The organism is Saccharothrix xinjiangensis (genome assembly GCF_039527585.1).
In the GTDB taxonomy this organism is placed as follows: domain Bacteria; phylum Actinomycetota; class Actinomycetes; order Mycobacteriales; family Pseudonocardiaceae; genus Actinosynnema; species Actinosynnema xinjiangensis.
The window spans coordinates 1-57,671 of sequence record NZ_BAAAKE010000013.1 but is presented as its reverse complement, the minus strand read 5'-3'; the positions used below and the strand labels follow the sequence as shown (position 1 = coordinate 57,671).

The 57,671-nt window shown below is 71.3% G+C and carries 42 protein-coding genes and 4 pseudogenes (1 of these 46 running past the window's edge); 29 read left to right on the top strand and 17 right to left on the bottom strand.

Annotation, left to right across the window (positions count from 1 at the left end):
• Both ABD223_RS24535 and ABD223_RS24530 read right to left on the bottom strand, forming a co-directional pair.
• Positions 1-4,853 (bottom strand): annotated as a pseudogene (locus tag ABD223_RS24535) (SDR family NAD(P)-dependent oxidoreductase) (its annotated part extends 298 nt beyond the left edge of the window); the annotation flags it as partial.
• Between the two features lie 25 nt (positions 4,854-4,878).
• Complete coding sequence (locus tag ABD223_RS24530) at positions 4,879-16,401, bottom strand: SDR family NAD(P)-dependent oxidoreductase (RefSeq protein WP_344038810.1); 11,523 nt, start codon at positions 16,399-16,401, stop codon at positions 4,879-4,881.
• Between the two features lie 86 nt (positions 16,402-16,487).
• On the opposite strand from ABD223_RS24530, the gene ABD223_RS24525 reads away from it, so the two are divergent.
• Complete coding sequence (locus ABD223_RS24525) at positions 16,488-17,327, top strand: putative RNA methyltransferase (RefSeq protein ID WP_344038809.1); 840 nt, start codon at positions 16,488-16,490, stop codon at positions 17,325-17,327.
• Here the strand turns inward: ABD223_RS24525 and ABD223_RS24520 are convergent.
• From ABD223_RS24520 to ABD223_RS24505, 4 genes are read right to left on the bottom strand one after another with little or no spacing between them, the layout of a single operon-like run.
• Entirely contained in the window at positions 17,299-18,576 is a 1,278-nt protein-coding gene (locus tag ABD223_RS24520) for a glycosyltransferase (protein ID WP_344038808.1), read from the bottom strand. The two genes, ABD223_RS24525 and ABD223_RS24520, sit on opposite strands and share 29 nt — an antisense overlap.
• Before the next feature lie 52 nt (positions 18,577-18,628).
• Complete coding sequence (locus ABD223_RS24515; RefSeq protein WP_344038807.1) at positions 18,629-19,828, bottom strand: class I SAM-dependent methyltransferase; 1,200 nt, start codon at positions 19,826-19,828, stop codon at positions 18,629-18,631.
• Positions 19,812-20,837 carry an NAD-dependent epimerase/dehydratase family protein gene (locus tag ABD223_RS24510; RefSeq protein WP_344038806.1) on the bottom strand — a complete coding sequence of 342 codons (1,026 nt, stop codon included), beginning with the start codon at positions 20,835-20,837 and terminating at the stop codon, positions 19,812-19,814. The genes ABD223_RS24515 and ABD223_RS24510 overlap by 17 nt, the downstream gene beginning before the upstream one ends.
• 33 nt (positions 20,838-20,870) lie before the next feature.
• A complete protein-coding gene (locus tag ABD223_RS24505; protein ID WP_344038805.1) occupies positions 20,871-21,923 on the bottom strand; it encodes a cytochrome P450 in 1,053 nt (350 codons plus the stop codon).
• A gap of 595 nt (positions 21,924-22,518) precedes the next feature.
• On the opposite strand from ABD223_RS24505, the gene ABD223_RS24500 reads away from it, so the two are divergent.
• The 11 genes from ABD223_RS24500 (at position 22,519) to ABD223_RS24450 (ending at position 33,324) form a co-directional block, all read left to right on the top strand.
• Positions 22,519-23,289, top strand: a complete 771-nt coding sequence (locus ABD223_RS24500; protein ID WP_344038804.1) for a TylF/MycF/NovP-related O-methyltransferase — start codon at positions 22,519-22,521, stop codon at positions 23,287-23,289.
• A 54-nt stretch (positions 23,290-23,343) separates the two neighbouring features.
• Positions 23,344-24,360, top strand: a complete 1,017-nt coding sequence (locus ABD223_RS24495) for an IopA (protein ID WP_344038803.1) — start codon at positions 23,344-23,346, stop codon at positions 24,358-24,360.
• Between the two features lie 101 nt (positions 24,361-24,461).
• Positions 24,462-25,127, top strand: a complete 666-nt coding sequence (locus tag ABD223_RS24490; RefSeq protein WP_344038802.1) for a hypothetical protein — start codon at positions 24,462-24,464, stop codon at positions 25,125-25,127.
• A complete protein-coding gene (locus ABD223_RS24485; RefSeq protein ID WP_344038801.1) occupies positions 25,124-26,101 on the top strand; it encodes a thiamine pyrophosphate-dependent dehydrogenase E1 component subunit alpha in 978 nt (325 codons plus the stop codon). Before ABD223_RS24490 ends, ABD223_RS24485 begins: the two co-directional genes overlap by 4 nt.
• On the top strand, positions 26,098-27,159 hold the full coding sequence (locus tag ABD223_RS24480) for an alpha-ketoacid dehydrogenase subunit beta (RefSeq protein WP_344038800.1): 1,062 nt from the start codon (positions 26,098-26,100) through the stop codon (positions 27,157-27,159). The genes ABD223_RS24485 and ABD223_RS24480 overlap by 4 nt, the downstream gene beginning before the upstream one ends.
• 2 nt (positions 27,160-27,161) lie before the next feature.
• Positions 27,162-27,887: an SDR family oxidoreductase gene (locus ABD223_RS24475; RefSeq protein WP_344038799.1), complete on the top strand. Its 726-nt coding sequence runs from the start codon at positions 27,162-27,164 to the stop codon at positions 27,885-27,887.
• A gap of 49 nt (positions 27,888-27,936) precedes the next feature.
• Positions 27,937-28,062 (top strand): hypothetical protein, encoded by a 126-nt coding sequence (locus tag ABD223_RS24470; RefSeq protein ID WP_344038797.1) that lies wholly within the window; start codon positions 27,937-27,939, stop codon positions 28,060-28,062.
• 278 nt (positions 28,063-28,340) lie between these two features.
• Positions 28,341-29,798 carry an ATP-binding cassette domain-containing protein gene (locus ABD223_RS24465; RefSeq protein ID WP_344038794.1) on the top strand — a complete coding sequence of 486 codons (1,458 nt, stop codon included), beginning with the start codon at positions 28,341-28,343 and terminating at the stop codon, positions 29,796-29,798.
• Positions 29,799-29,872: 74 nt separating this feature from the next.
• On the top strand, positions 29,873-30,952 hold the full coding sequence (hisC, locus tag ABD223_RS24460; RefSeq protein WP_344038792.1) for a histidinol-phosphate transaminase: 1,080 nt from the start codon (positions 29,873-29,875) through the stop codon (positions 30,950-30,952).
• 671 nt (positions 30,953-31,623) lie between these two features.
• A complete protein-coding gene (locus tag ABD223_RS24455) occupies positions 31,624-32,313 on the top strand; it encodes a M15 family metallopeptidase (RefSeq protein ID WP_344038791.1) in 690 nt (229 codons plus the stop codon).
• A gap of 522 nt (positions 32,314-32,835) precedes the next feature.
• Positions 32,836-33,324, top strand: a complete 489-nt coding sequence (locus tag ABD223_RS24450) for an integrase core domain-containing protein (RefSeq protein ID WP_344038789.1) — start codon at positions 32,836-32,838, stop codon at positions 33,322-33,324.
• 190 nt (positions 33,325-33,514) lie between these two features.
• Here the strand turns inward: ABD223_RS24450 and ABD223_RS24445 are convergent, their stop codons facing one another.
• On the bottom strand, positions 33,515-33,655 hold the full coding sequence (locus ABD223_RS24445) for a hypothetical protein (RefSeq protein ID WP_344038788.1): 141 nt from the start codon (positions 33,653-33,655) through the stop codon (positions 33,515-33,517).
• A 162-nt stretch (positions 33,656-33,817) separates the two neighbouring features.
• Between ABD223_RS24445 and ABD223_RS24440 the strand changes: the two genes are divergently transcribed.
• Positions 33,818-35,128: an ATP-binding protein gene (locus ABD223_RS24440; RefSeq protein WP_344038786.1), complete on the top strand. Its 1,311-nt coding sequence runs from the start codon at positions 33,818-33,820 to the stop codon at positions 35,126-35,128.
• A 282-nt stretch (positions 35,129-35,410) separates the two neighbouring features.
• Here ABD223_RS24440 and ABD223_RS24435 read toward each other — a convergent pair whose 3' ends face one another.
• Together ABD223_RS24435 and ABD223_RS24430 are read right to left on the bottom strand one after the other, a co-directional pair.
• Positions 35,411-37,696 carry a tetratricopeptide repeat protein gene (locus tag ABD223_RS24435; RefSeq protein ID WP_344038784.1) on the bottom strand — a complete coding sequence of 762 codons (2,286 nt, stop codon included), beginning with the start codon at positions 37,694-37,696 and terminating at the stop codon, positions 35,411-35,413.
• Positions 37,697-37,704: 8 nt separating this feature from the next.
• On the bottom strand, positions 37,705-37,968 hold the full coding sequence (locus ABD223_RS24430; protein ID WP_344038782.1) for a hypothetical protein: 264 nt from the start codon (positions 37,966-37,968) through the stop codon (positions 37,705-37,707).
• 216 nt (positions 37,969-38,184) lie between these two features.
• Here ABD223_RS24430 and ABD223_RS24425 point away from each other — a divergent pair, with 216 nt between their 5' ends.
• Positions 38,185-38,466, top strand: a complete 282-nt coding sequence (locus ABD223_RS24425; RefSeq protein ID WP_344038780.1) for a trehalase-like domain-containing protein — start codon at positions 38,185-38,187, stop codon at positions 38,464-38,466.
• Between the two features lie 592 nt (positions 38,467-39,058).
• On the opposite strand, the gene ABD223_RS24420 is transcribed toward ABD223_RS24425, so the two are convergent.
• Together ABD223_RS24420 and ABD223_RS24415 are read right to left on the bottom strand one after the other, a co-directional pair.
• Entirely contained in the window at positions 39,059-41,191 is a 2,133-nt protein-coding gene (locus ABD223_RS24420) for a hypothetical protein (RefSeq protein WP_344038778.1), read from the bottom strand.
• 675 nt (positions 41,192-41,866) lie between these two features.
• Positions 41,867-43,042 (bottom strand): sugar ABC transporter substrate-binding protein, encoded by a 1,176-nt coding sequence (locus ABD223_RS24415; RefSeq protein ID WP_344038775.1) that lies wholly within the window; start codon positions 43,040-43,042, stop codon positions 41,867-41,869.
• Positions 43,043-43,290: 248 nt separating this feature from the next.
• Between ABD223_RS24415 and ABD223_RS24410 the strand changes: the two genes are divergently transcribed.
• From ABD223_RS24410 to ABD223_RS24380, 7 genes and pseudogenes are all read left to right on the top strand, one after another.
• Positions 43,291-43,515, top strand: a complete 225-nt coding sequence (locus tag ABD223_RS24410; RefSeq protein WP_344038772.1) for a hypothetical protein — start codon at positions 43,291-43,293, stop codon at positions 43,513-43,515.
• 180 nt (positions 43,516-43,695) lie between these two features.
• Positions 43,696-43,959, top strand: a complete 264-nt coding sequence (locus tag ABD223_RS24405) for a hypothetical protein (RefSeq protein ID WP_344038771.1) — start codon at positions 43,696-43,698, stop codon at positions 43,957-43,959.
• A 101-nt stretch (positions 43,960-44,060) separates the two neighbouring features.
• Positions 44,061-44,384, top strand: a complete 324-nt coding sequence (locus ABD223_RS24400; RefSeq protein WP_344038770.1) for a hypothetical protein — start codon at positions 44,061-44,063, stop codon at positions 44,382-44,384.
• A gap of 27 nt (positions 44,385-44,411) precedes the next feature.
• Entirely contained in the window at positions 44,412-44,603 is a 192-nt protein-coding gene (locus ABD223_RS24395) for a hypothetical protein (RefSeq protein ID WP_344038769.1), read from the top strand.
• A gap of 30 nt (positions 44,604-44,633) precedes the next feature.
• Positions 44,634-44,804 (top strand): transposase, encoded by a 171-nt coding sequence (locus ABD223_RS24390; RefSeq protein ID WP_344038768.1) that lies wholly within the window; start codon positions 44,634-44,636, stop codon positions 44,802-44,804.
• A 44-nt stretch (positions 44,805-44,848) separates the two neighbouring features.
• Positions 44,849-44,953 (top strand): annotated as a pseudogene (locus ABD223_RS24385) (IS5/IS1182 family transposase); the annotation flags it as partial.
• A gap of 109 nt (positions 44,954-45,062) precedes the next feature.
• Positions 45,063-46,034, top strand: a complete 972-nt coding sequence (locus ABD223_RS24380) for a shikimate dehydrogenase (RefSeq protein ID WP_344038766.1) — start codon at positions 45,063-45,065, stop codon at positions 46,032-46,034.
• On the opposite strand, the gene ABD223_RS24375 is transcribed toward ABD223_RS24380, so the two are convergent.
• Positions 45,949-47,811, bottom strand: coding sequence for a sugar phosphate isomerase/epimerase and 4-hydroxyphenylpyruvate domain-containing protein (locus ABD223_RS24375; RefSeq protein ID WP_344038764.1), 1,863 nt, complete (start codon positions 47,809-47,811; stop codon positions 45,949-45,951). The genes ABD223_RS24380 and ABD223_RS24375 overlap by 86 nt on opposite strands.
• Positions 47,812-47,938: 127 nt before the next feature.
• Here ABD223_RS24375 and ABD223_RS24370 point away from each other — a divergent pair, with 127 nt between their 5' ends.
• The 5 genes and pseudogenes from ABD223_RS24370 to ABD223_RS24350 all read left to right on the top strand — a co-directional run.
• Positions 47,939-48,613 (top strand): TetR/AcrR family transcriptional regulator, encoded by a 675-nt coding sequence (locus ABD223_RS24370; protein ID WP_344038762.1) that lies wholly within the window; start codon positions 47,939-47,941, stop codon positions 48,611-48,613.
• Positions 48,614-48,729: 116 nt separating this feature from the next.
• Positions 48,730-50,058, top strand: coding sequence for an MFS transporter (locus ABD223_RS24365; protein WP_344038760.1), 1,329 nt, complete (start codon positions 48,730-48,732; stop codon positions 50,056-50,058).
• Between the two features lie 246 nt (positions 50,059-50,304).
• On the top strand, positions 50,305-50,562 hold the full coding sequence (locus ABD223_RS24360) for a hypothetical protein (RefSeq protein ID WP_344038758.1): 258 nt from the start codon (positions 50,305-50,307) through the stop codon (positions 50,560-50,562).
• A gap of 44 nt (positions 50,563-50,606) precedes the next feature.
• The gene (locus ABD223_RS24355; protein WP_344038756.1) at positions 50,607-51,158 is read left to right on the top strand and encodes an integrase core domain-containing protein; all 552 of its coding nucleotides are present in this window, start codon (positions 50,607-50,609) and stop codon (positions 51,156-51,158) included.
• Between the two features lie 41 nt (positions 51,159-51,199).
• Positions 51,200-51,415 (top strand): annotated as a pseudogene (locus ABD223_RS24350) (NlpC/P60 family protein); the annotation flags it as partial.
• Between the two features lie 70 nt (positions 51,416-51,485).
• On the opposite strand, the gene ABD223_RS24345 reads toward ABD223_RS24350, so the two are convergent.
• Positions 51,486-52,859, bottom strand: coding sequence for an MFS transporter (locus ABD223_RS24345; RefSeq protein ID WP_344038754.1), 1,374 nt, complete (start codon positions 52,857-52,859; stop codon positions 51,486-51,488).
• A gap of 58 nt (positions 52,860-52,917) precedes the next feature.
• On the opposite strand from ABD223_RS24345, the gene ABD223_RS24340 reads away from it, so the two are divergent.
• A complete protein-coding gene (locus ABD223_RS24340; RefSeq protein WP_344038752.1) occupies positions 52,918-53,310 on the top strand; it encodes a MerR family transcriptional regulator in 393 nt (130 codons plus the stop codon).
• A gap of 269 nt (positions 53,311-53,579) precedes the next feature.
• On the opposite strand, the gene ABD223_RS24335 is transcribed toward ABD223_RS24340, so the two are convergent.
• Positions 53,580-54,485 (bottom strand): oxidoreductase, encoded by a 906-nt coding sequence (locus ABD223_RS24335; RefSeq protein ID WP_344038750.1) that lies wholly within the window; start codon positions 54,483-54,485, stop codon positions 53,580-53,582.
• A gap of 132 nt (positions 54,486-54,617) precedes the next feature.
• Here ABD223_RS24335 and ABD223_RS24330 point away from each other — a divergent pair, with 132 nt between their 5' ends.
• Together ABD223_RS24330 and ABD223_RS24325 are read left to right on the top strand one after the other, a co-directional pair.
• Positions 54,618-55,514, top strand: coding sequence for a helix-turn-helix transcriptional regulator (locus ABD223_RS24330; RefSeq protein ID WP_344038748.1), 897 nt, complete (start codon positions 54,618-54,620; stop codon positions 55,512-55,514).
• A 135-nt stretch (positions 55,515-55,649) separates the two neighbouring features.
• Complete coding sequence (locus ABD223_RS24325; protein WP_344038747.1) at positions 55,650-55,973, top strand: site-specific integrase; 324 nt, start codon at positions 55,650-55,652, stop codon at positions 55,971-55,973.
• 168 nt (positions 55,974-56,141) lie between these two features.
• Here the strand turns inward: ABD223_RS24325 and ABD223_RS24320 are convergent, their stop codons facing one another.
• From ABD223_RS24320 to ABD223_RS24310, 3 genes and pseudogenes are all read right to left on the bottom strand, one after another.
• Entirely contained in the window at positions 56,142-56,564 is a 423-nt protein-coding gene (locus ABD223_RS24320; RefSeq protein ID WP_344038746.1) for an Imm1 family immunity protein, read from the bottom strand.
• Between the two features lie 57 nt (positions 56,565-56,621).
• Entirely contained in the window at positions 56,622-57,338 is a 717-nt protein-coding gene (locus ABD223_RS24315) for a DddA-like double-stranded DNA deaminase toxin (RefSeq protein WP_344038744.1), read from the bottom strand.
• 143 nt (positions 57,339-57,481) lie between these two features.
• Positions 57,482-57,671 (bottom strand): annotated as a pseudogene (locus tag ABD223_RS24310) (hypothetical protein); the annotation flags it as partial.

Sequence of the window (57,671 nt, the reverse complement as noted above, 5' to 3'; positions counted from 1 at the left end):
CCGGTGCGGGCGGCCAGGCGGTTGCGGAACTCCACCGCGGTCAGCGAGTCGAACCCGGCCTCCTTGAACGACCTGCCCATGTCCACCGCGCCCGCCGACCCGTGTCCGAGCACGAAAGCGATCTCCTGCCGGACAGCGGACTCGACGTCGGCCCTGCCGTGCACAGCGGGCTCCGCGACGACCGGTGGCGTGCCGGTCCGCGCCCGCAGGACCGCCGGAACCGTGCCCGGGTCGCTCCCCGCCAGGTCGACGCGCACGGGCCACACGACGGGAAGCGGTTGGGCGAGCGCGGCGTCCAACGCCCGCAGCGCCTCGGCCGGCTCCATCGCGACGAGCCCGGACCTGCGCAGCCTCGCCGCGTCCGCGTTCGCGAGCGCGCCGGCCATGCCGGCGGACCACGGTCCCCAGCCGAGCGAGAGCGTGGCGAGCCCCCGGCGGGCCCGCCAGCCGGCGAACGCGTCGAGGTAGGAGTTGGCTGCCGCGTAACCGGCCTGACCCGCGGTGCCGAGCACGCCCGCGGCGGAGGAGAAGAGCACGAACGCCGGTCCTGACGACTCGGTCAGCTCGTGCAGGTGCCAGGCGCCGTCGACCTTGGGGCGCAGCACCCCGGACACCCGTTCGGCGGTGAGGTCCGTGACGGGGGCGTCGTCGAGCACGCCGGCGAGGTGGACCACGGCGGTCAGCGGGTGCTCGGGCGGGACGGACGCCAGCAGAGCGGCGACCTGGTCGCGGTCGGCTATGTCGCAGCGGGCGGTGGTGACGGTGGCGCCGAGGCCGGCGAGCTCGGCGGAGGGGTCGTGGGCGGGGTCGGACCGGCCCGCGAGCAGGAGGCGCCGGGCGCCGTGGGCACGGACCAGGTGCAGGGCGAGCTCTCGGCCGAGGGCGCCGAGCCCGCCGGTGACGAGGACGGTGCCGCCGAAGGCGACGGCGGTGGAGATCGCCGGGTCCCCGGAAGCCGCCGCGAGAGGCCCTTCCCCTCCTTCCCGCACCTCCCGGGCCCGGCGCAGCACGGGCCCCAGCACCACGCCGTCGCGCACCGCGACCTCGTCCGTCCCCGCGCCCAGCGCCAGGTCCAGCCCGCCGGCGCTCTCGTCCAGGTCCACCAACGCGATCCGCTCGGGGTGCTCCGTCCGCGCCGACCGCACCAGACCCCACACCGCGGCCCCCGCGAGGTTCCCGGCGCCGGATCCGGTGTCCACGGCCCCGCTGGTCACCACCACCAGGCGGGCCGCGCCCCGGTCCTCCCGCAGCCAGTCCCGCACCACCTCCAGCACCGACTCGCAGGCCCGGTGCGCCTCCTCCGGTCCGGTTCCCGACGCGTCCACCCGCACGACGTGGTCGTGGACGCGGGGCTCGCCGACCGGTAGCGGGGTCCAGTCCAGCAGGTGGAGCGGGGACGCGGGGCGGCCCGACTCGCGCACGGTCAGGGCTCCCGCGGTGAGCACCGGTGAGCCGTGCTCGTCGGCGACGTGCACGGACACGGAGTCCGCGCCCAGGTCGGTGAGTCGCACGCGGACGAAACGAGCCCCTCGGGCGAACACCCGCACGTCTCGCCATGAGAACGGCAGCACGGCGCGCTCGCGTCGTTCGCCCAGCAGCAGGATCGGGCGCAGTGCGGCGTCCAGCAGCGCCGGGTGCAGGGCGTGGGCGTCGTCCGGGACGTCGTCGGGGAGCCTGACCTCGGCGAAGAGTTCGTGGCCGCGGCGCCACACCGCGCCCACGCCCTCGAACTCCGGCCCGTACTCCACCGTGCCCGGCACCCGCGCGGCGAGGTCGGGCAGCGGGACGGGCTCGGCGTCGGCCGGCGGCCAGGCGCCCGTCGGCGGCGAGGGGGCGGTGACCTCGGCGAGCGTGCCGGACGCGTGGCGGAGCCAGGTCGACGTGCCGGCGCGGGAGAAGACGGCGAAGGCGGTGGCGCCGTCCGGCCGGGCGTCGCGGGTGATCCGCAGTTCGGTTCGCGCGGTGATCTCCAGCGGTTGTTCGAGCAGGAGTTCGGCGACGTCTCCGTCGTGCAGCGCGAGGTCGAGCAACGCGGTGCCGGGCACCACGACGCGGCCTTCCACGCGGTGGCCGGACAGCCACGGCAGGGTCGCCGGGTCCACGTGGCCCGTGCTCGTGGACCCCAGGCCGTCCGGGCGGTCGAGCGTCGCGGTGAGCAACGGGTGGCCCGCCCGCTCGGACAGCCAGTAGCGGCGGCGCCGGAACGGGTACGTGGGCAGGTCGGCCGCGGGTCCGTCGCCGCTGTGCGCGGCGAGATCCAGGTCCAGGCCGTTCGCGTGGGCGGTCGCGAGGGCCCGGTGCAGCACGTCGCGGCCGCGCCGGGCGACGGGCAGCAGGAGCACCGGTTCGGTGGTGAACTCCTCCGCCATCGTGCTCAGCGCGGCGTCCGGGCCGAGTTCGAAGAGCACGTCGACACCGCTGTCGAGCAACGCGCGCAGGCCGTCGTGGAACCGCACGGTGTCACGCACCTGGCGCACCCAGTGGCCGGGAGCGCACAGCTCCGGGCCCGCCAGGCCACCGGTCAGGGTGGAGAACACCGGGATCCGCGGCGGGCTGTAGTCGATCCCCGCGGCCACCTCGGCGAACTCCGCCAGCACCGGGTCCATCAACGGCGAGTGGAACGCGTGGCTCACCGCCAGGCGTTTGGCCCGGTAGCCGCGTTCGGCGCACCGGGCGAGGACGGCCTCGACCGCCTCGGCAGGCCCGGAGAGGACGGTCGAGCTCGGACCGTTCACCGCCGCCACGCCGACGCGTCCGTCCGCCACGAGCTCCTCCAGCGCACGAGCCGGCGCGTTGACCGCGGCCATCGCGCCCTCCGCGGGCAGTGCGCCCATCAACCTGCCCCGGGCGGCCACGAGCGCGGCGGCGCCGTCCGCGGGGAGGACGCCGGCGACGTGCGCCGCGACGACCTCGCCGATCGAGTGGCCCAGCACCGCCTCCGGCCTGGTACCCCAGCTGCGCAGCAGCTCCGCCAGCGACGCCTCCAGCGCGAACAGGGCGGGCTGCGTGTACTCGGTGCGGTGCAGCAGGACCTCGTCGCCGAACATCACCTCGCGCAGGCCCGGCACCGAGTGCCGCGCGAAGGCTTCGGCCCAGCCGTCCAGCGCGTCCCGGAACACCGGGTACCGCTCGTACCACTCCCGTCCGGCGCCCACGCGCTGACTGCCCTGGCCGGTGAACAGGTATCCCGCCCGCCTGCCCTCGCGTGCCCTGCCGCGCACCAGCCGTTCGTCGGGAACGCCCGCGGCCAGGCCGGCGAGCGCGTCCGCCAGCTCGGCGCCGGACCGGCCGAGCACCACGGCGCGGTGGGAGAACGCCGTGCGGCGGCCGAGCGCGCGGCTCACCGCGGCGGCGTCGTGCTCCGGTGACAGGTGCCGGCGCAGCCGGTCCGCGTGGTCGCGGAGGGCGGCGGCGTCCCGCGCGGACAACGGCCACAGGTGAGGACCGGGCACCTCCGGCCCGCCCGCCGCCGCCTCGGGCGCCGCCTCCAGCACCAGGTGCGCGTTGGTGCCGCTCGCGCCGAACGAGGACACGGCGGCCCGGCGCGGCCTGCCGGTCACCGGCCAGTCCCTCGGCTCGGTCAGCAGCCGCACGGCGCCGGAGTCCCAGTCGACCTGCTCCGACGGCCGGTCGACGTGCAGGGTGCGCGGCAACCGGCCGTGACGCATGGCCAGCAGCATCTTCATCACCCCCGCCACACCGGCGGCGGCCTGGGTGTGGCCGATGTTCGACTTCAGCGACCCCAGCCAGAGCGGCAGACCCGCCTCCCTCCCCCGGCCGTAGGTCGCGAGCAGCGCCCGCGCCTCGATCGGGTCGCCGAGCCGTGTGCCGGTGCCGTGCGCCTCGACCGCGTCGACCTCGTCCGGGGCCAGGCGCGCGGCGGCGAGGGCGGCCCGGATGACGCGTTCCTGCGCAGGACCGCTGGGCGCGGTCAGGCCGTTGCTGGCGCCGTCCTGGTTGATCGCGCCGCCGGAGATCACGCCGAGCACGGGGCGGCCGTTGCGGAGCGCGTCGCCGAGGCGTTCCAGCAGCACCAGGCCGACTCCCTCGGCGAAGCTCGTGCCGTCGGCCGCCTGCGCGAACGGCTTGCACCTGCCGTCCGCCGCGAGTCCGCGCAACCGGGCGAAGTCGATCAGCATCGCCGGCGTGGCCAGCACGGTGGCGCCGCCCGCGAGCGCGAGGTCGCACTCACCCGAGCGCAACGCGCGCGCCGCGAGGTGGAGCGAGACCAGGGACGAGGAGCAGGCGGTGTCCACGGTGACGGCGGGACCCTCCAGCCCCAGCGCGTAGGCGATCCGGCCGGAGGCGATGCTCCCGGCGCTGCCGTTGACGAGGTAGCCCTCCATGCCCGGGGGCGTGACGCCGATCCGGGAGCCGTAGTCGTGGTACATCACGCCGACGTAGGCGCCGGTGCGGGAACCGCGCAGGTCCGACGGGTCGATGCCGGCCCGTTCGACCGTCTCCCAGGAGGTCTCCAGCAACAGGCGTTGCTGCGGGTCCATCGCCAGCGCCTCACGCGGGCTGATGCCGAAGAACTCCGCGTCGAACTCCGCGCAGTCGTGCAGGAAACCGCCCTCGCGCGAGTACACGGTGCCGGGCCGGTCGGGGTCGGCGCTGTAGAGCGCGTCCAGGTCCCAGCCGCGATCGGTGGGGAACCCGGACACGGCGTCGGCGCCGGTGTCGAGCAGCCGCCACAGGTCGTCCGGGCTCGACACCCCGCCGGGCAGGCGGCACCCCATGCCGATGACGGCGATCGGTTCGTGGTCGCGTTCCTCCAGCGCGGCGAGCCGCTGCCGGGTCCCGTGCAGTTCCGCCGTCACCCGCTTGAGGTAGTTGCGAATCTTGTCGTCGCTCATCCCCGCTACCCCCGTTCCCGGTTCACAGCTGCTCGTCGATGAAGGCGAACAGTTCGTCGTCGGACGCGCCGGCCAGCCGGTCGGCGACGTGTTCCTCCTCCGGCCGGGCGTGGTCCAGTTCCAGCAGCACCTCGCGCAGGCGCCTCGCCAGCACGTCGCGCCTGATGTCCGTGCCGGACATGCCCGCCACGGCCGCCGCCAGCGCGTCGGCGGTGCGCAACGCCTCGTCGCCCGCCAGTTCGTGGTCGCGGCCACCGAGCAGGTCCGCCAGGTGCCGGGCGAGCGCGCGAGGTGTCGAGTGGTCGAACACGACGGTGGACGGCAGCCGCAGCCCGGTGATCGCCGCCAGCCGGTTGCGCAGCTCGACGGCCGAGAGCGAGTCGAACCCCGCGCCCCTGAACTCCGCGCCGGCCGCGACGGCCAGCGGGTCGCCGTGCCCCAACGAGGCGGACGCTTCCGCTCGCACCAGCCGTTCCAGGTCCCGCACGTCCGTCGGAACGGCCGTCGCCGGACGCCTCGTCGTGGTGCCCGCCAACTCGCGCAGCAGCCACGGCGCCGGTTCCCCGGCGACCGCGGACCGGCGCAGCGCGGCCAGGTCGAGCCGCGCGGCCACGACCACCGGCCGTTGCCCGCGCGCGGCCGCGTCGAACAACGCGAGCCCCTCGCCCGTCGTCAGGGGCACGAACCCGCTGCGGGACAGGCGGTGCAGGTCCGGTGCGGCGAGCCGGGACGCCATGCCGTCGCCCCACACGCCCCACGCGAGCGAGACCGCGGGCAGTCCGGCCACCGCACGACGGCACGCCAGCGCGTCCAGCGCCGCGTTCGCCGCCGAGTAGAACGACTGCCCCGCGTTGCCGACGATCCCCCCGGCGGCGGAGAACAGCACGAAGGTCGACACCGGTGAGTCCGCCGTGAGCTCGTGCAGGTTGAACGCGCCGTCGACCTTGGGGAGCAGCACCCGGTCGAGGGCGGCGGGGTCCGCTGTCGTCACCGGTCCGTCCTCGACGACACCCGCCGCGTGCACGACCGTGGTCACCGGCTTCCTCACCGCCGCCAGCACCTCGGCGAGCCCGGCGCGATCAGCGGCGTCGCAGCGGACCACCGACGCGTCGGCCCCGAGGGCGGCCAGGTCCGCGACCAGGGACTCGCCTCCGCCGGTCCGGCTCAGCAGCACGAGGTCCCGCACGCCGTGCTCGGTGACGAGGTGCCGGGCGACGGCCGAGCCGAGCGCGCCGGTGCCGCCGGAGATCACCGCCGTGCCGCCGGGGTCCACCGGGGTTGCCGGTGCGGCGGGCGCCACCGCGAGCGACGGGACCAGTGCCACGCCCTCCCGCAGCGCCACCTGGTCCGGCAGCTCCGACGACAGGAGGGCGAGCGAGGCCTCCGTTCCGTCGTGGTCGGCCAGCACGATCCGGCCGGGGTGCTCGGTCTGCGCGGACCGCACCAGACCCCACACCGCGGCCCCCGCGAGGTCCACCACGTCCTCGCCGGCGACGGAGACGGCCCGTTCGGTCACGACCACGAGGCGGGCGTCGTGCCGTGGTGCCTCCAACCACTCCCGCAGCCTCGCGAACACCTCCGCGACCGCCTCCCGGACACGTCCGGCGTCCACTTCGGGACAGCGCGGCGCCACCAGCACGTCGGTCGCCCCGCCACCGCTCAGTCCGGTGGCCGACCAGGTCACCTCGTACAGCGGCGGCACGTTCGCCCGGTGGGGCAGCAGCACGACGGAGTCCACCGCGCACACCAGCCGCGACTCGCGATCGACAGCGGTCAGCGAGACGGCGGACGGACCGGTGCGCCGCACCCGCACCCGCAGCGGACCTTCGCTCCCGCCGTTCAGGGTCACGCCCTCCCAGCCGAACGGGAGCAGCGGCGCGTCCCCGATCAGGTCGAACCACGGTTGCAGCGCGGCGTCCAGCACCGCGGGGTGCACCAGGTGGGAGTCCCCCTGCCGCGGAGATACCTCCGCGAACACCTCGTCGGCGGTGTGCCACAGTCCGGCGACACCGGTGAACGCGGGACCGTAGTCGTACCCCGCGGCCGCGAACCGCCGGTACAGCGAGTCCGGTTCGGCCGCGTGTGCGCCGGGTGGCGGCCACACCTCCGCCCACCGCGTGTCGGCGGGCTCCGCCGCGCCGGGTTCGACCCGGGCGACCGCGTGGCGGACCCAGTCGTCGCCGGTGCCGGAGTGGACGGTCAGTTCCCGTTGCGCGTCGACCACCACCTGCAACCGCACCCCGCCCTCCCCGGGCACCACCAGCGGTGCTTCCAGCGTCAGCTCGGCGATGCGCGGTGCTCCCGCCGACGCCGCGGCGAACGCGGCCATCTCGACCACGGCCGTGCCGGGCACCAGGATCGCGCCGCCGACCGCGTGGTCCGCGAGCCACGGGTGCGTGCTCAGGGCCAGTGCGCCCAGGCAGAGCCGGGAACCGTCGGCCAGCGTCGTCGTCGTGGTCAGGAACGGGTGCTCCGCGCGATCCCGGCGGGCCCGCCGGGCCGGTGCCCAGTAGCGCTGCCGCTGGAACGGGGTCGTCGGCAGGTCCGCGACGCCGTCGCCGGTGCCGTCGAACACCGCCGCCCAGTCCACCGGCGCACCGCGGACGTACGCGGTCGCGACGGCGGCGAGCGCCGTGGACGTGGCAGGCGTGCCAGGCCGGTGCGCGGGCACCGCGACCACGTCCGGGCAGTCGTCGAGGCACCGGCTCACCAACCCGCTGAGCACCGGCGCCGGTCCGGTCTCGACGAACGTGCTGACGCCGTGGGCGAAAGCCGCCCGCACGCCCGCGTGGAAGCGGACGGGTTCACGGACGTGCCGCACCCAGTAGTCGGCGCGGGAGAGCTCGGCGCGCCCGGCGATCCGGCCCGTCACGTTCGACACCACGGCGATCTCCGCGGGCCGGTAGTCCAGCCGCTCGGCGACCGCGCGGAACTCGCCGAGCATCCCGTCCACGTCCGGGGAGTGGAAGGCGTGGCTCACCTTGAGCCGCCGCACGGACCTGCTGGGGAACTCCCGCGCCACGGCCTCGGCGGCGTCCGCGCGGCCGGAGATCACGACGGCGCCGGGGGCGTTCACGGCCGCGAGGGACAGCTCGTGCTCCCGGCCCGCGAGCTTCGCGGCGACCTCGTCCTCACCGGCGGCCAGCGCGATCATCACGCCGCCCTCGGGCATGGCCTGCATGAGACGGCCCCTGGCGGCGATCAGCGCACACGCGTCGCGCAGGTCGAACACACCGGCGACGTGCGCGGCGGCGATCTCGCCGACGGAGTGGCCGAGCACGACCTCGGGACGCACGCCCCAGTGGCCGAGCAGGCGCGCCGTCGCGACCTCGACCGCGAACAGGGCGGGCTGGGCGTACTCGGTGCGGTCCAGCAGGTCCGCCTCCGGTGTGCCCGGCGCGGCGAACAGCACGGTGCGCAACGACCGGTCCAGCAGCGGGTCGCACCACTCCGCGACCTCGTCCAGGGCCCGCGCGAACACCGGCAGTTCCTCGTACAGCTCGCTCGCCATGCCCGCGCGCTGGCTGCCCTGGCCGGTGAACAGCAGGCCCAGCGACGGATCGGCGAGCGCCTCACCGCTGATCGCCCCGGACCGCGCCGCACCCAGCGCCTCGATCCCGCGTGCGGTGTCGCGCACGAGCACGACCTCGCGGTGCCGTCCTCCGCCGCGCGAGACCGCGAGGGAACGACCGACGTCGTGCGCGTCCACGTCGGCGTCGAGGTGGGCGGCGAGACCGCTCTTCCGGTCCGCCAGCGCCTTCTCCGTGTGACCGGAGAGCACCCACGGCACGACGGGCAGCAGTCGTCGCGGTGCTGTCCTGGTGGCGGGTTCCGGAGCTTCTTCGAGGACGACGTGCGCGTTGGTGCCGCTGACGCCGAACGCCGACACCCCTGCCCGGCGCGGCCCGTCCTGGTCCCGCCACTTCCGCGCGGAGCGCAGCAGTTCGACCGAGCCGCTCGACCAGTCCACGACCGACGTCGGCCGGTCCACGTGCAACGTCCTGGGCAACACGCCGTTCCGCAGCGCCAGCACCATCTTGATCACACCGGCCACCCCCGCAGCGGCCTGCGCGTGCCCGATGTTCGACTTCAACGAGCCCAACCACACCGGCCGATCACGTTGGCCGTAGGTCGCGAGGATCGCCTGGGCCTCGATGGGGTCGCCGAGTTTCGTGCCCGTGCCGTGCGCCTCCACGGCATCGACATCCGAGGTGGTCAATCCGGCATCGTCGAGCGCCGCGCGGATCACCCGCTCCTGCGACGGACCGTTCGGCGCGGTCAATCCGTTCGACGCGCCGTCCTGGTTCACCGCCGAACCCCGCACCACCGCCAGCACCTGGCGACCTTGTTCCACGGCATCGGCGAGTCGCATGAGCATCAGAACACCGACGCCCTCGGCCCAACCCGTGCCGTCGGCGTCGTCGGAGAAGGCCTTGCACCGACCATCGGCCGCCAGACCCCCCTGCCGGGCGAACTCCACGAAGATCCCCGGCTCGGCCATCACCGTCGCACCACCGGCCAACGCCGCATCGCACTCACCCGAACGCAACGCCCTCACAGCCAGGTGCAACGCCACCAACGACGACGAACACGCCGTGTCCACCGTGATCGCCGGACCCTCCAGGCCCAACACGTACGACAACCGACCCGACGCGACACTGACCGACGTCCCCGTCAGCACGTGTCCTTCCTGATCGGGATCCGCCTCGTGCATACGGGCCCCGTAGTCCTGGTGGGTCATGCCGACGTACACACCGGTGTTGCTGCCGCGCAACGACCTCGGATCGACCCCGGCCCGCTCGACCGCCTCCCACGCCACCTCCAGCAACAACCGCTGCTGCGGATCCATCGCCACCGCCTCACGCGGCGAAATCCCGAAGAACCCCGCATCGAACTCCCCCGCGTCATACAGGAAGCCACCGGCACCTTCGGCGTCCCAGCCGCGGTCGGACGGGAACGCGCCCACCGCGTCCCGCTCCGACACCAACAACTCCCACAACTCATCCGGCGCGGACACACCACCCGGCAACCGACACCCCATGCCGACCACCGCGATCGGCCCACCTCGCCCCGTCGTGACGGGAGAGCTCGCGACGGGCGCGGTCACGACGGGTGCGGTCGCGCCGATCCCCGCCAGCAGGTGCTCCGCCAAGGCCACCGGGGTCGGGTGGTCGAACACCGCGGTGGTCGGCAGCGGCAGCCCGGTGGCGGCCCGCAGCCTGGTGCGCAGCTCGACGGCGGTCAGCGAGTCGAACCCGGACGCGCGGAACGCCACGTCGGCCGGCACCGGTGCGCCGGGATCCAGCCGGAGCACCGCGGTCGCCTCGGTGCGGACCAGGTCCAGCACGCGCCGGCGGCGTTCGGCGTCGGTGAGGCCGGCCAGCGACTCCGCGAGCCTCGATTCCGGCCGCGCCGGTTGGTCCGCCGGGTGGAAGTCCTCGAACGCGGCGGTCTGCCCGGCGCGCGTCTGGAGGAACCTCGGCCAGTCGACGTCGGCGATCGTCACGCAGGTGTCGTCGCGGTCGAACGCGGCGGCCAGCGCGCTCATCGCCACGGCGGGGTCGAGCGGCACGACACCCTGTTCGAGGAACGTCCGTTGTCCCGCGCCGTGCGCCATCCCGGCGCCGGCCCAGGGCCCCCACGCGATCGACGTGGCGGGCAGTCCGGCGGCCCGCCGCTGTTCAGCGAGCTGGTCGAGCTCGGCGTTGGCCGCCGCGTAGGCCGCCTGACCGGCGTTGCCCCACACCCCGGTGATCGAGGAGAACAGCACGAACGCGTCCAGGTCCATCCCCTGCGTCAGTTCGTGCAGGTGACGGGCGGCATCCGACTTCGGGGCGGACGCGACGGCGAGGTCGTCCGGGGTCAGCGTCGCGAGCGTGCCGTCGGCCAACACCCCCGCCGCGTGGAAGAGCAGCCGCGGCCGGTGCTCCGCGAGCACCGCCGCCAGGTCGTCCCGGCACGTCACGTCGCAGGCCGCGAACGTGACAGCGGCCCCCAGCGCCTCGATCTCGGCCCGCAGCTCCGGTGCGCCCGGCGCCTCGCCTCCCCGCCTGCTGAGCAGCACGAGGTGGTCGGCGCCCGCTCCGGCGAGCCAGCGCGCGACCCGTGATCCCAGCGCGCCGGTGCCACCCGTGACGAGCGCTGTCCCACTGGGCCGCCGGCCTCGGCGCGCGCCGCCGGGTGCGCGCACGACCCGGCGGACCCGCGCGCCGTCCGGCGAGATCGCGACCTCGCGCTCGTGCGTGTTCGCCAGCGCGGAGACGAGCAGGTCGACCACCCGTTCGTCCGGGTCGGCGGGCAGTTCGACCACGCCGCCCCACCGGTCCGGCAGTTCGAGCTGCGCGATCCGGCCGATCGCCTGAACCCGTGCGTCTCGCGTGACCACCCACAAGCGGCAGTCGACGGCGAGCCCGGCCACCGCCCGCACCAGTTCCACCGCGGTCGCCGAGCCGTCCGGGAGCAGCGCGACCACGACCGCGCCCTCGGTGACGGCGCCGGCCAGCCGCTCGGCACGGAGCGGCAACCGCACGGCGTCCGCGCCGAGCTTCGCCATCAGCAGGTCCGCGCGGTCGTCCTCGTCGGCGAGCACCACCCACGGCCCGGAAGCGGTGGTCGCCGGGCAGTTCCACGGCCGCCACTCCACGCCGTACCGCAGGCCGTCCGGCGCCGCCGCCGCGCGCGCGGACCTGCGCCAGTACCGCGTGCGCTGGAACGCGTAGGTGGGCAGGTCCACCGCTGCGGCGCCGCTCCCCGCGTAGAACCGGGACCAGTCGACACCCAGTCCCCGCACCCAGCCCTCGGCCGCCGACCGGGCGAGGCGGTCCACGCCGCCGTCGTCGCGCCTGATCGAGCCGACCACGCACACCGCCTGGTCGGGCAGGGTGCGCTCCGCCGTCTGCTCGACGGCCGGCACCAGCACCGGGTGGCTGGACACCTCGACGAACGTGGTGAAGCCGTCGTGCATCATGCGGCGCATGGTCTCGTGGAAGCGAACCGGTTCCCTCAGGTTGCGGAACCAGTACTCGGCGCCGAAGTCCTCCCCCGCGCGCACGGCCGCGTCCACGGTGGAGTAGACCGGGCTGCCTGCCAGCGGCTCGATGCCTTCGAGCGCCCGCAGCAGGTCTTCACGGACCACGTCGACCTGATCGGTGTGCGAGGCGTAATCGACGGCGACGACCCGTGCGCGCACGTCCTGCCGGGCGCACTGCTCCACCAGTTCCCGCAGCGCCGCGGGATCACCGGCCACGACCGTCGAGCCGGGCCCGTTGACCACGGCGATCGCCAGCCGCGGCGCCCACGGCGCGATCAGCCCGGTGACGCGGTCCTCGGCGAGTTCGACCGCCGCCATCCCGCCCCGGCCGGCCAGCGCGGCGGTGATCAGCCGGGACCGGGCGGCGACGACGCGGGCGCCGTCCTCCAGCGACAGCACACCCGCGACGACGGCCGCGGCCACCTCGCCCTGGCTGTGCCCGACCACGGCGCCCGGGACGACGCCCCAGGCACGCCACACCTCGGCGAGCGACACCATCACCGCGAAGCTCAGGGGCTGCACGACGTCGGCGCGGTCCGCGCCTCCGCCGCGCAGCGCGTCCATGACAGGCCAGGGCACGTGTGGCTGGAGGGCTTCCGCGCACTCGGCGAGACGGGTGGCGAACACGGGCTCGGTGTCGAGCAGCGCCGCGGCCATCCCGGCCCACTGAGCCCCTTGGCCGGGAAACACGAACGCGGTGCGGCCGGTCGCCAGCACACCGTCGCCCCGCACGTCGAAATCAGGCCCGGAGAACCCGACCGCGCGGTGGGGAAGAGTGGCGCGGGCCGTCGCGAGGCGGGAGCCGACGTCCAGGGAGTCCTGGTCTCGCACCCACTCCGTCAACCGGTCGCGCTGCCCGTCCAGCGCCCGCGCGGTGTGGCCGGAGAGCACCCACGGCAGCACGTGGGGGCGGGTGCCCGTGCGCACCGCGGGCGTCTGCGCCATTTCCAGCACGACGTGCGCGTTCGTACCGCTGATGCCGAACGACGACACCGCCGCGCGCCGGGCCCCCGTCCACTTCCGCGCGGAGCGCAGCAGTTCGACCGAGCCGCTCGACCAGTCCACGACCGACGTCGGCCGGTCCACGTGCAACGTCCTGGGCAGCACGCCGTTCCGCAGCGCCAGCACCATCTTGATCACACCGGCCACCCCCGCAGCGGCCTGCGCGTGCCCGATGTTCGACTTCAGCGAGCCCAACCACACCGGCCGATCACGTTGGCCGTAGGTCGCCAGCAGGGCCTGGGCCTCGATCGGGTCACCGAGCCTCGTGCCCGTGCCGTGCGCCTCCACGGCATCGACGTCCGAGGTGGTCAATCCGGCATCGTCGAGCGCCGCGCGGATCACCCGCTCCTGCGACGGACCGTTCGGCGCGGTCAAGCCGTTCGACGCGCCGTCCTGGTTCACCGCCGAACCCCGCACCACGGCCAACACCTCACGCCCCTGCCGGAGAGCGTCCGGGAGTCGCATGAGCATCAGGACCCCGACTCCTTCGGCCCAACCCGTGCCGTCGGCGTCGTCGGAGAAGGCCTTGCACCGACCATCGGCCGCCAGACCCCCCTGCCGGGCGAACTCCACGAAGATCCCCGGCTCGGCCATCACCGTCGCACCACCGGCCAACGCCACGTCGCACTCCCCCGAACGCAACGCCCTCACAGCCAGGTGCAACGCCACCAACGACGACGAACACGCCGTGTCCACGGTGATCGCCGGACCCTCCAGGCCCAACACGTACGACAACCGACCCGACGCGACGCTGACCGAGGTCCCGGTCAACAGGTACCCCTCGCCGTCGGGGTCCGCTTCGTGCAGGCGCGGCCCGTACTCCTGCGCCATCAGCCCCAGGTAGACACCGGTGTTGCTGCCGCGCAACGACCTCGGATCGACCCCGGCCCGCTCGACCGCCTCCCACGCCACCTCCAGCAACAACCGCTGCTGCGGATCCATCGCCACCGCCTCACGCGGCGAAATCCCGAAGAACCCCGCGTCGAACTCCCCCGCGTCGTGCAGGAACCCGCCCACGGCGCCGGAATCCCAGCCGCGGTCGGACGGGAACGCGCCCACCGCGTCCCGCTCCGACACCAACAACTCCCACAACTCATCCGGCGTGGACACACCACCCGGCAACCGGCACCCCATGCCGACCACCGCGATCGGCCCACCGGTGCGCTCGACGGCGACGGGTGGCCGCACCACCTCACCGGACAGGGTCCTGGCGAGGTGCTCGACGAGCGCGGCGGGCGTCGGCCAGTCGTAGACGAGCGTCTCGGGCAGCTCCAGGCCGACGAGGTCGCCGAGCCCGGCGCGCAGGTCGGCGGCGGCGATCGAGTCGAGGCCCTGCTCCCCGAAGGTCACCTCGAAGTCCAGGGCGGGCGCCGCACCCCTCACCCCGGCGACCGCGTCGGCGACGAGCACCCGCAGCCGGTGCCTCAGCTCGGGACCGGTCAGTCCGCGCAGACCGGCGTCCGCGCGCGCGGCCCGCCGCGTTCCCAGCCCGTGCGACGTGCGCTGGAACGCGTACCCGGGCAGCCGCACCCGTCGCGCGCCGGTGCCCTCGAACAGCACCGACCAGCGCACCTCACCACCCCGGACCCAGACCTGGGCGGCCGCGCGCACCGGGTCGCCGCCCAGCGGCAGGAGGCACGAGTCCTGGCCGATCTCCCCTGCCCACACGGGTGCCGCGGACATCTCGAGGAAGGTGCGGACGCCCTCGGCGGCCAGGCGGGAGACGACGGCGGGACCGGGTGCGGACGGCACTCCGGCGGCCGCGGGCCCACCCGTCCCGTCCTCCGCGACAGCGAGCGCTCCCTCTTCCAGCGACATGGCCCCGGTCACCACCGCCACCGCGATCGGACACCCCACCACGGCGTCCGGCTCCGCTCCCCACGAACGCCACAGCGCGGCCAGCGACACCGCCGCGGCCCACCGGACCGCCCGGTCCTCCACACCGAGCAGGCCCAGGGCCCGCCCGCACTCCTCCCACCGGGCGGCGAACACCGGGAACAGCGCCACCAGCGCCTCGATCACCTCGGCGGGCCACGTGCCGGTGTCCGGGAACACCCAGGCGGTCCCGCCGGTGACAGGAGGTCCGGCGAACTCCTCGTCCCCCAGCAGGACGGCGCGGTGCGCGAACACCGTGCGCGTGGTCGCGAGCGTGTACCCCACGTCGGTGAGGTTCACGTCCGATCCGCGCAGCCGCGCCCACAGCCGGTCGCGCTGCTCGGTCAGCGACTCGACCGACTTCGCGGACAGCACGAGCGGCACCACGGGGAGGTCCGCGCGCTCACCCGGTTCCGCACGAGTCGCGCCGGCGAGCACGACGTGCGCGTTGGTGCCGCCCATGCCGAACGCCGACACACCGACCAGCCGCGGTCCCGCCAGTTCGGCGACGTCCGTCTGCACCCGCAAACCCAGTTCCGGCAGGGGGATGCGGTGGTTGGCCGCGCGGAAGTTCAGGCTCGGCGGCACCTCGCCGTGGTGCACGCACAGCGCCGCCTTGACGAGCCCGGCGATCCCGGCCGCGCCTTCGAGGTGCCCGATGTTGGTCTTGACCGAACCCACCCGCAGCGGTTCGGACCTGCCCTCCACCGCGCCGAGCACCGCTCCCAGGGCAGCCGCCTCCACCGGGTCGCCCGCCGGGGTGCCCGTGCCGTGCAGTTCGACGTACCGCACGTCCGCGGGATCGACGCGCGCCCGCTCGTACGCCTGCCTCAGCACGGCCTCCTGCGCGTCCTGGCTCGGCGTGGTCAGGCTGGGGCCACCGCCGTCGTTGTTGACGGCGCTGCCCCTGATCACCGCGTAGATCCGGTCGCCGTCCGCCTCGGCGTCGGCCAGCCGCTTGAGCACCACGGCGGCGCCGCCCTCGCCGCGGACGTAGCCGTTGGCGCGCTCGTCGAACGTGTAGCAGCGGCCGTCCGGCGACAGGACCCCCATGCGCCGCATCTGCTCCGTGCTGCCGGGGTCGAGAACCAGGTTCACGCCGGCCGCGATCGCCGTCGCGCACTCGCCGCGCACCAGGCTCTCCACGGCCACGTGCACGGCGACCAGTGACGACGACTGGGCGCTGTCGACCGTGAAGCTGGGGCCGCGCAGGCCGAGGAAGTACGACAGCCGGTTCGCCGCCACCGCCCGGTTGAGCCCGGCCGCCGTGTGACCGGTGACGGCGCCCGCGTCGCGCACCAGCGCCGGGAAGTCGTCGTTGGTCAGGCCGACGAACACGCCGGTCGCGGTGCCGGCCAGCCGGTCGGGCGCGACGCCCGCGTCCTCGATCGCCTCCCAGCCCAGTTCCAGCACCAGCCGCTGGCCGGGATCGGTGGCGGCTGCCTCCTGCGCGGACATGCCGAAGAAATCGGCGTCGAACGCGGTCACGTCGTCGAGCGCGCCCCTGACCGAGCCGTCGGGAGCCACGCCGATCGAGTGCCTCCCGTCGCGCAGCAGGCTCCAGAAACCGTCCAGGTCCGGCGCGCCCGGCAGGCGGCAGGACATGCCGACGACGGCGACGGCGTGCGTGTTCGGCACGGATTCCTCCCAGGTCGACGCCGAGACTCCGGCGGCACGTGCGACGTGCGGAAGCGGCAGGGGCCGGGCGGTACACTCGTCCGGCCATGCTGAACTCGGTCGTAGATCTCCTGCGCTGCCCCCACTGCCGGTCGCCGCTCACGAGGCAGGACCGCGCGCTGGTCTGCCCGCGCGGCCACAGCTTCGACATCGCCCGCCAGGGCTACGTCAGCCTGCTGGCCTCCCCGACGAAGTTCGCCGCCGACACCGCGCCGATGGTGCGGGCGCGCGACGCGTTCCTCGGCGCGGGCCACTACGACGCGATCGTGGACGGTCTCGTCCGGTTCGCCACGCGCTGGGCGGCCCCGTCGGGGTGCGTCGTCGACGTCGGCGGCGGCACCGGCTTCTACTCGGCGCGCGTGCTCGACGCGCTGCCCGGCCGCACCGGCATCGTGCTCGACATCTCGAAGTTCGCGGCCCGGCACGCGGCGTCCGCGCACGCCTCGATGGGCGCGGTGGTCGCCGACGCGTGGCAGCCGCTGCCGATCGAGACCGGCACGGCGGGGCTGGTGCTCGACGTGTTCGCCCCGCGCAACGGCCCGGAGCTGCACCGGATCCTGGCCCCGGAGGGCGCGCTGCTCGTCGTGGTGCCCCGCAAGGACCACCTCGGCGAACTCGTCGAGGGACTCGGCCTGATCGGCGTCGACGACGACAAGGCGGACCGGCTGGACCGGCAGCTCGCCGAGCGCTTCACCAGGGTCGACGCCGAGGACATCACGACAACGATGACACTGCCTCATGAGAGCGTCCGGACGTTGGTCGCCATGGGGCCCAACGCCTGGCACAGCGACGACAGCGCGATCAGCGAACGGCTGGAGGCGTTCGGCGACCCGATGACCGTGACCATGTCGGTCTCGCTCATCGCGTACCGCGCGCTGCCGCGCTGATCCCGGCCGACTCGGTCACCCAGCTCTCCAGCACCTCGCAGGCGACCTCGGTCCCCCGCTCGGCCCTGACCAGTCTGCCCAGCTCAGCGGCCTTGTCCGCCATCGCGGTGTCCTGCACCGCGCGCACCGTGCTGCGCACCAGGGCGTCGGCGTTCAACGTGCGGAACGGCACGGGCTCCGCCCCGGCGCCGACCTCGGCCAGCCGCTTCGCCCAGAACGGGTGGTCGGCGAAGACCGGCACGATCACCTGCGGCACACCGGCCCTGACCACCTCGGCGGTCGTGCCGAAGCCACCGTGGTGGATCACCGCGGCGGCGCGGGAGAACAGCCACCGGTAGTTCACGTCGTGCACCCGCAGCACGTCCCGGGGCAGGTCGTCGGCGGGACCGTCGACCACGACCAACCTGCGCCCGGCCGCGCGCGCGGCGGCGATGCCGTGCTCCAGCGACTCGCGCTGCCGGTGCAGCGACCACGTGCTGCCGTAGGTCAGCACGACCGGCGGCGGGCCCTCCGCCAGGAACGCCACCAGTTCCGGCGAGGGGTCCCAGTGCTCGTCGGTGAACCAGTACCCGGTGACGTGGCAGCGCTCCGCCCAGTCCGCCGGCTTCGGCAGCAGGCTCGGGCTGTACGGGTAGAGGTACGGCCTTTCCTTGCCCAGCCTGAGGAACGGCGACTCCTGCCCGAACTCGGGCAGCCCGAGCCTGCGCCGGTAGCCGTCGATCTCCGGCCTGCGCCAGAGCCACTCCTCCTGGGCGGCGCGGGCGTGCGTCAGCAGGTTGTAGACACCGGTGAGCGACCCGCACCGCCGCAGGTTCGACTCGACGGCGGGGAACGCGCTCGTCATCGTGTTGGGCCACCAGTTGGCCACGGCCCACGGCACGCCCGGCTCCCCGTAGGCGGCCGCGATGGCGAGCGGCGCGTAGACGATGGCGTCGACACCGCGGCCCGCCTCCGCGACCTGGTCGACCAGCCACTGGTCGTAGCCGTCCGGCGCGGGCGGGATGACCTCCAGCAGGTCCCGCATGAACGGGCTGCGCCGCAGGGACTCGATCACCTCCGGCATGGCGAAGAACCCGGCGGGGTCACCTGGCAGCATCCGGTACTCGAGCCCGGCCCTCTCCACGAGCGGGCGCAGCAGCTCGGGCGCGCCGAGCACCACCTCGTGGCCGCGGGCGCGCAACGCGGTGCCGAGCGAGACGAACGGCTGGACGTCACCCCGCGATCCGATGGTCAGCAGGGCTATGCGCATGCGATTCCCCTCGTCCGTCCCAGCACTCTGGTCCAGCCCTGGGCCATTCCCCTCACACGGCACCTCCTGAGGACGCGGCCACCAGGCTCGCGAAGTCGCGCGGGATCCAGCCGGGGATGCCGCTCTCGGCGTTGCGGCCCTTCTCGATGAAAGCCACGTTGTGGTAGACGTGCAGGCCGACCGCGTTGCCGTCCAGGTAGGACGGCTCACGGGTGGCGGCGTCGCCGCGTTCCCGGTGCTGGATCGCGTCGATCACCGACTTGAGCAGGCCGAGGCTGGTGCCGGAGGACTGCTCGGGGTCGGGGTTCCCGCCGAACCCGGGCCAGTAGGCGGTCCACATGTCCTCCACGACGTAGAGCCCGCCGGGCCGGACGTGGGGGAAGAGCGCCTGGAACGACGTGCGCACGTGGTCGTTGATGTGGCTGCCGTCGTCGATGACGATGTCGAACGGCCCGTGTTCCTCCGCGAGGGCGACCAGGAACTCCGCGTCGCTCTGGTCGCCCTGGAAGGTCCGGATGCGCAGTTCGTCCACATGGGACTTGTCCACGACGTCGAGCCCGTAGATCTGCCCGCGCGGGAAGAAGTGCTTCCACATGCGCAACGAGCCGCCGCCCCACTCGGGGTGGTGGTAGCCGCCGATGCCGATCTCCAGCACCTTGACCTGCTCGCCGCGGTAGTCGCGGAAGTGGCGGTCGTAGTGCGGCGTGAACCAGTGCAGCGAACCGAACTTCGGCGTCAGGTACCGCGAGGACAGGGCGCCGAGGTCCGGCTTCGCGGAATCGCACCCGGTGAGCACGGTCTCGGTGGCCTGCTGCGCGGCCAGGAAGTACGCGCCGATCTTCTCACCGGCCGACGCGTCCGCGGTCACGCCGGGGAACAGCGTCGTCCCCCGCACGCCCGCGTTCCGCTCGCGCAACGACCCGTACAGCGCCTGGGCCAGTTCGCGCAGCTCGTAGTCCACGCGCATCGCGGTGAACCCCTCGTCCGCGCCGACGACGCGCACCGGCCGGTCCCTGACCACGCCCAGGTGCCACGCGTGCTCCCGTTCGCCGTCCAGCACGGCCAGTTCCACCAGCACCGGCGCCTCGTTCACCGGTGGCGGGCACCGGGAGACGACCTCCTCGACCAGCAGCCTCGCGATCAGCGCGCTGTCGTGGGCGGCCAGCAGCCCGGCCCAGTCCCCGTCGTTGCCGCCGCTCGCGCGGACGACGTCGGTGACGAGCCCGTCCGGAAGATCAACCTTGGGAGACACTGATCGCCTTTCCTCGTGGTGAGCGGTCGGCAGCCGTGCTGTCGCGGAACCAGCGGACCGTCTCGACGAGTCCCTCGCGCAGGCTGAGCGGGCGGAAGCTGATGAGGTCGTGCAGCCGGGACGTGTCCATCACCTGGCTCGCGGCACCGCCCGGCCGCGCGGGGTCGACGCGGACGCGCTCGTGCCTCCCGGTGACCGCCGCGATCTGCCGCGCCAGTTCCAGCATCGAGATCTCGCCGGTGGTCGCCACGTTCAGCGCCGGGTACCGGCCGGACTCGACCAGTTCCAGCGACGCCCGCACCAGGTCGGTGACGTAGACGAACGACCTGGTCTGGCTTCCGTCGCCCCAGATCTCGATCTCCTCGCCGGACTCCAGCCTGCTGATCATCGCCGGGATGACGCGGCTGCGCGTGCCACCGAAGCTGTCCCTGGGCCCGAACACGTTCGTCGGCCGCACCAGGTGGACGCGCGTGCCGTACTGCTGCTGGAACTGCTCCGCCAGCACCTCGCCGAAGATCTTCGACAGCACGTAGCCGTTGTCGGAGGCCTGCAAACTGCGCCGGGTGGCCTGCTCCTCGGTGACCGGGACGGGACCGTGGCCCGCGAGCGCCTCCGACGAGCTGAGCAGGACCAGGCGCGCCACGCCGAAGTCCCGCACGCAGCCGAGCAGGTTCGAGGTGGTGCGCAGGTTCGTGTCGAGGATCTCCGCGGAGTGCGTGCGCTTGAACGACGCGTTGCCGTCGAGCGCCGCGCAGTGCACCACGGCGTCGATTCCCGGTGCGAAGTGGCGGAAGGCGAATCGCAGTTCGGCGTGGTCGAGCAGGTCGACGCCGAACAGGCTCACCCCCGGCAGCGCGCCGAGGTCCTCCTCCAGTTCCGGCTTGGACGACCGGTGCAGCCCCAGCACGGTCGCGCCGGAGGCCGCCAGCTGCTCGACGAAGTGCGAGCCGATGAACCCGAGCGCACCGGTGACGAGCACCGTCTTCCCCGTCCACGAGTCACCGGCCATCGTTGTCCTCCGCTTCGTGCGAGGGGATCGGGGTCACCACGTGACGAGGAGTTCGTCGAGCCCGAAGATCACGGACGTGGTCTTGACGGACAGGTCGCCGGGCTCGCCGGCCAGGCGCAACCCGGGCAGCCTCTCGATCAGCGAGCCGAGGGTGACCTCCAGTTCGAGGCGGGCGAGGTGCTGGCCGAGGCACTGGTGGGGGCCGAAGCCGAACGCCACGTGCGGGTTCGACCGCCGGTGGAGGTCGAACGCGGCGGGGTCGGCGAAGACCGAGTCGTCGTGGTTGCTCGACGCCAGCAGCATGATCAGGCCGTCGCCGGCGCGCACCAGGCGCCCGTCGACCTCGATGTCCTCGGTCGCCACCCGGCGCAGGCCGTCGGCGATGGTGTGCAACCGCAGCAGCTCGTCCACCGCGTCCGGCATGAGTTCCGGCCGTGCCCGCAGGGTGGCGAGGGCGTCGGGGTGGCGCAGGAGCGTCAGCGCGCCGAGGCCGACCATGTTCGCGCTGGTCTCGTGTCCCGCGGCGAGCAGCAGCACCGAGTTGTCGACCAGTTGGCGGTGGCTCAGCTCTCCCGTGTGCAGCCGTTGCCTGATCACGGTGCCGAGCAGTCCGTCGTCCGGCGCCGAGGTCTTGGCGGCGATCAGGCCGTCGAGGTAGCCGACGAGTTCGAGCAGCGCCTCCAGCGCGCCCTCGTCGTGCGGCTTCGAGGCCTTCTCGCTGCGTTCGTGGAAGAACTCCCTGTCCTCGTACGGCACCCCGAGGAGCTGGCAGATCACCTGCGTCGACATGGGCAGCGCCAGCTCGCGCACCAGGTCGACGGGCGGTGTCAGCGTCACGAGCCGGTCGAGGAGCTCCATCACGGTGCGCTCGATGCCCGCGCGCATCTCCCTGATCCGGCGCACCGAGAACTCGGAGATGAACATCCGCCGGATCGCCGTGTGACCGGGCGGATCCATCATGAGCATGGACAGGAACCCACCACCGCTGCCGTCCCCTTCGCCCTCGGACAGCCTGGGCAGCCGGGCCGGATCCACCGAGACCCTGGGGTCGGCCAGCAGCGCCCGCGCCTGCTCGTGCCTGGTCACCAGCCAGGTCCTGGTGCCGCCCCAGACCTTGGCGGGGACCAGGGGGGCGCTCCGGCGCAGATCCGCGTACTCGTCCGGCAGAGAAAGAGGACAGGTGCGCGGTATGGGCCAGTGCGAACCGGGATCAGGATTTCCACTTACTGCGGAGTCGTCAGGACCCACATTTCCCCCAGGGGCTGACATCAGCACAAAGAATGCATGAACAGCGACCTTCAGCAGGTATACACACGCCCCGCTCGATCACACAACCCGACTGTAATATGTATCACATCGAGAGTCAGGGCTTCCCATCCTCCCCTTTCCTGCTATGGTCGGTTGAAGTGGACGGGCCTTGGGGGCACAAGTCGCGACGCCATCCACAATTTTTTTCACCCTATTGCGCCAGGCGACATCACGGAGCGTCAAAGACGACGTCGCACGTGACCGGATCGGGGGCTTGCCAGTGAACTCAGCGAACACTTCGACCTGGCGGCCAAGAACTCGCAGTCACGTTCTCCGTGCACTCGCCCACTGCGGCCGACCACCGCGAACAGGTGTTCGCGGTGGGGATCGCCCCTCGTCAGCGGCCATCTCACCCCTCGGACCGGAGGTCATCTTGACGACGGGCACGACCACCCAGCCCGACCTCTACCTCGATCTGCTGAAGAAGACGGTGAGCAACCTCATTTACGAGGACCCCACGAACGTGGCGGGCTTCATCACCGAATCCTCTTTCACGAGAGAGGCCAGGCTCGCCGGCGAGGACTACCCCACCGTCGCCCACACGATGATCGGGTTGAAACGCCTCGACAACCTCCAGCACTGCCTGGAGACCGTGATTCGCGAGAACATACCCGGCGATTTCATCGAAACCGGCGTGTGGCGCGGTGGCGCGTGCATTTTCGCGCGCGGGCTGCTGAAAGCGCACGGTGTCACCGATCGCACGGTCTGGGTGGCCGACTCGTTCCAGGGATTTCCCGTGACGCGGCCGGACGACCACGCGCTGGACGTCGACATGGACCTGCACCAGTACAACGAGGCGGTCGACCTGCCCACCTCGATGGAATCGGTGCTGGAGAACTTCCGGCGCTACGACCTGCTCGACGACCAGGTCCGCTTCCTGCCCGGCTGGTTCGCCGACACCATGCCCACCGCCCCGGTCGAGCGGCTCGCGGTGATGCGGTTGGACGGCGACTCGTACGGCGCCACCACCACCGTGCTCGACCACCTCTACGCGCGGCTCGCCCCCGGCGGCTTCGCCATCATCGACGACTACTGCATCCCGGCCTGCCGTCAGGCGGTGCACGACTTCCGCGACCGCAACGGCGTCCACGAGGAGATCGTGATCATCGACCGGCAAGGCGCCTACTGGCGGCGCGCGAGCTGAGCACCACCCCGTCCCGCCAGAGAAGCACCGACCGGCCCGCCGAGGAGACGCGCGTTGGACCAGCAGACGAGACTGGCGCCGCAGATGAAGTACTACGAGGAGTTCGCCAGCGGAGAGATGCGCTGGCTGCCCTACCTGATGTTCTTCAGCAGGGCCGGCTACCGGTCCCCCGTGCTCACCACCGACTCCGGCGGTTTCCGGCCGACCGAGGCGGGCGGCGAGCGCTACTCGCTGTTGCAGGACCGGCCGGACGGCGAGGTGAGCGTGATGCTCGGCGCATCTCCCGCGTTCGGCTGGGGCGCCACGGGGGACGCGGCCACGATCACCTCGCTGCTCGCGGCCGTGCCCGGCCAGCCGAAGTGGCTCAACCTGGCGGCGTCCGCGTTCAACTCGACCCAGGAACTGCTGGTGTTCCTCCTGCACCGGCACCAGTTGCCGCGCATCCGCGACATCGTGGTCCTCGCCGGGCTCAACAACCTGGTGGTGGCCGGCCTGCCCGACGCGGCCTCCGACTACGGGCAGTTCTTCTTCTCCGGCGAGTTCTTCACCCAGCTCGGCAACCCGGACCTGAACAAGTACTACCGGCAACCCAAGTGGGCCGTGGGCAGGCTCGCGAAGCGGTTCGCGGGCGGCGCTCCCGAACCGGACAGGACGCTCGCCCCGCTCGCGCGTTCGGAGCTCGCCGCCGACATCCAGGCACGCGACCTCGACCGGCTGCTCGAACTGGCCGCGCCCACCGGCGCCAGGGTGCACTTCATGCTCCAGCCGACGGCGACGTGGACCGGCAAGACCCTGTCCGCCGAGGAGGAGGAGCTGATCGCCGAGGTGAACGTCGAGCGCGGCGCGCTCTGGACCATGTTCACCCCGATCCTGTCCGACGCGGTCCACCACGACTACCGCGACCGGCTGGCCGCCGCGTGCGCCACGCGGGGCATCTCGTTCCACGACGCCAGCGCGTTGCTGGGCGGCGACGAGTGGCTGTTCATCGACCAGGCGCACATCACCGACGAGGGCAACCGGCGACTGGCCGCGGCCATCCGGGCGACCACGGCGGCGGGAGGGGATTCCTGATGTGGCAGGCGATCAAGCGCTGGTTCCGCAGGCGCGGGCGCAAGCGCGGGAACGACAGCTCCATCTACCCGATGTTCTGAGCCGGTGACCGGGGGAAGAACGTGCGTGACACCGGCTACCGGGCCCTGCACGCCCAGGCGCTGGGCCCCGCACACACTGCGCTGCGCGGCGGACCTCGGCGCGGGTTGCCCGCCGGCGGACAGGGGCAGCCGGACCGGGAGGCGCTGCGGGAGCACCGGGTCGAGGAGGACGTGCCCGGCGCCCGGCTCGCCGCGGGCGACCAGGTCGAGACCTCCGGCTTCCGCCCGCCCGCCCGGCTGCTCGCGATGAGCGGGCTGCCGGACCTGTTCCGACCCGAACCGGCGGACGCGGACCTCTGCCGGCGGGCGACCGGTGTGCCGCCACCACCGCCCGCGACCGGCACGTCACCGCCCGACCCCGATCTCGGCCGGGCGCGCGCTCCCGGTGAGCCGGAGCCGCTCGACCTGTCGCTCACCGCGGCACGGGCGCGGCACGACCAGGGCGACCACGTGCCGCGCGGTTCCCGCTGGGCGGCGGGAGAACTCGCGCGGTGGTGCGACGAGCTCGCGCGGGAGACCACCGGGTTCCCCGCGCGGACCGGTTGTCCCCTGCTCGTCCACCTGCCGGTGCCGCCGCCGGTCGCCCTGCCGGTCCGGCTCTCCGCCGACCCGTTGCGCCGCCGCCGCACCTCCGCGAGCTACTGGTACGAGAGCACCCCCGCAACCAGAGGAGCACTCCGACCGTGACATCCGACCGCACGCGGCTGATCCGCGAGATGGTGCGCATCCGAGTGGTGGAGGAGGTGCTCGCCGACCACTACCGCGACGAACAGGAGATGCGGACCGCCATCCACTTCTCGATCGGCCAGGAGGCGACGGCGGTGGGGGTGCTCGCCGCGACGTCCGCACAGGACTGGGTGTACGCCGCGCACCGCACGCACGCCCCGTACCTGGCCAAGGGCGGCGACCTCACCGCGCTGGTCGCCGAGTTGTACGGCAGGGAGGCCGGGTGCTCGCACGGCAGGGGCGGGTCGATCCACCTCATCGACCAGTCGGTGGGGTTCGCCGGTTCCGGCGCGATCCTCGGCGAGATGATCTCGGTGGCGGTCGGCAGCGGCTGGGCGTTCGCCCTGCGCGGCGAGGCACGGGTCGCGCTGACGTTCTTCGGCGACGGCGCCACCGAGGAGGGCGTCTTCGCGGAGTCGCTGAACTTCGCCGCCGTGCACCGCGTGCCGGTGGTCTTCGTCTGCGAGAACAACCTGTACTCGATCTCGTCCCCGCTCGCGACCCGTCAGCCGGCGGGCACGTCCGTCCGCGGCAGGGCGGAGGCCGCGGGGGTGCCCGCGGTGGCCGTGGACGGCAACGACGTCTTCGCGGTGCACGCGGCGGCGCAGGACGCCGTGCGGCGGTGCCGGGAGGGCGGCGGGCCGGCGCTGCTCGAACTGTCCACCTACCGCTGGCGCGAACACGTCGGACCCGGCTGGGACCACCACCACGGCTACCGGTCCGCGCAGGAGATCGACGAGTGGGTGGAGAGGTGCCCCATCCGGCGGGCGGTCGCCTCCGTCCGCGCCGAGGAGCCGGGGATCGACGAGCTGGTGCGGCAGTGGGAGGGCGAGTCCCGCGACGAGATCAGCGCCGCCGTGGCGCACGCGAGGGCGTTGCCGTTCCCCGTGGTCGCCGACCTGCTGGACGGCGCGTACGCGGAGGTGGCCCGATGACCGGCGAGAGGGAGCAGGACGTGCGCGCGCTCACCTACTGGCAGGCCATCTCCGAGGCGACCGTGCAGTGCATGGCGGCCGACGAACGGGTGCTGGTCGTCGGCGAGGGCGTGGACGACTTCCGCGGCACCTACGGCACGACCAAGGAAGCCTTCCAGAGGTTCGGTCCCCGGCGCGTGGTCGACGTGCCGAACTCGGAGAACGCCACGGCGGGCATCGCGGTCGGCGCCGCGGTGGCGGGCTTGCGCCCCGTCGTCGTCCACACCAGGGCGGACTTCCTGTTCCTCGCCATGGACGCGCTGGTGAACCTGGCCGCGAAGTGGCGGTACATGTACGGCGGCGACAAGGGCGGCGCGCCGGTGGTCACCCGCGGCGTGGTGGGCCGCGGCTGGGGGCAGGGCGCCACCCACTCGCAGAGCCCGCACGCCACCTTCGGCCACTACGCGGGCCTGCACGTGGCGACCCCGGCGACCCCCGCGGACGCCAAGGGGCTGCTCGTCGCGGCGCTGACCGGCGACACGCCGGTGGTGCTGATCGAGAACCGGAGCCTGTACTCGCTGGAGGGCGAGGTGCCGGAGGCGATGACACCGGTGCCGTTCGGGGTCGGCAGGGTGGCGAGGCCCGGCACCGACGTCACGGTGGTGGCCGCCTCGCTGATGGTGCACGAGGCGCTGCGGGCCGCGGACCAGCTCGCCACCCACGGGGTGAGCGTCGAGGTCGTCGACGTGCGCAGCATCCGGCCGCTGGACGACGCGATCATCTGCGAGTCGGTCGCCAGGACCGGCCGGCTCGTGGTCGCCGACACGAGTTGGGCGCGGTACGGGTTCAGCGCCGAGGTGGCGGCCGTGGTGGCCGAGAACGTCCCGCAGGCCCTGCGCGCCCCCGTGCGCCGGGTGACGCCGCCGGACTGCCCGTCACCGGTCTCGTGGCCGCTGGAGGAGGCGTTCAACGCGGGCGCCACGCAGATCGTGCGGGCGTGCCTGGAGGTGTGCGAGGTGTCCGGTCCCGCTCTCCCCGCCCTGGAAGCCGTCACCGCGGGCTTCCAAGGTCCGTACTAGCCGTGCTGGCCCTGGTCACCGGCGCGTCCAGGGGCGTCGGCGCAGCGATCGCCGGGGCCCTGGCGGACACGCACGAGGTGCTGCTCGGCGGACGCGACGAGGCCGCGCTGCGCACCCGTGCGGCCGGATTGCGCGCCGCCAGGCCGTTCGTCGCGGACCTGACCGACCACACCGCCACCGCCGCGGCCGTCAGCGGGATCGACCGGCTCGACGTGCTGGTGCACAGCGCGGGCGTGGCGACGCTCGGCGCGGTCGCCGACACCTCCGCCGAGGTGTGGCGGACCACGATGGAGACCAACGTGATCGCGGTGGCGGAGTTGACCAGGCGACTCCTGCCCGCACTGCGCGCCGCGCGCGGCCACGTCGTCCTGGTCAACTCCACGGCGGGCCTCGACGCCCATCCGCGCTGTGGCGCCTACGCCGCGAGCAAGTTCGCGTTGCGAGCGTTCGCGGACGCGCTGCGGGGCGAGGAACCCACCCTGCGGGTGACCAGCGTGTACCCCGGCCGGGTGGACACCGACATGCAGCGGTCGATCCGCGCCCAGGAGGGTCTGGACTACGAGCCGGAGAACTACCTGCGGCCCGAATCGGTCGCGGCGGCGGTCGTCTCGGTGGTGACGGCCACCCCGGATGCGCACGTCCAGGACGTCGTGGTGCGAGCGGTGCCGCAGCGCGTGCGAGGAACGGCACCCGTTCGGGTTGTGCGGCACGGCGATGCTCGTGGATGACCCCGCCGGAACGCTCTTGCCGATCCGTGGGGTCCACCAGGCTCGGCGCGTGACCAACGCGTTCGCGCTGCTACGCCTGCTGCCCATGAGCGATCGGGACAAGGACGAGGAAATCCGGGCGCTGCGGCACCAAACCACGATCCTGGAACGCCAACCGTCCGCGGCTCTCCCCTGACGACCGAGCGTTCCTCGCGGCACTGCTGCACCGACTGCCGGCCGCCACGCTTCGTCGGCTCCAACCGCTGACGGCACTGAGGCGGCACCGCAACCTCATCGCACGCCTCCACGCGATCAGGTCCCGCCCCAAGCGACCCGGCCGCCCACGAACCATCCGCTCGACCCGACTACCGGTGCTGCGCCTGGCACGCGAGAACCCCGCCCGGGGCTACCGACGCATCCAGGGCGAGTTGCTCGAAGCTCGGCCACCGGACAGGCGCCTCGACCATCCGCCGCGTGCTCAAGCGCCTGCGGACACCGCCCGCGCCACGGCGCGACAGCGACACCTCCTGGCGACGATTCCTTCGCGCCCACGCCGCGAGCACGCTGCTGGCGACGATCTCCCTGGAGCGGGAGCTGATCGACCTGGCGAACGCCGCACCCGGCATCGAGCAGCACGAGGACGCCGAGTACGCCGACAAGCCGGAGCTGTTGAAGAAGGGCATGGCCGAGTTCCACGACGGCGTGCTGGGCCTGATGTCGCTGGTGTCGCTGGCGACCTCGGTCGCCTTCACCGCGTTGCTGCTGGTCACCGTCAACCCGTGGCTCCTCCTGCTCGCGCCGGCCGCGTTGCCACCGGTGCCGGCGAGCCGGTGGGCTCAGCGGATCGTCAACCGCGCCGAGGAGGGGTCGACGGCCGAGACCCGCCGGGCGAGCCACCTCTTCGGGATGGCCACCGGCGCGCGACCGGCCAAGGAGGTGCGCCTGTTCCGCCTGCAAGGTGAACTGCGCGGCCGGCACGCGGCGCTGTGGCGCGCCGTCGAGACCGTGTTGTGGCGTGCCGAGCGGCGGGCCGCCCTGGTCGAGGCGGGCGGGCAACTCGTGTTCGGCCTCGCCTACGTCGGCGCGGTCGTGCTGGTCCTGCGCGCGGCGGTCGCCGGGCGCGCGGGCGTCGGGGACGTGGTGCTGGTCATCGTCCTGGCGGTCCAGGTGAACCACCAGGTCACCGCGGCGCTGGAGCTGTTCCGCAAGTTGCAGCGGATGGTCCGGGGCATGACGCGCCTGCGGTGGCTGCGACGGATGGCGACCGCGGGACAGGCCGAGGCGACCACGTCGGCGGCGCCTGACCGGATCGGCTCCGGCATCGAGCTGGCGGGCGTGTCGTTCGCCTATCCCGGCACCGCTCGACCGGTGCTCCACGACGTCAGCCTGCGCCTGCCGGCCGGGTCCACCGTGGCGATCGTCGGGGAGAACGGCGCGGGCAAGTCCACCCTCGTCGACCTGCTCTGCGGCTTCTACCGGCCCGCTGAAGGCCGGATCCTGCTGGACGGCGTCGATGTCGGGACCTTCCCGGCCGCGGACTGGCAGGCCGGGCTGGCCACGACGTTCCAGGACTTCGTCCGGTTCGAGCTCCCCGCCGGTCACGTGGTCGGTGTCGGCGACCTGCCGCGCCGGGACGACGCGACCGCGGTCCACGCGGCGCTCGAACGAGCGCGTGCCGAGGACGTCATCACCGGTTTGGGTGAAGGACTCGCCACCCACCTGGGCAAGTCCTGGACCCAGGGCGTCGAGTTGTCCGGCGGCCAGTGGCAGAAGCTCGCGGTGAGCCGGGCCATGATGCGCACCGGTCCGCTCCTGCTCGTCCTCGACGAGCCGGCCTCGGCGCTCGACCCGCAGGCGGAGCACGTGCTCTTCGAGCGGTACGCGGAGCTGTTCGACATCCAGGCGGAGGCGTATGCCGGGGGCTCCCGGTGATGCGTTCCGCCGACCACCGCGCCCATCCGGTACGGTGCGTCGTCGCGGATCAGGCCGCGGGGAAGGGAGGGGTCGTGGAGGACATCGCGTCGCTGGTACGGCCGGAGATCTACGCGATGCGGCCCTACACCTCGGCGCGCGTCGAGGGCGACCAGTCCGCCCGCATCCACCTCGACGCCAACGAGAACCCCTACGCGCCCTTCCCCGGCGGTCCCGAGCAGGAGGGCCTGAACCGGTACCCGGAACCGCAGCCGGCGTCGCTGCTGAGCCGGTTCTCCGAGATCTACGGGCTCCCGGTCGAGCAGATCTTCCTGTCACGCGGGGCCGACGAGTCCATCGACCTGCTGGTCCGCGGGTTCTGCGCGGCGGGCCGGGACGGCATCCTGATCACGCCACCGACCTTCGTCATGTACGAGACCGCCGCCGAGATCCAGGGCGCGCGGGTGTGCCGGGTGCCGCTCGTGCCCGGGTCGTTCCAGCTCGACGTCGACGCCATGCTGGCCGCCTGCGACGCCGACCAGCGGATCAAGCTCGTGTTCGTCTGCTCGCCCAACAACCCGACGACCAACGCGATGGAGCGGGCGTCCGTGCTGCGCCTGGCGGCGGAGCTGCGAGGACGGGCGATGGTGGTGGTCGACGAGCTGTACGTCGACTACTCGGGTCGGCCGTCGCTGGCCCGGGAGATCGCCGACCAGCCCAACCTCGTCGTCGTCCGTTCGCTGTCGAAGGAGTACAGCCTCGCCGGCGAGCGCTGCGGCATCACGCTGGGCCACCCCGAGGTGATCGGCGTGCTGCGCCGCATCATGCCGCCGTACCCGCTCACCGTCACCGCCATCCGCGCCATCGACGCCGCGATCTCACCGGCCGGCATCGCCTACGGGCGCCGCAACATCGCCCGCGTCGTGGCCGAGCGGGAGCGCGTGCGCGAGGCGTTGTTGCGGTTGCCGGCGGTGATCGACGTCCTCGTCTCCGACGCCAATTTCCTCCTCTTGCGCACGGAGGAACCGCGGCGCCTGTGCGCCGCCATGGCCGAGCAAGGCATCAAGCTGCGAGACCGGAGCTCCGTGATCGAGGGTGCCGTCCGGGTGTCGATCGGCACGCCGAGCGAGAACGACGAGTTCCTTCGAGCCTTCGAGCTGTGCGCACCGAACTGACGCGGGCCCACTGCTGCGGGCACTCCGAGGCGCGGCGACGGCGCGAACGCGTCGGGTCGCGTGGTCGAGGTCGGTCTCCCGGCCGGACGGCACGAGGTGGTCCTACCGGTACGACCCGCCGGGCCGCCGACTGGTCGACGAACGCGGGATGCCCGCTTGGCGGCGGGAATCGACGCTGTGGGGACTGCCCGCCGCCCGCTACACCAGCCACCGCGGTCGTCCGGCCGTGCAGGAGGCGCGCCGATCCTGCCGGAACTGCACTGCGGCACCGACGACCTGTCCGAGGCCACCCCGGCGGGCCAGAGCGGCGCGCCCGCGCCGGCGAGCACCGGTCGGACTGGGCCGCAACGCCCACCGCCGAGCCCAAGCGGGTGCCGCGCTCGGCCTTGCCCCCTCAAGGGCCTGGTCCACCACAACACCGGCACGATCATGGCCGCCACCACCTCCCTGCCGAGGAACCGGGCGACCATTCCGACGCCCAACGCCCGACAGCGCCGCCGCGGCGAATTGCACGATCACGAGCGCGGACGGCCTGGAGACGACCACGTCGCCACACACATGACCGGTCAGCGGCATGAGCGGACGTCACGCATCGGCATATCTCCCGGTGGTCGTCGGACTGTGCCCGTGCAGTTCCCATTCCGGCGCAGCAAAGATCGAGAGGAATTCCCGTGAAGTTGAGAACCCGAGTTTTCGCGCTCATCACGTTCACCGCGTCCGCGGTCCTGGTCGGTGCCACGCCGGCGTCCGCCACCGCTGCCCGGACCGTGGAACTCGCCGCACCGGCCGGCAGTGGTCTCCCGCCCTACGTCGCCGTCATCAAGCCGGTCACCGCGAAGCGGCTCGCTTCCAGCTGGCGCGAAGGCTGCCCAGTCGGACCCGATCAGCTACGGCTGATCAGCCTGAACTTCGCGGGCTTCGACGGTGCGGTGCGCCGCGGCGAACTGGTGGTCAACGCCGATCTCGCGGTCGAGGTCGCCCGCGTCTTCGCCGACCTGTACTTCGACCGGTTCCCCATCCAGCGGATGGAGACGATCGAGAAGTACAACTCCGACGACGACGCGTCGATGGCGGCCAACAACACCTCGGCGTTCAACTGCCGGGCGATCACCGGCGGCACCGCCTGGTCCAACCACTCCTACGGACGGGCCATCGACATCAACCCCGTGCAGAACCCCTACATCTCCCGCAGCGGCGCGGTCTACCCGCCCAACGGCGCGCCCTACGTCGACCGCACCCAGAACGCGCCCGGCATGATCCACGCGGGCGACACCACCGAGCGGGCATTCACCACACGCGGCTGGACCTGGGGCGGCTCCTGGGACACGCCGATCGACTACCAACACTTCGAGAAGCCCTGACACCGGTCCGAGAGGTTGTGCCTGCCGATAATCCCACCCACGCGGGTAGAGGGCCGTACGAAGCCCAAGTCCTCGAAGCGCTCACGGGCACGGCTGCCATCCGCCATGGCATCGACCAGCACGGCATGGTGACCGCTGTGCCGCTCCGACTCCCCGTCGCCACGCTTCGTCGGCTCCGATCACCGGTGCGTCCGGAAACGATCCTGTGCTGGCACAGGGACCTCCTCGACCTCCGCCACGCAGCCGGCTCCCGTCCCAAGCGGCCCGGCCGCTCACGGACCATCCGCTCGATCCGACTCCTGGCGCTGCGACCGGCACGCGAGAATCCCGCATGGGGCTACCGCCGCATCCACGGCGAACTGCCCGTCCTCGGCATCGCAGTCGCCGCGTCCACCGTCCGGCAGATCCTCAAAGACGCCGGGGTCGCCCCGGCTCCCGAGCGCGTCTCGACGAACCTGGTCGCCCTTCCTCCGCTCGCCGGCCGAGGCGCTCCTGGCCTGCGACTTCTTCGAGACCCGCACGGTGAGCGGAACCCGCCTGTACGTGCTCGCGGTCATCGAGCACGCCAGCCGCCGGATCCGCGTCCTCGGCGCCACCGCACACCCGACCGCCTCCCGGGTCACCCAAGCCGCCAGGAACCTCGTCATGGACCTCGAAGACGCGAGCAGCACCACACGGCTCCTGATCCGCGACCACGACGGCAAGTACCCCGCCCTGTTCGACGACATCCTCGCCAACGCGGGCATCCAGGTCATCCTCACCGGTGTCCGGATACCGCGGATGAACGCGATCGTGGAACGCCGGATCCGCAGCTGCCGCCGAGAACTCCCCAACCGCACCCTCATCCGGAACCAACAGCACCTACTCCACGCCCTGCGCGAGTACGAGAAGTACTGCAACACCCACCGACCCCACCAAGGCATCGCCACCACCCGACCACCACAACCGCTGCCACCACCGACCAAGCAGCCGACACCCACCTCAGCCGCCCGCTCCGGATTTCGCTCCTGAACACCGTTCACCAAGATCGCAAAGTTACCGCTCCGCGACCGAATGAAGATCAACACCAGCACACGAAAAAGCCCGCTGACCTGGTAAAACTCCCCAAGCCGGCGGGCTTTATTCGACCATCGGGACGACAGGATTCGAACCTGCGAACCCTTGACCCCAGCCAGGTCGCAGCGGTGCGGTTGAATGCACTTCAGCGCAGTTCGCTCATAGTGAATTCTCCCAGTTTCCTTCCATCTTCCTCCCGCAGCAGGCCCATGTCGACCGCCGCGGCCGTCGAACACATGTGCGTAATCCAAGCGGACGAAATGCTCGCCAGCAACGAGGTGCTCATCCCACCGCCTGCACCATGCAAGCGACTTGACCGTAGAAGCTCGAATCGCACCCGGTCGGCGCGCAGGGCCTGACCGCGGTGTCGACTCCCGGCCCTCGAAGACAGTCGGCACTCAGGAGAAGCGAGGGCCAACGGAAGCGCGGGACCTCCACAGCTCCCTCCATGCACGTAGGTGCAATCTATGTAGATCCCATCTACTTCGCCGCCACCAAGGGCGCGTCCTCGGTCGAGTCGACCACCGCCTTCCTCGCCGAGCTCGCCGACTCGTCCCTGGCCGCCGGACAGGTCGGTCCGCCCACCGGGGTCACCGGCGGATGGCCCGACGCGTTCCGCGTCCTGGGCGCGACGCTGCCGGACACCCCGGCGGTCGTGGTGCTCGACGAGTTGCCGTGGCTGGCCGAACAGGACGAGGTCTTCGACGGCGCGTTGCAGACCGCGTGGGACCGGCTGTGGTCACGCCGCCCGGTGTTGCTGGTGCTGCTGGGCAGCGACCTGCACATGATGGAGCGCCTCACCGCCTACGACCGCCCCTTCTACGGGCGCGCGGACAACCTCGTGCTCGGACCGCTCAACCCCGCCGAGACCGGCCGCGCCCTCGGCTTGGACGCAGCCGATGCCATCGACGCCCACCTCGTCACCGGCGGGCTGCCCGGCATCATCCGCAGCTGGCCCCACGCCATGCCACCGGCCGACTTCCTGCGCAGGGAATGCGACGACCCGGCCGCACCGCTGTTCGGCGTGCCGGAATCCTCCCTGCTGGCCGAGTTCCCCTCACCCGACCAGGCCCACCGCGTCGTGGAATCGATCGGCGGCGACAACCGCACCCACGCCAACATCGCCGCCACCGCCGGAAGCAACCAGGGACACATCCCCTCCGGAACGCTGTCGCCGCTGCTGCGTCGGCTGACCCAGGAGAAACGCGTCCTGGCGGTGGACCACCCGCTCTCGACCAAGCCCGGCAAACCGGCCCTCTACCGGATCGCCGACAGCAGCCTGCGCTTCTACCTGCCCATCGGACGCGCCATCCAGGAACAAGCCCGCCGCGGACGCCCCCACATCGGCGCCCGCGTCCTGCAACGCCAATGGACCAGCTGGCGCGGACGCGCCGTCGAACCACTCATCCGCGAAGCACTCGAACTCGCCGGACAGGCCGGCGAACTGCCCTGGCCCGACACCGCCACCGTGGGCGGCTGGTGGAACCGACAACACAACCCCGAGATCGACCTCGTCGGAGCCGACCACTCCCCCGTCGCCGGCCGCATCGACTTCGCAGGCTCGATCAAATGGATCGGCAGCACATTCGACCGCCACGACCTCGAAACCCTCCGTCACTCCGCCAACCACATCCCCGGCTACGAACCAGCCCGCTCCGGACTCGCCGTCGTATCCCTGTCCGGCACCGACATCGACACCGACGACGCCAACCTCATCTGGGGACCGCAAGAGATCATGGACTGCTGGAAAACCGGCTAAAAGGTCTGGCGGCCTCCGCCGCTTGAGCGCGAATCAAGTGGCACGGCCCGTTGGAGCCATACGGCCGTAGTCGCGACGGCTGCACCATCAACACCGCTCGATCGACAGTCGAAGCTGCAGCGGTTCAATTCGCAGGTCAGACCTGCGAGGCCGACTTCTGACACCCCATAAGGCGGCATCCTCAACAAGTACTACCATCCGCCTGACCTGCATGGTCAACGTTTTCGGAAAGCACAGGGCCGCATTGCCCGACATGCGCTACGGATCTTCCGTCGCGCATGGTCACGAGTGATGATCGCCGACAATGTAGCGCCAGTAAGCGACGTTGCTGCGTGTCGTGCGTACTTCCGAGTCGGCACCATCCGTCATGTCCAGTCGGTCGGCCAACAGCTTCTCGAAGGCCATCAACGCGCCCTGCGCGTCGCCGGCGTCGCCGAGTCTTCGGGCGAGATGACCTCGTGTCGTCAACGTGAGGGGATGTCTGGGGCCCAACACCCTGGTCTGGTCGGCCACCAACTCGCGCAGCGCCGTCGTCGCCCCGTTTACGTCACCGAGTTCGGCCTGCCAGAACGCGATGTTGTTGCGCACCGTCAGCGTGTCCACGTGCCTCGCGCCCAAGACTCGCGTCAACTCCACCAGCAGTTCACGCAACGCGGACAATGCCGCCTCGGCTCGACCGGCTTCTGCTCGGCTCGTCCACAGGTTGTTCCGAGTGGCGAGGGTCCACGGGTGCTTCAACCCGAACACCTGTACCTGGTCGTTCAGCAACCGCTCGAAGGCGTCCGCGGCGGCGGCAGGCTCACCGATCTCGGCTCGCATCGACGCGATCCGGCCCCTGGTCGCCATCGTGTCCGCGTGCAAGCGCCCCAGCAACCGGATCTGGTCGGTCAGCACCTTGTGCATCTCCGCCAGTGCTTCGGTGGGTGTTCGGATCACGGCATAGGCGGTCAACTGGCGTCGGATCCGCCAGTACTCCAACTCGCTGCGAGAGTTCAACGTGTCCTGGTCGTCCTCACCAAGCACTCGCTCCTGTTCGGCGACCAGCCTCTCCAGCCGGAACACCGCGTCCGCGAGCAGTCCGGCACGGCCTGCCCAGGTCGCGGCGCCCGCGCGGATGGAGAGCGTATCCCGGTGCTCGGAACCGAGCCTGTCCGCTGCGGTCTCCGCCAGCTGGTCGAGGTGATCGCGCGCCTCGCTCGGTCGACCGGCCTCTGCCAGGCTGTCCGCCATCCGCCGCAACACCGGAGGACAGCACCTCGACCACAACCACTGCGCGGCCACCTTGTGCAGGGCCGCCGCGTTCGCGCGCAACGCCTCTGCCAGCTGCGCGTCGATCTCAACGGACGGCCACACCTCCAACAGCGCCTTCGCCACCGTGTCCGTCAACGCCGCCAGGCGCTCGTCGCCCACCGCGTCACGGGTAGCGCGTTGAACGAGGCTGTGGACGCGGACTTCCCCGTGGACTCGGTCAGGCCGGAAGGTCGCCAGGCTCAGGCGACTTAAGCAGGTCAACGCGTCCCGGGCCTGCTCGGCGCCCACATTCCGCCCGGTGACGCCGGCGAGGTGGCCCAGCACCGCAGGCGCGGCCAGCACCGCAGCGGGTATCCCGTCCGGGTCCAGTAGAGCCGCGACCTCCAACAACGGTCCCGCCAGCCCTTCTGGCGCCAGCCGGTCGGCCAGGTCCACCGACATCGACCACGTCGTCGCAACGGTGGCCTGGTACTCGTCGGGTACCGCGCCAGGCTCGGGCAACAACGCCGCCAACCGCCGCCGCGTGTCGTCGAATCTTCGCACGTATTCCACGCACGTCAGTTGCCGGTCGATCAGATAGGCCGCTGCCTGCGCCAACGCCAGCGGTAGGTGTCGCATTCGCTGAGCCAACTCCACCGCACCAGCCTCGAGCCCAGGGTGTGGGACCAGCTTGGCCGCCAGGTAGGCAGCGGATTCGTCGGGCTCGAACATCCCCACGGGCACCACGTGTCGACCACCGCGTAACGCGGCGTCCGACCTGCGCGTCGTCACCAGGGTCCGCCCGGATCCACTTCTGGGCGGCCACAACCCGTTGACGTCACTGGGCACTCTGAGGTCGTCCAACACGATCAACCAGCGCACCTGAGTGGAGACCAGCCAGCCCAACAGTCGTCGTGAACCCGCGGCCGGGTCGGTGTCCTCCACCCCGGTCAAGTCCGCCGCGAGCGTCGCGTAGTCGGCCATTACCGTGCCCCGGTCCGTCGCGGTCACCCACACCAGCAGGTCCACCAATCCAGCGGTCCATGCGGTCTCGGCGTGATCGACGGCGACCTGTGTCTTGCCCGCGCCACCCGGGCCCGACAACACCACGGTGCGGGCATCGCCCACGTCCATCGGCAGCGTGCGTGGCTGGAAGGCGTCCGCCCGCGGCGGGACCCGCCCGAACCGGTACGGCAACCGAGCGGTCGTGCGGGGCGGATGGCCGTACTGGTAGACATCACCCTCGATCACCCCGGCCTGCAACACCATGTCCGGGGCCCCGCCGACAACGCTGTTGGACACGTCGCCCGCCGGCGCTTCGCCGTGCCCGTCAACCATGCTTCAGATCATGCCGTGAAAACCATGCCATGTGACATCGACGTCTTGGACGGTCGACTGTGCGTGGGCCCGCCGATCCACCCCCAGTCGACCGGGGGGTGCAGCCGATGAAGTCGCCCTTTGGCCCGCACGGTGGCCGCATTGACCACCGTGCGGGACCAGTCCAGGTCCCACATCGCCACCACCAACTCGAGGTAGTCGAGGACGCTGGTGACGTTGAGCAGTTCCAACTGCTTCTCGGCGAGCAATTCCAGGTACTCGGCGGCGGGCATGCACGTCTCCACCCGCCGCGCCGCCGCCTACGCGATCACCAGCGGCAGGTCGCCCAACCCCTGGGCCAGGCTGTCGGCGTTCTCCACTCAGCTCCGGGTCGCGCCGAGGCAACAGCTGCACACTCTCGGTACGCTGGAAGACGTTGACCTCCAGCGGGCAGGCGATGCTCAACCACTGTGAGTCGCGCAACATGGCCAGGATGAGGTCTGCGCATCGTGGGCACCTCAGAGCCGATGGTGTTGCGTTTACCGGGCACGGACTGGGAGATCAGCTCCGACGGCGGACAGGAGACCGCCACTGCGGTGGTCCGGCCGCGCGAGGACGCGGCGATTCCGCCGGATGCCGTGCTGCTGCACCGACGACCTGTCTTCAGGCCACCCTGGGCGAGCCGGAGCGGCGCGCCCGTGCCGACGCGTTCTGCTCAGGACTGGGCGTCGACGTCGAAGCTGCCTGCGGTCGCGGTCGAGCCGGACCTGGTGCTGCGCTCACGGTCCTGATCCATTACGACACCGGCGCGATCATGGCCGCCGATCACGTCGCCGCCCGAAGAGTTGGATAACATCCCCACCATCAGAATCACCAATGGCGTCAGTCGCGCGACGCCTCGCTGTAAAGCCTCAGCCGCTCTCAAGAAGCACCTCGAACAGACTTGTCAAACAAGGCGATATAGTCATACAGCACACCACGAGTCGCCTTCAGTCGAGCCTGAAGAGACGACCACTTGTCCACGTGGTAAGTCGCACGGACTCCTCCCCCGGAGTGGACCTGATCAAGGCCTGACCTGCGGAAAAAGTCGCCAGAGACTCCGAGTTAGCTTCGTTGAGCCCAGTTCAAGTCATGCCAACCCTGTTGCGGCACAACGGACTCTCCTTCGTCCGCCCCCTCCTGCTCAGTCACGTGACTCAAATCAAGCAGCCGTCATCCGACTTGACATCCACCGACGGCAACGACTAGGCGGCATCCTCAACGAGTACCACCACGCCGCCCGACCTGCACGGATGAAGTTTTCGGCAGGCACACTCGTCAATTCTGATCGACGAACGGCAATCATGACGTCGGTCGCGTTCCCTTCGCCGAAAGCGACTTCTCCTACGATCGACCGTCCAGCCGCCCTCGCAGGGTCCGCACCGCTTCCTGCCACTCCTGCATGTCCACGCCGTAGTCGTGGCCGCGGCCGAGTCGGAGGTTCGCGACTTCGTCCAGTTCGGCGCGCAGGTCTTCGACGTCGTCGCCTTCCCGGTGCCGATCGAGCTGCTCGCTGATCTCCAGCAGTTGGTGCGCCGATCGGTAATAGCGCAGTTGGACGTCATCGAGCCTGCGCACGGCATAGCCGCCGCACTTCCCGCACCAGTCCGGTTGCTTGAGCACGAGCAGCTCCGCGACCGAGAGCAGGTCATAGCCCATGTCGAGGCTGTCCTGCCGGCGGGCGTGGCTGCAGTAGGGCGAGTGCCCCTTGCGGTAGTACTCGGGGCGGTAGTTCGTCGTGTAGAGCTGCACGTGGGACAGCACGGCCAAGGGCAGGCCGAGTCCTGATCTGCGGCGCGTCCCCTGCTCCTGCGGGGACCTGAACGGGGTGAGGTCGAGCTGGTGAGGGGACAGCAACGCGCGCCACACCGACCATCGGAGGGATTGCCCGTGTTCGGTGTTGATCCTGCGCAGGTCGGGTGCGATGCGTGCCAGGGCCAAGGTTCGCAGATCGGCCTCGATCTCCCGCGGGCCTCCGAAACTCAAGCGAACGAGCTGGTGTTCGCCGTCCTGGGTGCCCAGCGGGTCGAACCGGCTGTTCTCGTCCCACGAGCTGATCTCGGCCAGCCACGGCTCCACCAAGGACCGGGGCAGGTCGTCCGCGCCGGTCAGCAGGACACCGCGCCAGGCTGGGTCGCCGCGCTTGGCGATCGCGTCGAGGTGGACGACCTCGACACCTGCTGAGGACTGGACCAGGTAGAGCTGGTGGCCGGCGCTGGTCTCACCGAGGGCCTCGGCCTGGTCGGAACTGATCGTTCGTCGGTCGGCCACGGGACCGTCGTCCAAGACCCCCGGTTGGAGCGCATCGGGAGCCCGCTCCTCGCTGTTCCACTCGTCGAGGGCGACGGCGGGCTCGTCCGGCCGGTCGACTTGCTCACACCGCAGGACGCGGTCGTCGAGCAGCACCCGGCCGACGAGGTCGGGCGCCCGGAGGAGCACGGTGCGCGACCTCCAGTCGACGGCGACGGTGTGCACGGCCAAGACCCCCAGGTGCCACCGGGGCAGCAGGGCGACCAGCTCTGCCAACCTGGGGTGGCGCTTGTCCGGTGTAGGCAACGTGGCGATCAGCCAGCGGTCGGGCAGAGTGCCGGACTCGCCGCTCAAGGCGCGGGCCGCGGCGGTCCACCGACCGGTCAGCTCACGCAGAGCCTGTTCCGCCTCGGGGCGTCCTTTGCGCTTGTTGCCCATCGCGGCGTCGAGAACGTGCCACTCGGCCGACGTGTGCTCCTCCAGGCGGGTCCACCGGGAGGAAGCTTCGGCCTGCCACCGTTTCCACAGGTTGGTCAGGGCACGACGGGGATCCCCGAGCACTGAGAACTCGACCCGGTCGACGGGCAACTCCGGTTGTGAGAGCTGTGCTGCGGCAGCCGCGTCGAGGAGATTCCCCGGGACGACCATGTCGGCGAACGCGGCGCGCAACTCCTCGGCGTACGCGGCCTTCGCCGCCAGACGGGGACGCGCCCAGTCCGACAACCAGGGGTAGCGGGCGACCACCTCGTGCGCCCTGTACAAGCTCTCCGCAGCGCCCAGCCAGAACGGCAGCAACAACTCGTCCCTGACGAAGCGCGCCTCTTCGTGAGCCTTCCAGGCCGCCTCGTCCTCCTCGTCCTCGGGGTACTCGCCGAGACGCAGCAACTCCGCGGCTCCCGCCACGTTGCGCCCTTCGAGGTCGTCGGCCAGATCTTCCGGCCCGTAGCTGGACAACTCGTGGAGAAGCCCCACGCCCATGAGGGTTTCGAGGAACACCCCGAGCGACGTGGTGGGCCGAGCCCACCTGGGTGAACGCGCGCACCCACTGCACATCCGCTTCACCGAAGAGGCCGTCAGGGGCACCGAGACCTCGACGGCGTCGACCCCGCTCAGCGACGAGCAGTCACGACCGGAGTGCAGCCGCGCCTGCTTGGACCGCGCCGCATACGCCCGGATGGATACCCCTTCGAAGGGCCCGAACGGGATGTCGGCGGTCAGTGCGGACAAGGTGACTCTCCTCCCAGGGCCAAGTCTGTGGTGACTCTGCCTCGCCGAGGGGGCGCTTCACCGAGAACCGCCACGTGGTCACTCAATCGGACGAATCCATGATGGCGCACCCCAGACCGAAGAACTTCGACACACCACGTCGAAAGCCTCGGCCAACTGAAGATGCGGGCGGCCGAAGAGCTATCGAACCGAAAGTATGCTCGACCCCGCGCACGCGGGGTGTTCCCGGCTCGACGACGCCGTGTGGCAGCGGATCGCCCTCGTCCCCGCGCACGCAGGGATTTTCCGGACGCGCTGGCCGACGCCACACCGGTGGTCGGCTCGACCCCACGCCCGTGAAGACCAGCTGCGCGATGTGGCCCAACACCCCAACAGTCATCCTGGACAGCACCGCGATACGATCCGACCGCACTTCATGCAGGTCAACTTCAGCCAAACCCGAAGAGACGACCACTCATCCACATGGTAAGTCGCACGGCCTCCTCCCCCAGGGTGGATCGAATCATGACCTGACCTGCGAAAACATCAAATCGGCAGGTCGCGGCAGTGCGATTGGACGCACTTGAGCGCAGCTCGATCCTGTTGTCCCACCTTGACTTCTCCCATTTCCTCCCATCTTCCTCCCAAGACGGGCCTGTGTCGACCCGCAGCGGGCGTCGAACGCCTGTGCACGCATCAAGCGAACTCGGTTATCCAGGGCACGTGGAAAATTTGGGGTTTGAGGATGGTGCGCTTCGCTGTTCGCCGCCGTTCGAGCATCTTCTGGAGCACTTCGACAGCGCACTCGGCGAGCCGGTGCGTGTCCTGGACCGCCGTGGCCCGCAAGGGGCTCGTGGCCGAGGTGATCAGATTCAGGACCTCGGGAATTCCGTCGATGCCGACCACCACCGTGTCGCTCGTGCTGGGCGAGGCGTTCGCGCGGATCGCGTCGACGGCGCCCAGTGCCATGTCGTCGCTGGTGCAGAACACGGCGTCGAGCGGCTCCCCGGACGACCGGATGTGGGTCTGCACCGCGTCATGAGCCCGTGCGCGGCGGAAGTCGCACGTGTCATCGACGGTGATCGAGATGCCGTCGAACTCCGCCCGCAGCAGGTCCACACAGCGGTTCTGCCGGTCCGGGTGCTCGTGACTGGCCACGATGAGGACGTGCGGATTCCGCACACCACACCGACGCAGGTGCCCGACCAACCAACGCCCCGCCTCCTCGCCCAGGTCCTCGGCGCGGTATCCCACGAACGCGGTGTTGTCCGGATAGTCGCTCTCGTCCTCGAACGGCTCCATGTCGGTGAACATCACCGGCAGCGCCACTTCCGCGCAGAACTCCAAGAGGTCGGGACGCGACCGGCGCAACTCGGTCGGCCAGACGACCCCTCCGACGTAACCGCTCCGGGCGGTCAACACCCTGCGCAGGTCATGGGCCAGTGCCGCGGCGTCGTGATCCCGGTCGGGCACCTTCAGCACCAGGTCCAGGCCCTTGCGGTCCAGGGAGCGGTGCAAGCGCTGCAGGAAGTCCAGCACCCAGTACTTCTGCGTGAACGTCGACATCACGAGGAAGACTCGACCAGTGGGAGTTCCGCGCCTTACAGGCCACAGCGAGAAGAGGGCCACCAGCACCACCGCGCCGGGAGCAGCCCACACGAACACCCCACCACGCAGGACGAACACAACTCCCGCCACGCAGACCAGCAACATCAGCAGGACACGTACAGGCAGGGCAAGCGCACCGCGATGGTGAACGTGATGCTCGACGGTGACCACCACGTCGCGGCCCGCCTGCACAACCACACCAGCGGACGACGCGTATCCGCGCTGACCGACTTCAGCACCGGTCCCTCGCGAACTCTCGCGCATGAAGCACTCCCCCACACCACCCGTGACCGCAAGACATAGCCGACCACGCCAACCCCGATTACGCACTATTGCGGCCTCATCAGAATTCGCCCGTCCCCGTCGAGCGCACTACAGGTTCGCGCTGTCCAGCGGGTCCCTCACAGCAGCGGCCCGGCACCATCTTCAGTAACCCTGCCATATCACCTGACCTGCACGGATGACATTTTCGACAGGCACACGGGTGGCACATCGAGCATGGGGGTCTGACCGTGACGGTCACCGACGTCCGCCGCACTGGCGACGAACTGGTCGTCGCCACGATCGAGTACAGGCTCAACGGCCAGGTCTGGACCCAGACGACCCCCGACTACGAACTCGACGACGCGCGACTCGCCTTCTGCCTGCGCGAAGCGGGCTTGGAGTTGGACGCGTTCCTTACCGAGGACCACAGTTGGGTCCGTGCGAGGCCCCGGCCGCACCATCAGCAACCCTGACTGGGGTTGTCCCGTTTTGATGAGTTGGACCGAGGCGGGCGCAGCCGTGCGGTGGATCATTCGGTGGCAGTCGGAGCACAAAAACCACCAGGTCTGAGGTACGGGTCTTAACGGAACTGAACCGCACCGTGCAGCCGGCACGCGCCGAAGCGGAGTTCCGGGCGTTGCTAGGACCTGCGGATGCCGCGGACCTTGTGCCGCTCGAAGAATCATCGCCGCTGGCAGAGCGGGGTGTCGCCGCGTTGGGACCATGTCCGGGTTGGCTGGTTGGTTCTGCTCGGCCGGTCATCGGCGGGCAAGGACGTGGAGCTGCTGGTGCTACGGCACGAAGTCGCCCTGCTGCGCCGGATCAACCCTCGCCCGCGGCTGGAGTGGGCCGATCGAGCTGTGCTCGCCGAGTTGGCGCGCCGACTCCCCGGATGCTGCGCGAGCACCGATTGGTGACGCCGGGCACCCTTCTTCGATGGCACCGGCGCCTGGTCGCGAGGAAGTGGTCCCACCCCCACCGCGCGGGCCGCCCACCTGTCGACGACACCACTGTGGCGTTGGTCGAACGCATGGCCCGCGAGAACACCGGCTGGGACTACCTCCGGATCCAGGGCGAACTGCTCAAGCTCGGCCACCGGGTATCCGCGTCAACGGTTCGCCGCGTGCTCAAGCGCCTGCGGATACCACCCGCGCCCCACCGCGACACCGACACCTCCTGGCCACAGGTCCTCCGCACGCAGGCCGCGAGCCTTCTGGCCTGCGACCTCTTCCACGTCGACTGCGCCGTCACCCTCAAGCGGATCTACGTGTTCTTCGTGATGGACGTCGCCACCCGCTACATCCACATCCTCGGCGTCACCACCAACCCCAACGGGGCATGAACCACCCAACAAGCCCGCAACCTGCTCATGACTTCGGAGACCGGGGCAGACGACCTCCGGTTCCTCATCCGCGACCGAGCCGGTCAGTTCACCGCCTCGTTCGACGCGGCCTTCTCCGCCACCGGCATCCAGGTCGTGAAGATGCCACCACGGTGCCCACGCGCCAACGCCTACGCCGAACGGTTCGCCAAAACCGTCCGACGCAAAGCCACCGACTGACTGCTCATCATCAACGAACACCACCTACAGGTGGTGCTGCAGCACTACGCGAACCACTACAACCACCGCAGACCACACCAAGCCCTACAACTCGCACCACCACAACCGGACCAGCCGATCGCAGAGCCGGACCACACCTCACTACGCCGTCGACCAATCCTCGGCGGCCCGACCAACGAGTACGAGCACGCAGCCGCCTAACCCCACGTCAGGCCATGTGTCGGACATCTGGCACCCCACAGGGCGAACGCGCCGTCTCCACCCTCAAGAACTGGCGGCTGCTGCGCAGACTCCGCTGCTCCACCACCCGTATCACCGACCTGACCAGAGCCGTCCTCACACTCCACCTCAACGCCGGATGGGGTTGGAAAGGCTCACTGCGAGCGCATGCCTCGTCTTTCGCGAGGGGGACGAATGGAGTACAAGTAACTATCTAGTACGTTCATTATCGCGAACGGGGTGGCGGCTGTGGCGGGAGTATGCGACGAGGACCGTTTCCTGATCGGCCTGGTCGGGTCGGGTATCGGGACGTCGTTGAGCCCCGCGCTGCACGAACGCGAGGCCGACGAGTCGGGGCTGCGCTGCCTGTACCGCACGCTCGACCTGATCGTCCTCGGTCTGCCGGCGGCGGCCGTCGGCGACCTCCTGGCCGCCGCGAGGCTGACCGGCTACGACGGCCTCAACATCACCCATCCGTGCAAGCAGGTCGTGCTACGCCACCTCGACGGGCTGTCCCCCGAAGCCGCCGCGCTGCGAGCGGTCAACACGGTGGTCTTCACCGACGGCAAGGCCATCGGCCACAACACCGACCTCGCCGGCTTCGCCCGGAACCTCCGGCTGGGCCTTCCCGACGCCCCGCTCGATCAGGTGGTCCTCCTCGGCGCGGGCGGCGCCGGGGCCGCGGCCGCCCACGGGCTGTTGGAAGCGGGCGCGGGCGCCGTTCACGTCTTCGACGCCGACCGCCACCGCGGTGACGTGCTCGTCGGCTCCCTGCGCGACCGCTTCCGCCCGGACCGCGCCCTGGCCGGACGCCTTGACGACGACCACGTCACGCTGGCCCGCGTGCTGCACGACGCGGACGGCCTGGTCAACGCCACACCCGTTGGGATGACCGCGTACCCGGGACTGCCGCTGCCCGCGCACCTGATCACGTCGCGGCTCTGGGTGGCCGACGTGGTCTACCGGCCGCTGGCCACCGAACTGCTCCGGACGGCACGCGCGCGGGGCTGTCGGGTGCTCGACGGTGGCGGCATGGTCGTGTTCCAAGCTGCGGAGGCGTTCCGGCTCTTCACCGGCCGCGAGCCCGACGCGGACCGGATGATGCGCCACTTCGACGCGCTCGTGCTCAGCGCGGGCGGGGATCGGGTCGGTCGGCGGCTTCCCGGGTCAACCGGAACTGGCGATGTGCGGCCATCCGCACCGGCGAGTTGACCGCGCCGTAGCCCTGGTACCCGCCGATGCGCTGGACGACCTCGAAGAACAGGTGCGATCCCAGCATGTGCGTGTAGAAGTGGAGGAACTCGCCGTGCTCGTCCTGGTCGTAGAGCACTGAGCACTCGCGCAACGAGGCGAGTCGCCCGGGCGGCAAGGCGAAGCGCGCGTCGAGGTCGTCGTAGTAGTTGTCGGGGATGTCGAGCAGGGGCGCGCCGAGCGCACGCATCGCCCGAGAACTGGCCACCACGTCCTCGGACGTGAAAGCGATGTGCTGCGGGTCGGGCACGGCGGGCGCCCAGTCGCCGCGCCGCAGCGCCGCCACGTTCAGCGCGATGCGGATCCGCCGGTCGCGATCGGTCGCCGAACGGCTGCGGATCAGGCCGAACGGTGCGGCGAACTCGGTCTCGGGCTCCGGGCGCAGGCCGAGCGCGGCCCGGTAGAACAGGGCGGTGCGGTCGAAGTCGTCGAACGGCTCGGTGAGCGAGACGTGGTCGATCCCGGTGATGCCGCAGGTGTGCACCGCCGAGGGCTCCGCCGCCGTGAAGTCCGCCATCCAGTCGCTTCCCGGGCGGCAGAAGACGAGCGTGACGCCGTCGGGCGCGGTGACCGCCGGGTCCGCACCACCACCGGAGTCAGTCGGGGCGAGCAGCCGTTCCGCACGCCGCGCGGCGACCGCCGGGTCCGGGGTCTCCACACCCAGCGCGCCGATCCGCACGCCACCGAAACCGGTCGTCCGGACCACGATCCGGGCATCCCCCTGCTGCCACAATCGGGCCGAGCTCGACTCGTCCTGTCCCATGTGGACGAAGCCGAGACCGGCGAGCACCAGCGTGAGGTCGGGAGCGCCGGAACCGGCGGTGGTCAGCTCGCAGAACGCGTACCCGGTCGGTTGTGGCGCGGCGGGCAGGTCGGCGACGCCCATCCGGTCACGGACGCGCACCGGACCCGTGGTGGCGATGTCCTCGCGGAGGAGCAGCAGCGAGCGCATGGCGTCGACCGCGGTCCGGGCGGGGTCGGCCTGCCGGAAGACGTCGTTGAACACCTCCAGCGACACCGGGCCGTCGTAGCCGGTGGCCACCACGGTGCCGGTGAAGGCGGTCAGGTCGAACGCACCCTGACCGGGGAAGAGCCGGTGGTGCCTGCTCCACTGCAGCACGTCCATCCTCAACCGGGGCGCGTCCGCCAGTTGCAGGAAGAAGATCCGCGAGCCGGGGATCACCCGGATCCCGGCGATGTCGCTGCCGCGGGAGAGCACGTGGAAGCTGTCCAGGCACAGCCCCAGCGCGGGGTGGTCACCACGCCTGACAATCCGCCACGAGTGCTCGTAGGTGTTCACGAAGCGCCCCCACGCGAGCGCCTCGTACGCGATCCGGATGCCCCGGTCGGCCGCCCGGCACGCCAGCGCGTGCAGCTGCTCGGCGGCGAGGTCGTCGTCGTCGACGGCGTCCGGCGAGGTCGAGGAGCACACCAGCAAGGTGTCCACCCCGAGCTGCTCCATCACGTCGAACTTACGCTCGGCCCGGCGCAGGTTCGCCGCGAGCACGTCCGGCGGCACCGCCTCGAAGTCGCGGAACGGCTGGTACAGGTCGATCGACAGCCCCAGGTCCGCGCAGCGGGCACGGACCTCCCGCAGCGACCAAGGCGAGACGACCAGGTCGTGCTCGAAGATCTCGACGCCGTCGAAGCCGGCCGCGCCCGCGGCGGCCAGCTTGTCCTCGAGCGTGCCGGACAAGCACACCGTCGCGATGTCCAGGTGGAGTTCCGGGCCGTCCATCGTCGCCTCCGCAGTGTCGCGGACGTAATGAACGTACCAGATAGTTACTTAGCCGTGCGCTGGGACGCCCGGGACCGCGCACCTCGCTACAGTGGCGACACAGATCCACGGTCGGAGAGGGAAGTCGTTGGCCGCTCAGGTTCCCGGTGCCATTCCGGCACGACGCCCCGCCGACGGACCGGACCGCAGCCGAGACCCCGACCGGACCCGCGCCGACATCCTCGACGTCGCCACCACCGAGTTCGCAGACAAGGGGTACGCGGGCGCCAGGGTGGACGAGATCGCCGCGAAGACGAGCACCACCAAGCGGATGATCTACTACTACTTCGGCAACAAGGAACAGCTCTACATCGCGGTACTGGAGCGGGCCTACACCGGCATCCGGACCATCGAGCGGGAACTGGACGTCGAGCACCTCGACCCCGTCGACGCCATCCGGCGGCTGGCCGAGCTCACGTTCGACCACCACGAGTCCCACCCGGACTTCGTCCGACTGGTCAGCATCGAGAACATCGACCGCGCCGAGCACATCGCCCGCTCCTCCGTGCTGACCGGCCTGGCCTCCCCCGCGCTCAACGTGCTGGCCAGGATCCTCGACCGGGGCCGGGAATCGGGCGTCTTCCGCGACGACGTCGACCCGCTCGACGTGCACATGGTGATCAGCGCGTTCTGCGTGTTCCGCACGGCCAATCGGCACACCTTCAACGCGATCTTCAAGCGCGACATGCTCGACCCCGCCCTGCGCGCCCACTACCGCGGGATGCTCTGCGACCTCGTCCTGGCGCACCTGACCGTCCGCTGATAGTCACCCCTTGACAAAGTGACCGCTGCCACATCAGCCTAATTAACTATCTAGTCCGTTCGCTCGACCGCCTGGCTGCCGACCTCGCAACGACGCCTGACACCAGGAGCACCCCAGTGACCACGCAACGGGCAGGCAAGCCCCGGCAGGCCGCGGTCGCGGCCTGGATCGGGAGCGCTCTGGAGTACTACGACTTCTTCATCTACGGCACTGCCGCGGCGCTGGTGTTCAACAAGGTGTTCTTCCCGGCGTCCGATCCGGCCACCGGCACCCTGCTGTCCGTGGCGACCTTCGGCGTCGGCTACGTGGCGCGGCCCGTCGGCGCGTTCCTGCTCGGCCACGTCGGCGACCGCCTGGGGCGCAAGAAGGTGCTGGTCTTCACGCTCATGCTGATGGGCGTGGCCACGTTCCTGGTGGGCTGCCTGCCCACGTACGACCAGGCCGGTGTGCTGGCTCCCGTCATGCTCGTGCTGCTGCGGCTGCTCCAAGGCCTGTCGGCCTCGGGCGAGCAGGCGGGCGCGAACTCGATGACGCTCGAACACGCACCGGCGCACCGCCGCGCGTACTACACAAGCTTCACGCTCAGCGGCACCCAGGCCGGTCAGATCCTCGCCACCGCGGTATTCCTGCCCGTGGCCGCGCTCCCCGAGGAGGCGCTGCTGTCCTGGGGTTGGCGGGTGCCGTTCTGGGCCAGCTTCGTCGTCGTCGTGGCCGGCTACGTCATCCGACGCCGCCTGGAGGAGACACCGGTGTTCGAGCGGCAGAAGGCCACCGGCAGCGTGGCCCGCCTGCCGGTCGCCGTGCTGTTCCGCGAGCACTGGCGCGACGTGCTCCGCGTCGTGCAGGCGTCATTCATCGCCTCCGTGAGCACCATCTTCACCGTCTACGCGCTGAGCTACGCGGTGAACACCGTCGGGCTCGACCGGTCGTCCATGCTGTGGGTCGGTGTGCTGGCCAACGTCGTCGCCCTGCTCGCGCTCCCCCTGTGGGCCACGCTCGCCGACCGGGTGGGCCGCAAACCCGTGTTCATCACCGGCTCGGTTGGCTGCGCCGTGCTGGTGTTCGCCTACTTCGCCGCCATCTCAGCGGGCAACTACCCGATGATCTTCCTGGTCGGCATCGTCATGTTCGGCGTCGTCTACAGCGCCGCCAACGGCATCTGGCCCGCGTTCTACGGCGAGATGTTCAAGACCGGGGTCCGGCTGTCCGGCATGGCGATCGGCACCCAGATCGGCTTCGCCATCGCGGGTTTCGCCCCCACCATCGGCGCCGCCATCGCCGGGACCGGCACCACCGGCTGGATCCCGGTCGCGGTGTTCACCGCCGCGCTCTGCGCGGTCAACATCGCCGCCGTCGCGACCGCCCGGGAAACGTTCCGGGTGCCCACCGAGGACCTGGGTGTCCGGCCCACCCGAACCCCTGACACCGACGTCACCGTTACCTGAACCGCGTGCGCTCAGGTCGCCGGCGTCAGGGACCGCCGCGGCACCCTCGGTCAGGGCGCGATTCCCACGCCGTCGATCCGACTCCACACCCGCTCCTGCGCCGCGGTCATGGCCGACCAGGAGACGTGACCCGGCCGGGGTCGGACTCGGGTGTGGTGCGAGGCGTATGGGGTTCCAGAACTCTGCACTGAGGCGCTGAGCTGGGGCGATCGCGCACCATGTGCTGCAGGGGCATGATCGTGAGGCGTGGCGCTACGACTGCTGTACCTGATCTTCGCCCAGGTCATCGGCTGGTTGGTCCTGCTCGGCCGGTCATCGGCGGCCAAGGACGTGGAGTTGCTGGTGCTGCGACATGAGGTCGCCGTGCTGCGCCGGGCCAACCCTCGCCCGCGGTGGAACCGGGCCGACCGCGCTGTGCTCGCCGCGTTGGTGCGACGCCTGCCCGCCTGGCTACGGCAACGCCGGTTGGTAGCGCCGCCGGGTGCCGCCCGCGCGTCAGCGTGACACCGACCTCCTGGCGACAGTTCCTCCGCACCCAGGCCGCAAGCATGCTGGCCTGCGACTTCTTCCACGTCGACTGCGCCCTCACGCTCAAACGGGTCTATGTGTTCTTCGTGATGGAGGTCGCCACCCGCTACGTGCACATCCTCGGCACCACCACGAATCCCGACGGCCCCTGGACCACGCAGCAAGCCCGCAACCTGCTCATGGATCTCCGCGACCGGGCAGACGACTTCCGGTTCCTGGTGCGAGACCGGGCAGGCCAGTTCACCACCTCGTTCGACGCCGTCCTCGCCGACGCCGGCATCGAAGTCGTGAAAATCCCACCGCGATGTCCGCGAGCCAACGCCCACGCCGAACGGTTCGTCGGCACCGTCAGACGTGAAGTCACCGACCGCCTGCCCATCCTCAACGAACACCACCTGAGATCAGTGCTCGACCGGTATGTGACCCACTACAACCACCGCCGACCACACCAAGCCCCCCAACTCACACCACCACGGCCGGACCACCCGACCACAGAGCCCAACCGGACCTCGATACGCCGACGACCAGTCCTCGGCGGCCTGACCAACGAGCACGAACCCACAGCAGCATAAGCGCAGTTCAGACCGCGTGGCCGACTTTTGGCACCCCACAGGTCTTCTACGGCACACCCGGCAACATCCACCACGTCGGCCTCTACCTCGGCGCCGGACGCATGATCAACGCTCCGACCTTCGGACAACCCGTGCAGATCGACAACCACCGCTACGACGGCGACGACTACGCCGGAGCGACCCGCCCGGCGGCATCTGCTCCGGTTTGGCTTCTGCGCCGATTGGTGCACTTCGGCGTGTGCACGAGCACCGCGTGAGCATTTGCTCAGGTGTCGCGGAAGGTCTGGTCGGTGGTTCGCGGTACAGAAGCCGTCGTGCTCCGCACGGTCAGGCTGCTGGACGCCTGCCGGTGAGTACCGCGAGGCCGAGGAGCACCGCTGCACCGATCACCGCGACCACGACCAGTCCCGGGGTGAAGCCGTGTCCGCGCTGGACGAAGGTGCCGATGCTGCCGAGCACCGCCACCCCGAGTGCCAGCCCGAACTCCACGCTGGTCTCCGACAACGCCGATGCCGCACCGGCCCGTCCGGGTGGCGCCGCGCTGACCACGGTGTCCGTGCTCAGCGCCATCACCGGTCCCAGGCCGAGGTAGATCAGCACGAGTCCGGCGACCAGCGGCGCGAGCCCGTGTTCGTCCGGAGTCCAGGCCAGCACGACAAAGCCGACCGCCGACACCGCCAGTGACCACGTGAGCAGGCGGTGGGTCGGGATCCGGCGAGCCAGTGCGGGTGCCGCCACCGAGGTCAGGACCATCGCCACCGCGGAGGGCATCAGCCACAACCCGGCCCCGATGGGAGACAGCCCGGTCTCCTGCTGGAGGTGGAGCGCGGCGAACAGGTAGACCCCGGCGACGCAGGCGAGCGCGGCGAGCAGGACCAGCAGCGCGTTCCGGAACGGCCGCGCGGCGAACAGCCGGAGGTCGATCAGCGGCAGCCTCAGCTGCTGTTGCCGTCGCCGGAACACGACTCCGGCGCTCGCGCCGAGCAGCAGTGCGGCCCCACCCGGAAGTGGCGATCCCCCCTCGGCGAGGTGCTTGATGCCGTAGACGACCGGCAGCACGGTCGCCAAGGACAGGGCCACGCTCGCCAGGTCCGGTTTCCCGGGTTCGGCGTCGTGGTGTTCCGGCAGCAGGATCGGCCCGGTGATCAGGAGCAGGATCATCACCGGGACGGCGAGGAGGAACACCGAACCCCACCAGAACCACTCGAGCAGCAGCCCGCCGGCCACCGGGCCGAGCGCCACCCCGGCGGACAGGCCCGCGGACCAGAGCCCGATCGCGGCGCCGCGCTGGCGCGGGTCGCGGAACATGCTGCCGATCAGCTCGAGGGTGGAGGGCATGAGGGTGGCGCCGGCGATGCCGAGCAGCCCACGGGCGGCGATGAGCAGTTCGGCCGACGGCGCACAGGCCGCCAGCACCGACATGACCAGGAAGGCCGCGGCTCCGATCAGCAGCAGGCGACGCCTGCCGATGCGGTCGCCCAACGTGCCCATGGTGACGAGGAAACCGGCGACCAGGAAGCCGTAGGCATCGGAGATCCACAACAGCTGGCCCGGGCTCGGCTCCAGGTCGGCGGCGAGGCTGGGGAGCGCCAGGTAGAGGACCGTGGCGTCCATGGACAGCAGCGCGGTCGGCAGCACGAGCACGGCGAGGCCGAGCCACTCGCGTGGCCCCGCGGAGGTGTGGAGTTGTCGGTCGGACATGCCGCGACGCTAAAGTCTCACATAAATGTGAGGGTCAAGCGCGGATCTCGGAGGCGGCGTGCGCATCGGCGAACTGGAACGCAGGACCGGGGTCAGCCAGCGCCTGCTGCGCTACTACGAGGAGCAGGGCCTGCTGCAACCACAGCGCTTGCCCAGTGGCTACCGCGTGTACGCCGACGCCGACGTGACCACCGTCGAGCACATCCGCAACCTGCTCGCCGCGGGCCTGTCCACCGCCACGATCGCCGATCTGCTGCCCTGCATGGGTTCCGCGGGCGGACAGCTCATCGCCGACTGCCCCGAACTACTGCTGGACCTGCACCGGGAACGCGCCCGGCTCAGTGCCGCGATCACCGAGTTGACCACCGCCCGCAGCACACTCGACCAGGTGATCGCCACAGCACCTCCCTCGGTCGAGCACGCGGCCGCGCAACTGCGCGACGCCGGTTGACGAAGCGACCCGGCACCGCACGCCGAAGAAGGCCGACGGGCTGCCCGATGAACCATCGCGTCACCTACCGGCCGACAAGCGGCACCGCCATCCCCGCCCGGTGCCGCATGGACCTCGCCTCGCCCGGCCGACGTCGTCCCCGCACCGCCGACCGGGCGGTCGGTGTCGGCACGGGAACGCCCGATGCCGACATCCCCATCGGAAGCCTTGCCCCGGTCGACGAGCAGCCGATGAGCGGGTTGCCGCCGGCCGGACGGTGACCGCCGGGTTCAGAGGTACCCGACGCCGGTCAGTTCCTCGGCCGCCGCCCAGAGTCGTTCGCCGACGGCCGGATCGGCGGCCTCCCGGTTGAGCCGGGCTTCGGTGACCCGGCCGCGCGTCTCCCAGAGCCCGGCCGGACCGAAGAACTGACCGCCCCGCACCCCGGGTTCGGTCGCGGCGCGCAACTGCGGCAGCGCGCCCTGCTCCACCGACTGGGTGGCCAGCAGGCCGAGCCACGCGATCACCCTCCCGAACCGGCCTCGGTGCTCCCAAGCGCGCGGGGTCAGGTTGGTGCGGGTGAGACCGGGGTGGGCCAGCGCGCTGACGATCGGCGATCCGGCGGTGCGCAGGCGACGGTCCAGCTCGACGCCGAAGACGGTGGTGGCGAGCTTGGACCGGCCGTAGGCGACGGTTGCCCGGTAGTCACGCTCGGACATCAGGTCGTCGAAGTCCAGGTGCGCGTTCTTGTGGGTGATCGAACTGAGGCTGACCACCCTGGCTTCCCGCGCCGCGGCCAGGTTGCCGAGCAGCAGGCCGGTCAGCGCGAAATGGCCCAACATGTTGGTGCCGAGCTGCAGCTCGAAGCCGTCGGCGGAGGTGCGGCGCGGGCCGAGCAGCACCACTCCGGCGTTGTTGACCAGCAGGTCGATCACCGGGTGGTCGGCGGCCAGCTCCGCCGCGAAGGCCCGCACGGAGTCGAGGCGGGCCAGGTCCAGTTCGCGCACCTCGACATCGCCCCCGATCCGGCGGGCGGCCTCCTCGCCGGCGGCGGTGTCGCGGACGGCCAGCACGACGTGGGCGCCGCGACGGGCCAGCTCGGTGGCGGTGACCAGGCCGAGTCCCGAGTTCGCGCCGGTCACGACGGCGACCCGGCCGTGCTGGTCGGGGATGTGGTCAGCGGTCCATCCGGTCATCTGCTGCTCCTGGAAGTGGTCGGGGCACTGCGCCGACGACGTTAGGAGCGGTCCGGACCGGTTGGGTCGGTCCCGGTTGCCTGGGTCTGCGGGACCCACCTTGGCCGATCGGCGGGGCGGCACACTGGTGGGGTGAGCAGCCCTCATCCGTACGCTCGTGAACTCGGGGACTTCCTGCGCGCCCGGCGCGGCCGGCTGCGCCCGCACGACGTCGGCCTGGAGCCGGGCGGGCGGCGCAAGGTCACCGGGCTGCGCCGCGAGGAGCTGGCCCTGCTGGCCGGGTTGAGCACCGACTACTACCAGCGGATGGAGCAGGGCCGGGAGGTGCGCCCGTCCGACGAGGTCCTGGACGCGCTCGCCGGCGCACTCGGCCTCGACGACAAGGAACGCCGGCACCTGTTCGCCCTGGCCCGCGCCGCCCGCCGGCCGATGCCCGAACGGGTGAACCGCGATCCGGAACGGGTACCGGACAGCACACGGCGCCTGCTGCGGGTGATGGACACCCCGGCGGTCGTCCTCGGCCGGCACCTCGACCTGCTCGACTGGAACCCGATGGCACAGGCGCTGCTCGGCGACCCCGACCCCGACACCTACCCGCCGGACCGGCTCAACATGCTCCTGCTGATGTTCGACGACACGCTGACCGGCGAGCGGAGCTGCCCGGACTGGGAGCGGCAGGCCCTGGACTACATCGGCATGATGCGCGCCGCCGTCGCCACCGACCCCACCCATCCCCGCGCCACCGCGATCGTCGGCGAGCTGAGCATCCGCAGCGCCGAGTTCCGGCGGCTGTGGGCCCGACACGACGTACGCGAGTCGGCCGGCGGCACCAAGACCTTCCGGGTCCCCGAGGTCGGCGACATCGTCCTGGACTGGGACACCTACCCGCTACCGGGCAGCCCGGGCCCGATCATGCTGGTCTTCACCGCCGAACCGGGCAGCGCCGACGCGGACCGGCTGCAACTCCTGGCGTCGTTGCACGCGACCCGCTCGGCGCGCGCCGACGAGCACGCCCCCCAGGCCAGGTAGACAGCTCTGCTGGTAGCGCGGAGTCCCGACGGTGGCGCTGAAACGAATGCATCGGTCAGGCGGATCGTGCTGGACCCGTCCCGTGGCTGCCGTGCGGGCGAGGCTGGTCGCGGGCAGGGAGATCCGGATGCTGCGGTGTTCACCAACCCGGTCACCGGCACGTGGCAGGGCCGGCGGATCGTGCATGCCCGCACGGCCGCCCGTAAGAACGGCATGGCCAAGACGCTCCGGGATCACGACCTGCGGCACACCCACGTCGCATGGCTGCTCACCGACCGGATTGCACTGCTGGCGGTGTCGCGCCGGTTGGGGCGTGAGTTGATCGGGATCACGGCCGACATCCACGGGCACCTCCTTCCCGAAGGCGAGGACGCCATTCGGATGGTGCCGGTCAACCGCCGGGCGGCCCCGTCCCCGACCAGAGCGGCCCGGGTGCGGCGCCGGCTGTGGACGCGGTAGCCGCCTCGACGGCGCTGAGAACGCCGCAGAACCCGCTGCGGGGCCATGGGTGCCCGGGGCCGCTCGCTTGTCCAGGGGTAGTCACCGGGTTCACGTACCGGTCATGTGCGGCACGTGAACCGGGAGGTGCACCGCCGGGCCCGGCGACCGTGCGGCGGCCCCGTCGGGTCACCACCAGTCCGGAGCGGCCCGCCAGGCGGACGCGGTGGGGCGCTCACCCCCGGTGGTCATGAACTCGTGGGCGGCCCGACGCACCACGTCCAACGGGATTTCGGAATCGGCCGGGTACTCGGTGTCCGAATTCATCAGGTAGTACAGGACCGGTTCGTCAGCACTCCAGTCGGGGCCGGGGGTTTCCGTGCTGAACCACTTCTGCCCGCCGCCGGCGTAGTACAGCGCGCCCCTCCCAGCCCGGCCGTGCAGTCCGACGTTGAAGTTCGCACGTCCGGGGTTTCCGACCACATAGAGATCCACGAGGATGCGGCCCTCCCGCTCGGCCACGGCGTCCAACACGGCGTCCAGCTCGGCCGGGGTACGCAGGATCACGGCGTCGTCCTGCTCCTCGTCGTACCAAGCCTCTAGGTCCACCACGGCTGTGCTCCTCCTGTGTAGCGGGTGCGGGTGCGCGTCCCTTTGCTGTTGATCCCGTTACACGGTCGGTGTGGCTCCCTCCGGGAGGAGGATCGGCACGAGGGTGTCGCAGTTCAGCTTTCCCTTACAGACCACGTGGTTGATCACTACCGTGGCGTGTTTGATCCCGTTCGCGGCCATGTGCGCGGCCAGCTTCATCTCAACGTCACCGGATCGGGCCGTGCCCTCCGCCCACCCCTTTTCCGCCAGCTGTTCGTTCACGAGCTTGGAACGCGCGTCCCGTCCGCTGACGACCGGCTGGGCCTGACCGTCCGGGCCGATCCACCGGCCGTGCGTCCTCTGCCCGGTTCCGGGCTCCACGGGCGGGGGCAGTTCCCGACGTAGCGACTCGATGCGGTCGGGCGGGATCATGGGCGGATCGACTGGTTCGACCTGGCGAACCGGGGACTGTTCCGGCGGCTGCGCCCAGGTTGGCTGTGCGGGCTGCTGAACGATCGGGGCCTGGCCAGAGGTGTCCGTGGCCGCCAGGTGGTCCGCGTAGCCCTGGGCGGCTTTCACGGCTTCGTTCAACAGTGGCCAGTAGTGGCCCTTGCAGGCGTCCACCACGCCGGCGAATGCGGCCAGTACCTGCGCCCCGGCCGCTCCAAGGCGCCGCGTGCCTTCCAATGCGCGGGCCAACACGTCGTGCGCCTCCTGCGCCAGGTCTTCCGCATGCTCCAACGCGGTCCGCGCCTGCCCGCCCTTCGCGCACGCGGCCCGGACCTGCGCGGCCACCTCCCGAGTTGACGCCACCCTGCCCCCCTTCTCCCACTGCGTAAGCGTGGCACGGGGCACTGACAGTCACGGATCCGACACGGGCAGTTGAACGCTGATCCGGCCCGGGAGCGCGGCGTTGTCGGGTCCGGAGGTCGTGGCGATCAGGGCGTTGTGGTGTCCGGGGGTGGCAGCACGTGGTGCTCCACGAAGTGGGTGAGCGCGTCGGGGTCGTCGGCGATCTCCGGCAGTGCCGTCGGGGTGGCCCGCCGCAGCTGCGTCCAGCCGACGTACGCCGCGTACGCGGCCACGGCCCGGTGCCGGGCCTGCCCGGCCGGGAAGCCGAGTTCGGCG

What these genes read in the sequence shown, in the direction of transcription:
- ABD223_RS24480 (WP_344038800.1), top strand. Translation starts at nt 26,098, where the DNA reads ATGACCGGCGAGAGGGAGCAGGACGTGCGCGCGCTCACCTACTGGCAG.
- ABD223_RS24345 (WP_344038754.1), bottom strand. Translation starts at nt 52,859, where the DNA reads ATGTCCGACCGACAACTCCACACCTCCGCGGGGCCACGCGAGTGGCTC.
- ABD223_RS24430 (WP_344038782.1), bottom strand. Translation starts at nt 37,968, where the DNA reads ATGCCCGCCGCCGAGTACCTGGAATTGCTCGCCGAGAAGCAGTTGGAA.
- ABD223_RS24395 (WP_344038769.1), top strand. Translation starts at nt 44,412, where the DNA reads ATGACTTCGGAGACCGGGGCAGACGACCTCCGGTTCCTCATCCGCGAC.
- ABD223_RS24335 (WP_344038750.1), bottom strand. Translation starts at nt 54,485, where the DNA reads ATGACCGGATGGACCGCTGACCACATCCCCGACCAGCACGGCCGGGTC.
- ABD223_RS24375 (WP_344038764.1), bottom strand. Translation starts at nt 47,811, where the DNA reads ATGGACGGCCCGGAACTCCACCTGGACATCGCGACGGTGTGCTTGTCC.
- ABD223_RS24510 (WP_344038806.1), bottom strand. Translation starts at nt 20,837, where the DNA reads ATGGCCGGTGACTCGTGGACGGGGAAGACGGTGCTCGTCACCGGTGCG.
- ABD223_RS24445 (WP_344038788.1), bottom strand. Translation starts at nt 33,655, where the DNA reads ATGAGCACCTCGTTGCTGGCGAGCATTTCGTCCGCTTGGATTACGCAC.
- ABD223_RS24440 (WP_344038786.1), top strand. Translation starts at nt 33,818, where the DNA reads ATGCACGTAGGTGCAATCTATGTAGATCCCATCTACTTCGCCGCCACC.
- ABD223_RS24415 (WP_344038775.1), bottom strand. Translation starts at nt 43,042, where the DNA reads ATGCGCGAGAGTTCGCGAGGGACCGGTGCTGAAGTCGGTCAGCGCGGA.
- ABD223_RS24520 (WP_344038808.1), bottom strand. Translation starts at nt 18,576, where the DNA reads ATGCGCATAGCCCTGCTGACCATCGGATCGCGGGGTGACGTCCAGCCG.
- ABD223_RS24355 (WP_344038756.1), top strand. Translation starts at nt 50,607, where the DNA reads ATGCTGGCCTGCGACTTCTTCCACGTCGACTGCGCCCTCACGCTCAAA.
- ABD223_RS24525 (WP_344038809.1), top strand. Translation starts at nt 16,488, where the DNA reads ATGCTGAACTCGGTCGTAGATCTCCTGCGCTGCCCCCACTGCCGGTCG.
- ABD223_RS24405 (WP_344038771.1), top strand. Translation starts at nt 43,696, where the DNA reads ATGCCGCGGACCTTGTGCCGCTCGAAGAATCATCGCCGCTGGCAGAGC.
- ABD223_RS24435 (WP_344038784.1), bottom strand. Translation starts at nt 37,696, where the DNA reads ATGGTTGACGGGCACGGCGAAGCGCCGGCGGGCGACGTGTCCAACAGC.